56 protein-coding genes (1 of these 56 running past the window's edge) are annotated in these 56,714 nt (G+C 57.7%); 28 read left to right on the plus strand and 28 right to left on the minus strand.

All coding sequences use genetic code 11. The annotated features are described in order from the left end of the window. The first annotated feature begins 295 nt into the window (after positions 1-295). Positions 296-1,045, plus strand: a complete 750-nt coding sequence (locus RUE5091_RS12825; protein ID WP_058282332.1) for a LytTR family DNA-binding domain-containing protein — start codon at positions 296-298, stop codon at positions 1,043-1,045. Positions 1,046-1,051: 6 nt separating this feature from the next. On the opposite strand, the gene pdeM is transcribed toward RUE5091_RS12825, so the two are convergent. The 15 genes from pdeM to RUE5091_RS12900 form a co-directional block, all read right to left on the minus strand. Next, positions 1,052-1,714 (minus strand): ligase-associated DNA damage response endonuclease PdeM, encoded by a 663-nt coding sequence (gene pdeM / locus RUE5091_RS12830; protein ID WP_058282333.1) that lies wholly within the window; start codon positions 1,712-1,714, stop codon positions 1,052-1,054. 41 nt (positions 1,715-1,755) lie between these two features. Further along, entirely contained in the window at positions 1,756-4,167 is a 2,412-nt protein-coding gene (locus RUE5091_RS12835; protein ID WP_058282334.1) for a ligase-associated DNA damage response DEXH box helicase, read from the minus strand. A 40-nt stretch (positions 4,168-4,207) separates the two neighbouring features. After that, on the minus strand, positions 4,208-5,515 hold the full coding sequence (locus tag RUE5091_RS12840) for a DUF8689 domain-containing protein (RefSeq protein ID WP_058282335.1): 1,308 nt from the start codon (positions 5,513-5,515) through the stop codon (positions 4,208-4,210). 117 nt (positions 5,516-5,632) lie between these two features. Further along, on the minus strand, positions 5,633-6,178 hold the full coding sequence (locus tag RUE5091_RS12845) for a prepilin peptidase (protein ID WP_058282336.1): 546 nt from the start codon (positions 6,176-6,178) through the stop codon (positions 5,633-5,635). 3 nt (positions 6,179-6,181) lie between these two features. After that, positions 6,182-7,033 carry a tetratricopeptide repeat protein gene (locus RUE5091_RS12850; RefSeq protein WP_058282337.1) on the minus strand — a complete coding sequence of 284 codons (852 nt, stop codon included), beginning with the start codon at positions 7,031-7,033 and terminating at the stop codon, positions 6,182-6,184. A gap of 31 nt (positions 7,034-7,064) precedes the next feature. Then, positions 7,065-7,613, minus strand: coding sequence for a tetratricopeptide repeat protein (locus RUE5091_RS12855; protein ID WP_370732262.1), 549 nt, complete (start codon positions 7,611-7,613; stop codon positions 7,065-7,067). A gap of 40 nt (positions 7,614-7,653) precedes the next feature. Continuing rightward, complete coding sequence (locus tag RUE5091_RS12860) at positions 7,654-8,634, minus strand: type II secretion system F family protein (RefSeq protein ID WP_058282338.1); 981 nt, start codon at positions 8,632-8,634, stop codon at positions 7,654-7,656. Positions 8,635-8,644: 10 nt separating this feature from the next. Further along, a complete protein-coding gene (locus RUE5091_RS12865; protein ID WP_058282339.1) occupies positions 8,645-9,613 on the minus strand; it encodes a type II secretion system F family protein in 969 nt (322 codons plus the stop codon). An 11-nt stretch (positions 9,614-9,624) separates the two neighbouring features. Beyond that, positions 9,625-11,058 (minus strand): TadA family conjugal transfer-associated ATPase, encoded by a 1,434-nt coding sequence (locus RUE5091_RS12870; RefSeq protein WP_058282340.1) that lies wholly within the window; start codon positions 11,056-11,058, stop codon positions 9,625-9,627. 25 nt (positions 11,059-11,083) lie between these two features. Beyond that, entirely contained in the window at positions 11,084-12,316 is a 1,233-nt protein-coding gene (locus RUE5091_RS12875; protein WP_058282341.1) for a CpaE/TadZ family protein, read from the minus strand. 198 nt (positions 12,317-12,514) lie between these two features. Then, positions 12,515-13,144 carry an OmpA family protein gene (locus RUE5091_RS12880; protein WP_058282342.1) on the minus strand — a complete coding sequence of 210 codons (630 nt, stop codon included), beginning with the start codon at positions 13,142-13,144 and terminating at the stop codon, positions 12,515-12,517. Positions 13,145-13,160: 16 nt separating this feature from the next. Further along, positions 13,161-14,567: a type II and III secretion system protein family protein gene (locus RUE5091_RS12885; protein WP_058282549.1), complete on the minus strand. Its 1,407-nt coding sequence runs from the start codon at positions 14,565-14,567 to the stop codon at positions 13,161-13,163. A gap of 191 nt (positions 14,568-14,758) precedes the next feature. After that, entirely contained in the window at positions 14,759-15,634 is an 876-nt protein-coding gene (gene cpaB, locus RUE5091_RS12890; RefSeq protein WP_058282343.1) for a Flp pilus assembly protein CpaB, read from the minus strand. A 151-nt stretch (positions 15,635-15,785) separates the two neighbouring features. Next, positions 15,786-15,998: a hypothetical protein gene (locus tag RUE5091_RS12895; protein ID WP_058282344.1), complete on the minus strand. Its 213-nt coding sequence runs from the start codon at positions 15,996-15,998 to the stop codon at positions 15,786-15,788. Between the two features lie 88 nt (positions 15,999-16,086). Next, on the minus strand, positions 16,087-16,302 hold the full coding sequence (locus RUE5091_RS12900; protein WP_058282345.1) for a Flp family type IVb pilin: 216 nt from the start codon (positions 16,300-16,302) through the stop codon (positions 16,087-16,089). 352 nt (positions 16,303-16,654) lie between these two features. On the opposite strand from RUE5091_RS12900, the gene RUE5091_RS12905 reads away from it, so the two are divergent. After that, on the plus strand, positions 16,655-17,521 hold the full coding sequence (locus RUE5091_RS12905; protein ID WP_058282346.1) for a lytic transglycosylase domain-containing protein: 867 nt from the start codon (positions 16,655-16,657) through the stop codon (positions 17,519-17,521). Between the two features lie 42 nt (positions 17,522-17,563). Here RUE5091_RS12905 and RUE5091_RS12910 read toward each other — a convergent pair whose 3' ends face one another. From RUE5091_RS12910 to tldD, 5 genes are all read right to left on the minus strand, one after another. Beyond that, positions 17,564-18,190: a CoA transferase subunit B gene (locus tag RUE5091_RS12910; protein WP_058282347.1), complete on the minus strand. Its 627-nt coding sequence runs from the start codon at positions 18,188-18,190 to the stop codon at positions 17,564-17,566. Next, positions 18,190-18,894, minus strand: coding sequence for a CoA transferase subunit A (locus RUE5091_RS12915; RefSeq protein WP_058282348.1), 705 nt, complete (start codon positions 18,892-18,894; stop codon positions 18,190-18,192). Before RUE5091_RS12915 ends, RUE5091_RS12910 begins: the two co-directional genes overlap by 1 nt. 101 nt (positions 18,895-18,995) lie before the next feature. Then, entirely contained in the window at positions 18,996-21,614 is a 2,619-nt protein-coding gene (topA, locus tag RUE5091_RS12920; RefSeq protein WP_058282349.1) for a type I DNA topoisomerase, read from the minus strand. Between the two features lie 153 nt (positions 21,615-21,767). Continuing rightward, entirely contained in the window at positions 21,768-22,895 is a 1,128-nt protein-coding gene (gene dprA / locus RUE5091_RS12925; protein WP_058282350.1) for a DNA-processing protein DprA, read from the minus strand. A gap of 228 nt (positions 22,896-23,123) precedes the next feature. Beyond that, positions 23,124-24,545: a metalloprotease TldD gene (gene tldD / locus RUE5091_RS12930; RefSeq protein WP_058282351.1), complete on the minus strand. Its 1,422-nt coding sequence runs from the start codon at positions 24,543-24,545 to the stop codon at positions 23,124-23,126. Between the two features lie 176 nt (positions 24,546-24,721). Between tldD and coxB the strand changes: the two genes are divergently transcribed. From coxB to RUE5091_RS12980, 11 genes are all read left to right on the plus strand, one after another. Continuing rightward, on the plus strand, positions 24,722-25,633 hold the full coding sequence (gene coxB / locus RUE5091_RS12935) for a cytochrome c oxidase subunit II (protein ID WP_058282550.1): 912 nt from the start codon (positions 24,722-24,724) through the stop codon (positions 25,631-25,633). Between the two features lie 76 nt (positions 25,634-25,709). Continuing rightward, the gene (gene cyoE / locus RUE5091_RS12940) at positions 25,710-26,666 is read left to right on the plus strand and encodes a heme o synthase (protein WP_058282352.1); all 957 of its coding nucleotides are present in this window, start codon (positions 25,710-25,712) and stop codon (positions 26,664-26,666) included. Further along, positions 26,663-26,824 carry a cytochrome c oxidase system small membrane protein gene (locus RUE5091_RS23300; protein ID WP_165590781.1) on the plus strand — a complete coding sequence of 54 codons (162 nt, stop codon included), beginning with the start codon at positions 26,663-26,665 and terminating at the stop codon, positions 26,822-26,824. Before cyoE ends, RUE5091_RS23300 begins: the two co-directional genes overlap by 4 nt. Further along, positions 26,824-27,399, plus strand: coding sequence for a cytochrome c oxidase assembly protein (locus tag RUE5091_RS12945; protein ID WP_058282353.1), 576 nt, complete (start codon positions 26,824-26,826; stop codon positions 27,397-27,399). Before RUE5091_RS23300 ends, RUE5091_RS12945 begins: the two co-directional genes overlap by 1 nt. Positions 27,400-27,421: 22 nt before the next feature. Then, entirely contained in the window at positions 27,422-28,237 is an 816-nt protein-coding gene (locus tag RUE5091_RS12950; protein ID WP_058282354.1) for a cytochrome c oxidase subunit 3, read from the plus strand. Positions 28,238-28,403: 166 nt separating this feature from the next. After that, a complete protein-coding gene (locus RUE5091_RS12955; protein ID WP_058282355.1) occupies positions 28,404-29,081 on the plus strand; it encodes an SURF1 family protein in 678 nt (225 codons plus the stop codon). Continuing rightward, positions 29,078-30,466, plus strand: a complete 1,389-nt coding sequence (gene thrC, locus RUE5091_RS12960) for a threonine synthase (protein WP_058282356.1) — start codon at positions 29,078-29,080, stop codon at positions 30,464-30,466. The genes RUE5091_RS12955 and thrC overlap by 4 nt, the downstream gene beginning before the upstream one ends. Beyond that, positions 30,463-31,725, plus strand: coding sequence for a M16 family metallopeptidase (locus tag RUE5091_RS12965; protein ID WP_058282357.1), 1,263 nt, complete (start codon positions 30,463-30,465; stop codon positions 31,723-31,725). Before thrC ends, RUE5091_RS12965 begins: the two co-directional genes overlap by 4 nt. Beyond that, positions 31,725-32,309 carry a GNAT family N-acetyltransferase gene (locus RUE5091_RS12970; protein WP_058282358.1) on the plus strand — a complete coding sequence of 195 codons (585 nt, stop codon included), beginning with the start codon at positions 31,725-31,727 and terminating at the stop codon, positions 32,307-32,309. The genes RUE5091_RS12965 and RUE5091_RS12970 overlap by 1 nt, the downstream gene beginning before the upstream one ends. A 101-nt stretch (positions 32,310-32,410) precedes the next feature. Beyond that, positions 32,411-33,229 (plus strand): MBL fold metallo-hydrolase, encoded by an 819-nt coding sequence (locus tag RUE5091_RS12975; RefSeq protein ID WP_058282359.1) that lies wholly within the window; start codon positions 32,411-32,413, stop codon positions 33,227-33,229. 38 nt (positions 33,230-33,267) lie between these two features. Then, positions 33,268-34,683 (plus strand): FAD-binding oxidoreductase, encoded by a 1,416-nt coding sequence (locus RUE5091_RS12980; RefSeq protein ID WP_058282360.1) that lies wholly within the window; start codon positions 33,268-33,270, stop codon positions 34,681-34,683. 101 nt (positions 34,684-34,784) lie between these two features. On the opposite strand, the gene RUE5091_RS12985 is transcribed toward RUE5091_RS12980, so the two are convergent. Next, positions 34,785-35,324, minus strand: coding sequence for an adenine phosphoribosyltransferase (locus RUE5091_RS12985; protein WP_058282361.1), 540 nt, complete (start codon positions 35,322-35,324; stop codon positions 34,785-34,787). 57 nt (positions 35,325-35,381) lie between these two features. On the opposite strand from RUE5091_RS12985, the gene RUE5091_RS23090 reads away from it, so the two are divergent. Continuing rightward, complete coding sequence (locus tag RUE5091_RS23090) at positions 35,382-35,720, plus strand: hypothetical protein (protein WP_131726314.1); 339 nt, start codon at positions 35,382-35,384, stop codon at positions 35,718-35,720. Positions 35,721-35,724: 4 nt separating this feature from the next. Here RUE5091_RS23090 and RUE5091_RS12990 read toward each other — a convergent pair whose 3' ends face one another. Both RUE5091_RS12990 and RUE5091_RS12995 read right to left on the minus strand, forming a co-directional pair. After that, positions 35,725-36,354, minus strand: coding sequence for a LysE family translocator (locus RUE5091_RS12990; RefSeq protein ID WP_058282362.1), 630 nt, complete (start codon positions 36,352-36,354; stop codon positions 35,725-35,727). A gap of 52 nt (positions 36,355-36,406) precedes the next feature. Continuing rightward, positions 36,407-37,423 (minus strand): DUF418 domain-containing protein, encoded by a 1,017-nt coding sequence (locus RUE5091_RS12995; RefSeq protein ID WP_058282363.1) that lies wholly within the window; start codon positions 37,421-37,423, stop codon positions 36,407-36,409. Between the two features lie 227 nt (positions 37,424-37,650). On the opposite strand from RUE5091_RS12995, the gene RUE5091_RS13000 reads away from it, so the two are divergent. Then, complete coding sequence (locus tag RUE5091_RS13000; RefSeq protein ID WP_243470782.1) at positions 37,651-38,514, plus strand: alpha/beta hydrolase; 864 nt, start codon at positions 37,651-37,653, stop codon at positions 38,512-38,514. 6 nt (positions 38,515-38,520) lie between these two features. Here the strand turns inward: RUE5091_RS13000 and RUE5091_RS13005 are convergent, their stop codons facing one another. Beyond that, positions 38,521-39,393 (minus strand): S-methyl-5'-thioadenosine phosphorylase, encoded by an 873-nt coding sequence (locus RUE5091_RS13005; RefSeq protein WP_058282364.1) that lies wholly within the window; start codon positions 39,391-39,393, stop codon positions 38,521-38,523. Positions 39,394-39,599: 206 nt separating this feature from the next. On the opposite strand from RUE5091_RS13005, the gene RUE5091_RS13010 reads away from it, so the two are divergent. Continuing rightward, the gene (locus tag RUE5091_RS13010; RefSeq protein ID WP_058282365.1) at positions 39,600-41,234 is read left to right on the plus strand and encodes a SulP family inorganic anion transporter; all 1,635 of its coding nucleotides are present in this window, start codon (positions 39,600-39,602) and stop codon (positions 41,232-41,234) included. Positions 41,235-41,365: 131 nt separating this feature from the next. On the opposite strand, the gene RUE5091_RS13015 is transcribed toward RUE5091_RS13010, so the two are convergent. Continuing rightward, a complete protein-coding gene (locus tag RUE5091_RS13015) occupies positions 41,366-41,971 on the minus strand; it encodes a flavin reductase family protein (RefSeq protein ID WP_058282366.1) in 606 nt (201 codons plus the stop codon). A 72-nt stretch (positions 41,972-42,043) separates the two neighbouring features. Here RUE5091_RS13015 and RUE5091_RS13020 point away from each other — a divergent pair, with 72 nt between their 5' ends. The 5 genes from RUE5091_RS13020 to RUE5091_RS13040 all read left to right on the plus strand — a co-directional run bounded on the left by RUE5091_RS13020 (position 42,044) and on the right by RUE5091_RS13040 (position 45,089). Further along, the gene (locus tag RUE5091_RS13020; RefSeq protein ID WP_058282367.1) at positions 42,044-42,538 is read left to right on the plus strand and encodes a GNAT family N-acetyltransferase; all 495 of its coding nucleotides are present in this window, start codon (positions 42,044-42,046) and stop codon (positions 42,536-42,538) included. A gap of 53 nt (positions 42,539-42,591) precedes the next feature. Continuing rightward, positions 42,592-43,335: an EcsC family protein gene (locus tag RUE5091_RS13025; RefSeq protein WP_058282368.1), complete on the plus strand. Its 744-nt coding sequence runs from the start codon at positions 42,592-42,594 to the stop codon at positions 43,333-43,335. Between the two features lie 173 nt (positions 43,336-43,508). Next, the gene (locus tag RUE5091_RS13030) at positions 43,509-43,940 is read left to right on the plus strand and encodes an NUDIX hydrolase (protein ID WP_279385382.1); all 432 of its coding nucleotides are present in this window, start codon (positions 43,509-43,511) and stop codon (positions 43,938-43,940) included. A gap of 51 nt (positions 43,941-43,991) precedes the next feature. Continuing rightward, a complete protein-coding gene (locus RUE5091_RS13035) occupies positions 43,992-44,447 on the plus strand; it encodes a DUF1178 family protein (RefSeq protein ID WP_058282370.1) in 456 nt (151 codons plus the stop codon). A gap of 3 nt (positions 44,448-44,450) precedes the next feature. Next, positions 44,451-45,089 carry an SDR family oxidoreductase gene (locus RUE5091_RS13040; RefSeq protein WP_058282371.1) on the plus strand — a complete coding sequence of 213 codons (639 nt, stop codon included), beginning with the start codon at positions 44,451-44,453 and terminating at the stop codon, positions 45,087-45,089. Here RUE5091_RS13040 and RUE5091_RS13045 read toward each other — a convergent pair. After that, positions 45,083-45,436, minus strand: a complete 354-nt coding sequence (locus RUE5091_RS13045) for a hypothetical protein (protein ID WP_058282372.1) — start codon at positions 45,434-45,436, stop codon at positions 45,083-45,085. The genes RUE5091_RS13040 and RUE5091_RS13045 overlap by 7 nt on opposite strands. A gap of 163 nt (positions 45,437-45,599) precedes the next feature. On the opposite strand from RUE5091_RS13045, the gene RUE5091_RS13050 reads away from it, so the two are divergent. The 6 genes from RUE5091_RS13050 (at position 45,600) to RUE5091_RS13075 (ending at position 54,405) form a co-directional block, all read left to right on the plus strand. Further along, entirely contained in the window at positions 45,600-46,838 is a 1,239-nt protein-coding gene (locus RUE5091_RS13050; RefSeq protein ID WP_058282373.1) for an aspartate kinase, read from the plus strand. A gap of 46 nt (positions 46,839-46,884) precedes the next feature. Beyond that, entirely contained in the window at positions 46,885-49,128 is a 2,244-nt protein-coding gene (gene ptsP, locus RUE5091_RS13055) for a phosphoenolpyruvate--protein phosphotransferase (protein ID WP_058282374.1), read from the plus strand. 137 nt (positions 49,129-49,265) lie between these two features. Next, complete coding sequence (gene zwf, locus RUE5091_RS13060; protein WP_058282375.1) at positions 49,266-50,711, plus strand: glucose-6-phosphate dehydrogenase; 1,446 nt, start codon at positions 49,266-49,268, stop codon at positions 50,709-50,711. A 2-nt stretch (positions 50,712-50,713) separates the two neighbouring features. Continuing rightward, positions 50,714-52,519, plus strand: coding sequence for a phosphogluconate dehydratase (gene edd / locus RUE5091_RS13065; protein ID WP_058282376.1), 1,806 nt, complete (start codon positions 50,714-50,716; stop codon positions 52,517-52,519). A gap of 5 nt (positions 52,520-52,524) precedes the next feature. Beyond that, positions 52,525-53,157: a bifunctional 4-hydroxy-2-oxoglutarate aldolase/2-dehydro-3-deoxy-phosphogluconate aldolase gene (locus tag RUE5091_RS13070; RefSeq protein ID WP_058282377.1), complete on the plus strand. Its 633-nt coding sequence runs from the start codon at positions 52,525-52,527 to the stop codon at positions 53,155-53,157. A gap of 51 nt (positions 53,158-53,208) precedes the next feature. Continuing rightward, entirely contained in the window at positions 53,209-54,405 is a 1,197-nt protein-coding gene (locus tag RUE5091_RS13075; RefSeq protein WP_058282378.1) for a pyridoxal-phosphate-dependent aminotransferase family protein, read from the plus strand. A 13-nt stretch (positions 54,406-54,418) separates the two neighbouring features. On the opposite strand, the gene RUE5091_RS13080 is transcribed toward RUE5091_RS13075, so the two are convergent. Continuing rightward, positions 54,419-55,525, minus strand: coding sequence for a pyridoxal phosphate-dependent aminotransferase (locus tag RUE5091_RS13080; RefSeq protein ID WP_058282379.1), 1,107 nt, complete (start codon positions 55,523-55,525; stop codon positions 54,419-54,421). 130 nt (positions 55,526-55,655) lie between these two features. On the opposite strand from RUE5091_RS13080, the gene RUE5091_RS13085 reads away from it, so the two are divergent. Next, complete coding sequence (locus RUE5091_RS13085; RefSeq protein ID WP_058282380.1) at positions 55,656-56,438, plus strand: crotonase/enoyl-CoA hydratase family protein; 783 nt, start codon at positions 55,656-55,658, stop codon at positions 56,436-56,438. Here the strand turns inward: RUE5091_RS13085 and RUE5091_RS13090 are convergent, their stop codons facing one another. Further along, on the minus strand, positions 56,439-56,714 hold the 3' portion of the coding sequence (locus tag RUE5091_RS13090; protein ID WP_058282552.1) for a DnaJ family domain-containing protein. It continues 57 nt past the right edge of the window; only the last 276 of its 333 coding nucleotides appear in the window; its start codon lies off the right edge, out of view; it ends in the stop codon at positions 56,439-56,441. It lies immediately after the preceding gene.

Consider the following 56,714-nt stretch of genomic DNA (forward strand, 5'->3'; position numbering starts at 1 on the left):
ATGACCATCGCCTGCCTGCTGGCCAACACACTGACCGCCTGCTGCCGCGCAAATGGCCTGCCAGAACCCGAAGGCCTGACAGCCTGACTACCGATTGAATTAAACTGAATGATTGGGTCAAAGAGTAAAGCACTCTTTGACCCAATTGCTTTCTAAAGATTGAATTAAGTTTTCGATACCGGGTTTGAATGTAATATCATTCAATGATAAACAAGTCTTTCCAGCTGGTTACGAATAAGTGGCATTGGCCACGTGGCGTTGGGCTGGGTCCTGTAGGCTTGTTGGTTGAGTGTGTATGACCGCGGAGGCAAATACAATTCTGGCTAAACTCACGTTACGCCGAGTAATTGCAGGTGTAGCCTTTCCGCCTTTGCTGGCCAGTGCGTTTCAACCTTTTCCGACCATCTATCTGACCTATCCACAACGGCTTGTGTTCTGGATTGGGGTGATGGGTTTGGCCTTGTGCGTGACCTGGATCGTCAGACAAGTTGCCCAGAAATACTTCGTTCAGGCGCATTTCACTTGGCGAGATTTTGCTTTGGTTTTGGTCATTCTAGCGCTTTTCGTGCCATCCGTTTGGCTTATGTCCTATTTGCTGTTTACCGTCGGCGGGCAGCGGGCACCAGATGTGCTGGCGGTGATACCCTATGGTGCATTGTTTGCAACCGGTTTGGTTCTGACGCACGGGCATAGACAGGTGAATGAGACAGATTCCCCTCATATCGTGCGACCATCGCCACGCCTGACCAAGCGCTTGCCGGAAACATTTTCTGGTCAGATCTATCGCCTGACCGGTCGAAATCATGCAATTGATGTTGTGACGTCGGAAGGGACGTTTACCATCCGGTCCCGTCTTACTGATGCAATTGCCGAGATGGAGCCGATACCCGGGCATTGTACGCACCGGTCTCATTGGGTGGCAGACTATGCCATCACCGGAGTCGAAAAGATAGAGGGCAAAACATATCTACGCCTGGCCAACACCGACCTGGTTCCAGTCAGCCGCAAATACAAACCCGAGCTTGAGCAAGACGGTATCATCTGAATCGCCTCATCTGGGCATGGGAATGATCCGAGGCTGTGGCCCGGTCAGGATGGCCATGGCCTGCTCGCTCATCAGCCCGTCAAATATATGATCCGAACTACGCAACCCGCCGGTATAGGTGCCGTAGGCCGGCAGTATTAACCGTGTCTGGTCTATCAAAAAGGCAGGGCGTGTGATTGATCGGCCCCGTGCGTTCAGCCGTGCTTTGGGGTGATAGTGACCGGACACTTCGCTTTGGGTCAGGGGTTTCGCGATATGGCGGAATGTCAGCGGTCCAATCAGACATTCAGACATGTGTGTGCCGCCCAGATCAATCGGGCCGGGGTCGTGGTTGCCTTCGATCCAGATCCATCGCCGACCGGCTTGCAGGGTCGTGATATCGCGCTGATCGGACGCTTCCATCGCGAGCGACGATTGCAAGTCATCGAAACTGTCGCCCAGACAGATAACGGTGGCAGGATTGGTTCGGGTGATGTCTGTAGCCAGCCGGGTCAGGGTTTCACGGCTGTCATAAGGCGGCAGGGTTGGTCCACCCCTGCGCGCGATGCGCTCGGATTTGCCCAGATGCAGATCGGACACGCAGAGCAATTGCTGATCCGGCCACCATAGGGCCCCGGATCCCAATGCGCTGAGGGTTTGCCCCGCAAAAGAAAACGCGACTTCGTTCATGGTCCGTTCTTTGCGTGTTTCACGTTTGGGCGCAAGTAATATCAGCCCGGCGCTAATCCTGCTGCCTGCAACAGGCGCGCGCTTTCCTCGGCCAGCAGCCGTTCCTCGGCGGCACCTTTGACCGGAACTTTACCAACCTCAAGGAACAGCGGGGCGGCAAGGGGCGACACGCGGTCCAACCGCAACAGATCAATCCGGTCTCCGATCCGGGCAATCATCGTTTCGATCCGCCCGAAATCGACCAAGCCGCGCATGGCTTCTTCACGGGTGATCTGCATCAGCAGATGGTTGGGGTCGTACTTCAGCAAGGTGTCATAGAGGATATCCGAGGAAAACGTCGCCTGACGCCCGCTTTTTCGCTGACCGCCAGTATTTCGTTCGATCAGCCCGGCAATCGTGGCCGAGGCGCGAAAGGTCCGTTTCATCACCGCATTTCCGGCCAGCCAGGTCTCAAGCCCGTTACGCAGGGCGTCCAACTGAAACAACGGGCGTGGGTCGGTCACAGCATCCAGCCCCCAGATCAGCGTTGCATAGTCAGTGGCGACAAACCCAAGCGGGGCGAGCCCGGTTTCTTCCATCCGTTTGGTCAACAACAGGCCCAGCGTCTGCTGCGCGTTCCGTCCGGCGAAACCGTAGACACACAGGTTCTCGCGCCCATCATTCGGAAAGCTCTCGATCAGCAACCGGTCGCGTTGGGGCAGACGGGACATGTCGCGCTGCAGGGCCAGCCAGTCAGCGGTATGTTCGGGCAGTTGCGGCCAGTCAGGCTGAGCGAACATTCGTAGGATGCGGTCACTCAACTGTGTTGAGGTCGCGAATTTCGTGCCCGCAAAAACCGCAACTTTCGGTTTTCTGTCCGCACGGCGGCTGACTTCGACCACCATCTCGCGCAAACCTTCATAGCGGACAATTTGCCCGCCGATCAGAAAGGTTTCTCCGGGTGTCAGTGAGGCGGCAAACGCTTCTTCCACCTCGCCAAGTGGCTTACCGCCGCGATTGCGTTTCAGGCGTACTTTCAGTGTGTCAGTGTCCTGAATGGTGCCAAGATTCATACGGATACGCTGCGCCGCGCGTGGGTCACGTAGCTGCCACTGTCCGTCCGGACGTTGTTGCAAGCGTTGCCAACGATCATAGGCCCGCAGGGCGTAACCGCCGGTTGCGCAGAACTCCAGACAGGCATCGAACTCATCACGGGTCAGCTGCGCATAAGGTCCGGCTGCGGTCATTTCGCCGAACAGTGTTTCTGCATCGAACGGGCCTGCAGCTGCCGCGATCAGGATATGCTGACACAACACATCGCGGGGGCCGGGGCCGCGCGGGTCGCCGTCCAGATCATGCGCCCTGGCGGCCTCAAGCGCTGCGACGCATTCCACCACCTCAAAGCGGTTTGCAGGCACCAGCAGGGCCTTGGAGGGCGCGTTATAGCGGTGGTTCGCGCGTCCGATCCGTTGCACCAGCCGCTTGACGTTCTTGGGCGCGCCGATTTGGATCACAAGATCTACTTCGCCCCAGTCGATGCCCAGATCCAGACTGCCGGTGCACACGATGGCGCGTAGATCACCCCTCACAATGGCGGCCTCGACCCGTTCGCGTTGCTGGCGGTCCAGACTGCCGTGGTGAATGCCGATGGGCAGACCGTCATCATTGGCCAGCCAGAGGTTGTGAAAGAAAATCTCGGCCTGTGCGCGGGTGTTGTGAAAGATCAGCGTGGTTTTGTGTTGTTTGATCTGCTCAAGCACCGCCGGGATCGAATAGGCCGCGCCGCCACCGGACCATGGCGGCATTTCCTGCGTTTCCAGCATGCGGATATCCGGATCAGGCCCGGGATCGGCCTGTACGATCTGACAGGGATCAGGATGCCGCGCCAGAAATTGCGCAATGGCCTGTGGGTCCTCGACCGTGGCCGACAGCCCGACCCGGCGCAGGTCTGGGCACAAGGATTGCAGTCGCGCCAAGGCCAGCATCAACTGATCGCCGCGCTTGCTTTCGGCCAACGCGTGGATCTCGTCAACGATCACTCGTTGCACGCCTGCGAACATCCGCGGTGCGTCCTCGTATGAGGTCAGCAGAGCCAGACTTTCCGGCGTGGTCAGCAGAATATGCGGTGGGTCCACGCGTTGTCGCTTTTTCTGCGTGGCTGAAGTGTCGCCCGTGCGATCCTCAATCCGGATGGGCAGGCCTATCTCATCCGCAGGCCCTCGCAAATTGCGGCGGATGTCGGCGGCCAGCGCTTTGAGCGGAGACACATAGATCGTGTGCAGACCCTTATGCGCGCCATCTGCCAGTTCGGCCAGTGTTGGCAGAAACCCGGCCATGGTCTTGCCACCCCCGGTTGGTGCGATCAGCAACGTGGCCGGGTCCGAAGCCCGGTTGAACATGTCCTGTTGATGGGGGTGGATGGACCAGCCCTTGGAGGCAAACCAAGCTGTGATCCGGGCGGGAATCTGCGTCATACGCGCAGATTACCCGGCCCTTTACCGAAATGGCACGGCGTTAATTGACGATTGTCTCGTCTTTGACGAACATGTTGGACCACGCGCGGTCGATCAGGTCGGGGCTCATCTGATAGGGGATGCCCTCAAACTCACAAATCGAGATCATCTGGTCGATCAGGAAGATCGGCTGATAGTTGGCGTAGATGTTGTTGATGGTCGGATATTTGACCTTCAGCAAGTGCACTAGGGCGGCTTCATCCAGCGGCATGCCGCGTTTACGGGCCACCATGGCAAAGATTTTCAGGAAATTCTCCTGGTTCGGGCCGTCAATTTTGATTTTGAAGAAGATCCGGCGCAGGGCCGCTTGGTCGAAAATCTCGTTCGGGTGGAAGTTGGTCGAGAAGATAACCAGCGTGTCGAAGGGAACTTCGAATTTTTCACCCGATTGCAGGCCAAGGATATCCTTGCTCTCTTCCAGAGGAACAATCCAGCGGTTGATCAGGGCCTGAGGTGGTTCCTGCTGGCGGCCAAGGTCGTCCACAATGAAGATGCCGCCGGTCGATTTCAGCTGCAGTGGCGCCTGATAGGTTCGCGCCGTTGGGTTATAGACCAGGTCCAGCATGCTGAGAGACAGCTCACCACCCGTCACCACGGTCGGTCGTTCGCATTGCACATAGCGCGTGTCGAATCGTTTGCGGCGACGCAGGCTATTGGGGTCGTCGGCTTCCTGTTCAATTGCGGTGTGAACAATCGGGTCATAGACCGTGATCACCTGACCGGCATATTCAATGGCGTAAGGCACATAGACATTATCGCCCAAAGCATCGCGAATCCCGTTTGAAATTGAGGATTTACCGTTACCCGGAGGGCCGTACATCAGCACCGAACGCCCTGCGCTGACCGCAGGGCCCAATTGATCCAGAAGGCTGTCGGGCAAAACCAGATGACCCATTGCGCCGACCAACTGGTCACGGGTCACCTGAATGTTCCGGATCGACTGGCGTTTTACCTGTTCGCGGTAGACGTCCAGCGGCACGGGCATGGCACCGAAATATTCTGACTGACTCAGTGCGTCCAACGCGCGAGCCTTACCGGCATCGGTCAGTTGATAACCCATCTCGTTGCCGCTGTTAGCATTCAGTGTGCCGGTGGCCTCGATCAGCTTTTGTTCGCGGGCCATGTCGATCAGTTCCTGCGTGACGGCGCCCGGCAAACAAATCGCTTCGGCGATCTCGGACACGGTGTCCACGTTCTTGCGGAAGATCGTTTTCAGCATGATGTCGCGCATCATGACGATGGGCAGTTTCATTTCGCCCAGACCCTTGGGTGCAGGGGGGGCCATTACCGAAGTTGTCTGCATATTCATGAGCGTCGCCCGTCTATCCAGTATTCGTACCAAAAGCCCCCAAAAGGGCCACTTAGGGAAAATCTGGCCCGGCTTTGTGGCATCACCAAGGCGGGGACAAGGCGGGTTAATGATAGTTTACGAGCCGTAAACAGTCCCTAGCATTAGGTAAATTGCCAGGCTGCCTCCCAAAGGAAAGCCCATTGGAAAGTGCTTCGTTCTGTTCCAGCTTTCCCAATTTGGCGCCACATTGCGCAACGGGGAATGCATGGCCAGACGATGCGTTGCAAAAGCTGCCAGCGTGGTTGCAGTCAGAATTAGAACGACCAATCCCCAATCGCCTGTCCAGACAAACGGCGACGCCGCAGCCATAAACTTGGCGTCACCGGCCCCCAGAACCCCAGCGGCGTTCAACAGGATGCCCAGGATCAACACGATCACGATATGCAGCAATTGCCAAACGTATGGGGGCAGGGCAATTGAGACCGACCAGATATTGAGCGATGTCCACTCGGTCGACCAAGGGGGAAGAACCAACAGACCGACAACAGCAAAAACGACAGTCAGCGCAACAACAGCGTGATTCTTGATCAGCATGTCCCGCAAATCCGTGAACGCGACGTAAAAGCAAATTGGCAGGACAAAGGGCAGAAACCACAGCGCAGCAAACGCAGGGATACTCATCAATCAGGCTTCCTCAAGCGCGCGGAGCGAGCGGACGGCCTCGTCATAGTGCTGAGGGTGGGTGGCAATGGCTTCGCGGAACAGGTTCTTGGCCGTGGTCACGTCCCCCTGCTTGACCGCGGTGATACCCATCGTGTTCAGCAGCCGCGCCCGTTCCACCTGTGTCATGGGAACAACCGGCATGTTGTAATTCCCTTGTGCGGCCCGGGCCAGAACAAGGTTGTTCTTGGCAGTGAACAGGGATTGATCCTGACGGATCGCTTCGGCGAACAGGCGTTCGGCTTCGGCAAACTGGCCGCGCGTCAACTTGGAATAACCCCAGTTGTTCATGACACTGCCGGGGCGTGTCGTCAGGCCCACCGCAGTCTCATAGAAGTGGTCCGCGCGTTTCCAATCCTGTTTGGAGTCGGCAACCAGGGCCTCGAGGCGATACCGTCTAAAGGATTCAAAAGTGGGTGGAATGGAGTTCAGAACCGAACTAGCCTGATCCCAATTCCCGGCACGGACAAGCGCATCAGCATATTCAAGCTTGTCGACATTCCCAGCGCCTTTCATCGTCGTCACCTTCTTCCAGGCGGAGACGGCTTCGGTTGATCGCTTTGCACGAGACAAGGAAATCGCCAGCCCTCGCTGCAGGTCGATCCGGCCGGGGTTTTTGGCGGCTGCACCTTGGAAATATGTGACTGCCTCATTCGGGTCGGCGGCGGTTAACAGAACCTCGTTCAGGTTGGTCTCGTCAATGACGTTGACCTCCTGATAGGTGCGCTCGACCTTTTCTTCTTCGGTTTCTTTTTCGCAGGCCGACAGGATCAGCCCACACATCATAATTGGCGCAATCAAGAATTGTTGGCGCATTTTTTTGCGTCCCTTACTGCTCTTGCCTATTTTACGGGAGCTTGCGCAGCTTGAATTGCCCGTCGCCTTGCTGCTCCAACGTGTATTCTTGTTCTTCTGCCGTAGTATTAACAGGATTTTCCATTTTTGCGAGCGCTAAGCGCAGATTGTCCCGGATTGCGTCACTTTCGCCATTGTCCAGCGCAAAGGCGCGTTTAAAGACCTGCGCGGCTTCAGGATATTCACCCTTTTCAACCAGAACAACGCCCAGATTGTTCCATGCAACAGGCCAGTCCGGGTTGTCCTGGATGGCTCGACGCAGCAGGGTTTCGGCTTGTCCCAAGCGCCTGAGGCCCAGATTTGCTGTTCCCATCGCTGTCAGGATTTGCGTGTTCATTCCCTGATCTAGCGCTGCCCTGGCAAAGGAATCCAATGCGAGTTCGAATTCACCGGCAGCCATCAATCGGTTTCCAACCGTAATTTCGTCGACGCCCTGACCTTTCGGATCAATTCCGGGGACGTCCAGATCATCAGGCGACCCCGTTTCAGTGCAAGAGGCCACCATGGCGATTACCATGGCGGCCTTTAGCATGTGGCGCATACCGTAGTGGGTGCGTCTGAAGTCTAAGATTCGGGGATTATCAATTGCCCGCCGCAAAATCAGCGATTCCTTTTGCCGAAGGTCCGACCAGAATAACCAGCAAAGGTGGTACCGTCAGCATCATTGTGGCAAGAGTCATCTTGGTTGGCAACTTGTTCGCGGCCTCTTCGGCGCGCATGACCCGTTTGTCGCGCATCTCGCTGGCATATACCCGAAGCGCTTCGGCAATTGAGGTGCCGAATGTAGAGGATTGGATCATCACGGTTACGAATGAGCTGACGTCCTGAACACCACAACGGGTTCCGAAATCACGCAAAACGGTGTCTTTGTCTTTACCAGCCTTGAGCTCATAAGCGACAATCTCAAACTCGTGTGCGATATCGGGGTAGGAGGCCTTCATCTCGCTCGCAACACGCACGATGGCCTGATCCAGCGACTGCCCGGCTTCTACGCAAACCAGCATAAGGTCCAACGTATCGGGAAATCCGGACACAATCGCCTCGTTGCGCGCGGTAACACGTCGGGTGATCCAGTAGCGCGGCAGAAAATAGCCCGCGCCGGCCGGAACAAGAACCCTAAGAGCCATTTGCTGGCCTGTGAATTCTTGACCGCCTGACAGCACGGTCACCAGCATGACGCCGACCAAAATACCCAGAATGCCCAACGCGAATTGCGCAAAGTGGAAGAACCGCACCGCATCCTTTGAATGGTAGCCTGCTTGACGCAGCTTAAGCTGCATCGCTGACAGTTCGTCTTCGTTCTGCGGCTCAAGGAAGGTCGCGAACTTTTCAAGCTGCTCGTTGCGGCTGGCGTTGCGAAGCTTATCCTTTTTGGACTTCTTGTCGATCTTTGGAGCTGCCGTGGATTTCTGCAGCTTTTTCAGCGGATCCTCTGGCTGATTCAGCATCAGAGTGACTGCGATAATGATCAGGAACAGCCCCAGCACGCCGACCAAGATGAGCGGTCCGAATTCGCCAAGGTACTGTTTGATCAGGTCGTTGATTGGGGCCAAAATTTCCATTGCAATACCCTCAGACCTTGATGTTGGTAAGAACGCGCATAACGATCAGGTTCAGCGTCAGCATGATGCCTACGAAGAAACAGGCCGGGATGAACCAAGGATGATCAACCACGTCGTCATAGTAGTTGGGGTCCGTCACCATAATGAACAGCAGACAGAAAAGCGGGAAACCGGACAGAAATTTGCCAGACCATTGTGCCTCGGCCGTGATTGCTTTTACGCGTCGGAACAGCCGGAAACGGGCGCGGATCACCTTGGCCAGACCAGCCAGAATTTCAGCCAAGTTGCCCCCTGATTGCTGCTGGATACCCACAGCCACAGCCAGAAAGCGAAGATCCTGCATGTCTAGGCGTTCTGCCAGGTCGCTTAGTGCTTCACCCACGTCCCGGCCATAGGCGCATTCATCGGCAATGACGCCAAACTCGGTTCCCAACGGGTCCTGAACTTCGTTTGCGACAATCTGAATCGACGACACAAAAGGGTTACCTACGCGCAGAGAGCGCACCATCAGTTCAACCGCATCGGGCAGCTGTTCTTCCATCATGCTCATACGTTTGTTAGCTTTGCGGCTAACCCAGGCGTAGACACCGCCGATACCGATGGCTGCGGACAATGCCACCCGCAGAACCAATTCCGTCGCGGTGCCGACGCTTAAGCCCACAAAAGCAAAACCCGACAACAGGATCATGACCAAGATCAATTGCTTCGGTGTGAAGGCAATCGCGGCTTTCTGCGCTTTGTCAGCCAACAGCGAATAGAGCGGGATGCTCTGTGTCTTCATATGCTGCTGCATTTCCTTGCGCAGCTGTTCCAGCACCTGTTCCCGCCCGACACCTTTCTCGAGCATATCAAGACGCCGGTTCACACGGCTGTTCAGGCTGATGGATTTGCCGAAAGCAACAAGATAGATGCCTTCGACCAGAGCGAACACCGCGACAAAGATCACGACATAGATGAGCGCCTCAACAGGCAATTGCATTGTCAGATCTCCTACATATTCGTTGGTTCATAGACCGAAGCGGGCAAGTCAAAGCCCCACAGGCGGAAGCGTTCCGAAAAGTGGCTGCGCACGCCGGTCGCGGTGAAATGACCGATGATTTTGTTATCTGGTGTCAATCCAACACGCTGGAATTTAAAGATTTCCTGCATCGAGATCACATCGCCTTCCATGCCGGTAATCTCGGTGATTGACGTCATCCGCCGCGAACCATCCTGCAGGCGACTGGCCTGCACAATCAGGTTCACGGCTGATGAGACCTGGCTGCGGACCGCTTTGATCGGCATTTCGATCCCGGCCATCGCGATCATGTTTTCCAGACGCGAAATCCCGTCCCGCGCCGAGTTGGCGTGGATTGTGGTCATCGAGCCGTCGTGGCCGGTGTTCATGGCCTGCAGCATGTCGATCACCTCGGCGCCACGCGTCTCACCCACGATGATGCGGTCAGGACGCATACGCAGGGCGTTTTTCAGACAGTCGCGCGGGCTGACCTCACCTTTGCCTTCGACGTTGGGCGGACGGCTTTCCATCCGACCCACATGGGTCTGTTGCAGCTGAAGTTCCGCCGTATCCTCGATTGTCAGGATGCGTTCTGCGTCATCGATGAAACTGGACAAGGCGTTCAGCGTGGTGGTTTTACCCGAACCCGTACCACCTGAAACGATGATGTTCAGACGGGTTGACACGGCGGCCTGAAGATAAGCGGCCATTTCTTCGGTAAAGGCACCGAAATTCACCAGGTCATCGATGCCCAGCTTGTCTTTTTTGAACTTACGAATTGAGACCAGCGACCCATCAACCGCAATCGGTGGCACCATCGCGTTGAAACGCGAACCATCGGCCAGGCGGGCGTCAACATATGGGTTGGATTCATCAACCCGGCGACCCACAGCGGACACGATCTTGTCGATGATTCGCATCAGGTGCTTTTCGTCCTTGAAGGTGATGTCGCTGATTTCCAGCCTACCGTCGCGCTCCACAAAGATCTGTTGCGGACCGTTGACGAGAATATCGTTGACGGAATCGTCTTGCAGCAAGGTCTCAAGCGGGCCAAGACCCGTCACCTCGTCATACAGTTCCTTGTTTAACTGCGAGCGGTCCTCGCGGTTCAGAACGATATTACGGGATTCCAGGATTTCGTTGACAATTGAGCTGATTTCCGCCCGCAATTCGGCTTCGCTCGCGTTCTCAAGTGCCGCCAGGTTAAGGTTTTCCAGCAATTCGCGATGCAGTTCGATCTTGATCTCGCCGAGACGCTCTTTGCGCTTGCGATCACGATCTGCAGCCACCGGTTCGGCAGCTTTTTTCTGTACGGGCCGCCGCGCGACAGCATTGGCTGCAGGCTTTTGCTCCGTCTTAGGTGCGGGTGCTGCTGCCGGGGTCTGAACCGGCTGCGCTTCGGGCTGTTTCTTGTAACGTGAAAACACGGCGGCTCTCTCCCTTTAGTACTGGTTACGCGGCTTCAGCGTCGCTGCTGCCCAAACTGTGAAGTGATTTCGCAAGCTTCGCGATTTCGCGGCGCAACGGATTTTTTACGGCCGCATTGGCCAGCGGCTGTCCGTGGTCGCCACTCTGCATGACCGGCTTACCGCCATCTGGCAATTGCAGGTCAATGGATATACCCAGGCTTTCACCCATCCGCTTGACTCGGCCCTTACCGTTCAAGTCGGTAAATTTCGGGGCGCGATTCAGGGCAAAGCGCAATTTGTTGAAGGGCAGTTCTTCGGCCTGAAGCGCACGTTTCAGGCGCAGCGCATTCTGGGCCGAACGCATATCCAGCTCAATCATGGCAAAATACACATGTGCCGACTGCAAAACAGTTTCAGACCAGTGAACCAGCGTCGAGGGCATGTCCACGATCACATAGTCAAAGTTTCGCCGGGCTGTTTCGATCACGCGCTGAATATCTTCGGGCGTGATCAGGTCCAACGGAACCATGTCTGAGGGAGCGGTCAGAACATTCAGCTTTTCCTCATAAGTTTGAAGGGCTTGTGAGAAAACGTCGTCATCCATGGCGGATGTGTCTGAAAGCATCTCAAAAACGGTTTCGCGTCGCGGTAAGTCCAGATAGGTCGACACCGTGCCGAATTGCAGGTCCAGATCCAGCAAACAGACCGAAGGTGCGTCCTTGTCCGATACGGTGGCAAGTTCCCAAGCTAGATTGACTGCCATCGTGGTTGACCCGACGCCTCCGGCGAGGCCGTGCACTACAAACAGGGCACCTTCTTTCGATTCCCCCTGGGCCACAGGGGCTGCGGCCTGCTGAACGGCAACCGGGTCGGGTTGGTTCATCCGGGCAATTGCTTCCTGCAATTCACCTTCGGGCAGAGGGTAGGGGACGAACTCGTCCGCGCCTTTGCGCAATAGCTGATGCAAAGAAGCTGGTGTTACATCTTCTGCGATCAGAACGATCTTGATCTTCTTTTCTTTAGCCCGAGTGATGATCTCACCCATCAACGACAGGTTGTCTTCGTCTTCGCCGTCAATTGCCAGGGCAACGAACTCAAGAGAATCGGCATCTGGCTGGCTGAAAAACGCGAGAGCTTCGGCAAAACCGAGATCACCCCAACTTTCCCCCAGCACGGCCTCCATATCCTCGATCAGAAGGTCGAAATTCTGGACGTCACGGCTGATGGTGCAGGCCAGAATGGCGTTCTTGTCATCTTGTGGCGATGCGCTTGTCATTAACACAATCCTTGTCGCGAGAGCCTGGCGACCCAGAGAATCCGAAGAGTCCGCCTGGATCGGTCTTGCCTCGTCGCGGCCAATCCCGGCCGCAGGTCACCTAATTGTTGAAAATTTGGCTTGGAACTTAGGCAAGATTTAGGCGCAAAAGTACCAATTGTAGGGAAATGGGCGACGATGTCGCCCATTTCCTATGGATTATTCACCAGTTTCGTCCGCAGAAACGTCGCCACGCTGGATATAGCTTTCGCGTGTCGCGCTCGCGACATACTCGCGATAGATCACCTCAGCGTATTTGCCGTCCAGCAGCTGTGGATTGCGATCCACAAAGCCTGACACTTCGGTCACGGTGCGGCGGTTGCGCCGATCTCTGTCCGGAGTGTCGATGAGCGGGCGCGATTTTCCGAACGATACGACCGCCTCAAGCCGGGACCGCGAGATCCCCTGCCTGGTCAGGAAGGCGACCGCCGCATTGGCGCGCCGCTGACCCAGAGCCTTGTTGTAGCCCGTCGAACCGACAGCGTCCGTATGTCCGTAAACACGGAATCGTGCTTCGGGGAACTGTTTGATCCAATCGGCCTGACGCAACAGGACTTGTTGCGCTGTCGCATCCAACTGTGCGCTGTCAAAAGCAAAGTTGATCTGCGTCGGAACTTCGGCTGCGAATCTCTGACCCAGAATCTGAGCATAGGTCAGTTCGCCATTCATGACCTGAACATTGTTCAGGGTCGCGTTGCCGAATGCGCCTTGGTCTACTTCATATCCGGCCTCACGCGTACAAGCGGCGACAGCGACTGAAAGACCTAGTGTGATGATCCACTTCTGCATTGGTCCTATCCTCCTATCAATCCAGCACGTAGCCGTAAGAGCTGCCAAAGTCCTGTCTGGCGACTTCGGACGCACCACCGGCACCTGGACGTGCGATGCGTGCAGTCTTGCCGTTTACGAACAGATCAAATTCGCTGGGCGGTTTGACGCGATCTGTCGGCAATGCAAGTGCTTCGCCGCGAGTCGGCGACACAAGATGCGCCGTGACGATGATGACCAGTTCACTTTGCTGGCGCTGATACTGCGCACTACGGAACAGCGAACCCAGAACCGGCACATCGCCGAGCCATGGAATCTGACTGTTCAGGTCGGTGAAATCGTCCTGAATTAGGCCCGCGATCGCAAAACTTTCACCATCCCGCAATTCAACCGTCGTTTTAGTTGTGCGCGAGATAAATGTTGGGACCGATGTACCAGCAATCGAGAAGTCAGAATTCGGATCAATGCTGGAGACGGATGTACCCATCTCTAGGTTGATCAGATCGCCGTCAACAACACGTGGCGTGAACAGAACCTGTACACCAAAGGCCCGATATTCGATGGCGATGTTTCCATCGTCAGCAGGCACCGGGATTGGAACCTCGCCACCAGCCAGGAATTCAGCCTCCTGACCCGACAGGGCAGACAGGTTGGGTTCCGCAAGACTGCGGGCAAGCCCTTTGTTTTCAAGTGCTTCCAGCAGCAGGCGAACCTGAGTGGAGCCGGCGCCGAAGCCGAACAGAATCGCACCGTTGTTGGTTTGCAGGAACGGAATGTTTCCGTTCAAAGCGTTGGTCAATGCACCTTGGGTGTTCAGACCATTGAAACCACCGGTCACATCTGTGCCCGAGAAACCAAGCGAGGCTGTCAGGCTTTTCGCCACCGAACGATTCATCTCGGCAAAGCGGACTTTCAGCATCACTTGCTGCACGCCACCAACCGACATCAGATTCGAAACACGCTCGGGTGCGTAACGTTCGGCCAGTTCCAGTGCCCGTGATAGTTTTGCGCTGCTGGAAACCGTACCGGAAAGCACGATACCATCATTGGCGGTGCGTACCTCGATCGGTTCGCCCGGCAAAATCTGAACCAAACGCTCTTTAAACTCGGACACATCCGGAGATACGCGAACCCGAACGTTTGCCAGCAGGTTACCCGCGCCGTCAAACAGGGTCAGTGTAGTCAGGCCAGGGGCCTTACCCAACACATATATAGTGCGATCTGAAAGTGACGAGATGTCAGCAATGCCGGCATTGGCGATGCTGAGCTCGGCGAATGGTTCTTCGCTTTCAACTACAATTGCGCGGTTCATCGGGACATCCAGCGTTTCCGCTGTGCCGTTCTTTACCACACGTAAAGTTTCAGCCCAGGCCGTATGGCCGACCGGACCAACTATAAGCGCCAACCCAAGCAGGGTTGCGCCGATCCAAGTACGTATTGTCATGTGACCTGCCTCTCCGATCACGCCTCGTTTTTGGGTCTATGCCCTATGCTGAATAACACTGCGCGAATTACGAATTTATTGCAATAATCAAGGGTTTCTGGAATTTTCCTTATGTGGACAATGCGCAACATGCAAAATGAAACAAGCCGCGCAGTTGGCGCGGCTTGTATCGGTAAATCTCTGATTTAACGTCAGTTTGTGCAAGGAATTTCGGTTTGCACAATCTCCCCGCTACGACGGACTTTCGTGTAGCATTTGCGTTCCTGGACCTGAACCGGGGCAGGTGCCGCTTCTTTGATTCCCAACAGTTTTCTCTGATCCACTTCGACTGCACTTGCAATTGTGTCGTCTTGCACTCCGACCAGGGCTAGTGACAAACGACCAGTGTTCTGCGCTTGTGCCAAAGCCGCGATTTGCTCTGGGGTTGCTGCCACAGTGACTGTGCGTGCAATTGTTGTGCCTGTCAGGTCCGATCCGGCTGACTGGTCAATCGCGACCAACTCGATGTTGGTCTGAATCAGGCGTGTGATTTCACTGCCACCGCCTTCAAGGTTTCTACTGACGGTTCCCGTCCAATAGACATCCACACTGTCCCCGGGGCGTAGAAAACCAGAAACGCCTGACGCGACATCAACGCTGATAGCAAAAGCGCGTTTGCCTTTTGCGATGCGAGAGGTCAGACCAGCCGCCTCACCAGGATTAGTGAGTTTGACGACCATAAGTGCTTCGTCTTTTTCCATCGCTCTGAGGACGAATCGGTCTCCTTTTGCGTCTTCAGGAAACAAGACAGCCATATCGACGAAAGTGCCTTCGGGAATTGCCTCATCGGGCCAGTTGACGACGCGAACGTCTTCTTTGGCCAGGCGTTCCCCGTATTTCATGGCTCGGTTGGAAACAAGAACGCCAGTAGTTCCTTCTAAGGCGGCATTCTCTAGCGCTTGCTGTGCGGCAAGGCGTTCTCGGGCAAGTTGCGCCTGATGCTGTGCGATGTAATCGCGCGCCAAATAGACGGCACCTCCGGCCAAAGCCAACCCGGCTATCAGGACAAGTCCAAATACTGCACGCATTTACGTCCCCTCGTATTGTTCTATTTTGGTTTTTCGTCATAGCATTACGACGAAGTCCATTCCCTTGTAATTTTGAATTGTGTCGAAAACGGGGACAATCTCGATAAAATTCGTGATTGTGACGCCACATTCAGCCCACGCTGACCCCAGATCAGGGATCGGTCGTTGAGAAATCTGTTTGAATGCTCTGCACTTCAACGTTGGCTACCGCAGCACCATTCTTTGCATCCAAGGATTTAACGGGTTCTGCCATGTAGAGCCCGATGAAAGTGCCAAAACCAACCAGTGCCGCTGTTAATACGACCCAATCAATCGTAACGGCCCCGTCTTCGTGTTCCGTGAATTTTGCCAGTTTTTTCAGCATAGGAGCACCAATATTGACTAGGTCAAAAAAAATGGGGCCAAACCTAAATAGCATGGCCCCACCATAAAGATTTTCAGCAGTGCCGCTATTAGCCGCCGCTTGTCGACGAGAAGTCGGTTGTGATGTCTTGAACTGTGGTGCCCGAGATCTCGGTGCCAATGCGCTCGGACAGACCGCCGGTACCCTGACCGATCGATGTGTAAGCAACTGCGGCAAGGCCAACGATAGCTGCGGTCAGAACGACCCAGTCAACTGTTACGGCGCCGTCTTCGTCTTTGCGGAAGTTCTTGATGAACTTGATCATGTTACGTCCCTCCTAAAGGATCAAAAGTCAAATAAACCTCGGGGTCTATCAGAGCTTTCTCTCTCAGTCCGCTCCCGACCGTCTCGGTATGGCACTATGATTGCCTGTCAGGCGTGGCAGGAATTGGGCTAAACATCATTTTTTTTTGTTCTGGCTTAACTTTTTGGTGGTTTTTTGCGTAACTAATTGAAAATTAATGAATAAAAATTTGCTCCCACCAAAAGGGTTCTGTGTTGTCGATGCAAAATTGCGCCAAATGAGGCGAAATTGCCCCATTTCGTCGTGTTTCTCTGGCTTTACAAAGGGATTCGAGGTTCAAATCCCCTAAAAGAAAAAGCATGAGGCAGGCAAAATGAAACTCCGGGACGCAATGATCTGCGCCGGCGCGTTGGCGTTGATGAATTCAGGGCCATTGCCTGCCATAGCCAACGAGGTTGAACCCAGAGGGGTATACAAGAGAGTTAAAGCTCCCAAGCCGGGCACACGGCCCAAGGTGACCGTTCAGATATCGCCCGAGGAACATGCGTCTGCGCCATTCGCGCCCAGCACAGGAACCGAGATCCCCATCCCCGAGATCATAAAGCGTACTGCGGTCGTTCCCCCCGCTGCGCCGGGCAGTGGATCGCAAAACAAGCCGGTTGGCTCGCACAAAGCTTTCTGGGAAAAAATCTCACCTGCTTTGGCCGAGGCTGGCGCCTGGCGCTTGGATGCGGCCATAAATGCATTGGCTGCGACTAATGTGGCCTCACCGCGGTTGCAAACCCTTCAAAACATCGCGCAGCAGCAAGGGATCGAGATCCTGCGTTCGACCGTGGGAACTAAGGTCTCACCTGCACTGGTGCTGGCCGTGATTTCGGTTGAATCGGCAGGTCGCGCGGATGCGGTCAGTTCAGCCGGAGCGCAGGGCTTGATGCAACTGATGCCAGCGACAGCCAAACGATTTGGCGTCAAAGACAGCTTTCAACCCTCGCAGAACATTTCGGGTGGCGTGAAATATCTGAACTGGTTGATGGAGGAATTCGGAAATGATCCGATTCTGGTGTTGGCTGGATATAACGCGGGAGAAGGCTCAGTGCGCAAACACAACGGCGTACCGCCATATGCGGAAACACGAGATTATGTACCCAAGGTCCTTGCGGCCTTTCAGATCGCCAAGGCTTTGTGTTCGACACCACCCCAGCTGATCTCGGATGGCTGTGTGTTCCAGACCTTGAATTGAAAAAGGCCCACCAGTTCTGGCGGGCCTTCTCGATCTTGCGGATCAGTTTACGATCTTGGCCTCGGTAGCGGCACGAATTTCGTCCTCAGTCACGCCTTCAGCGATTTCGACGATCTTCAGGCCACCGTCGACCACATCCAGAACCCCCAGATTGGTGATGATGCGGTTCACCACTTTCTTGCCGGTCAGAGGCAGAGTGCATTTCTGCAGCAGCTTGGACTTGCCATGCTTGTTGGTGTGATCCATCACAACAATCACACGGCCAACACCGGCCACCAAGTCCATCGCGCCGCCCATACCTTTGACCAGAACGCCGGGGATCATCCAGTTGGCCAGATCACCCTCTTCATCGACCTCCATCGCGCCCAGAACGGCAGCAGCGATCTTGCCACCCCGGATCATGCCAAAGGATGTGGCGCTGTCGAAGTAGGACGTGCGGGACAGTTCGGTGATCGTCTGCTTACCTGCGTTGATCAGGTCCGGGTCTTCTTCGCCCTCGAACGGGAAGGGGCCCATGCCCAGCATACCGTTCTCGGATTGCAGAGTAATGTCCTTGTCCCCCACATAGTTCGCCACCAGCGTCGGAATTCCGATACCGAGGTTCACATACATGCCGTCTTCAAGCTCTTGCGCCGCGCGGGCGGCCATCTGATTGCGGTCCCAGGGCATTATGCTTCCTCCTTCTTACGGGTGGTGCGTTGTTCGATGCGCTTTTCGTGATCGCCTTGAATGATGCGGTGCACATAGATTCCGGGCAGGTGAATCTGATCGGGGTCTAGTGAGCCGCGCGGCACAATCTCTTCCACCTCGGCCACGCAGATCTTGCCACAGGTCGCAGCGGGGACATTGAAGTTACGGGCGGTCTTGCGGAAGATCAGGTTGCCGGTGTCGTCGGCCTTCCATGCCTTGACGATGGCCAGATCGGCAAAGATGCCTTCTTCCATGATGTAGGTTTCGCCGTTGAAGTCTTTATGCTCTTTGCCGTCGGCGATCACGGTGCCCACGCCGGTTTTGGTATAGAAACCGGGGATACCCGCACCACCGGCGCGCATACGTTCGGCCAGTGTGCCCTGCGGGTTGAACTCCAGCTCAAGCTCACCAGCCAGGTACTGACGCATGAATTCCGCGTTTTCACCGACATATGAGCTGATCATTTTCTTGACCTGCTTGGTCTGCAGCAGGATGCCAATGCCAAAATCATCGACGCCCGCATTGTTCGAGGCAAACGTCAGATCTTGAGCGCCCGAATCTTTGATTGCTTCCAACAGCAGTTCAGGAATGCCGCACAGGCCGAACCCGCCTGCGGCAATCAGCATGCCATCCGTCAGCACCCCATCAAGTGCTTCGGTGGCATTGGCATAGATTTTCTTCATGGAAAACTCCCCCAATGACATGGTGATGGGCAGGTTGTGCCGTCACGTCACGGGGAAGTCAACGAATCCAAGGGGGTGGTGGTATTTCTACCTAACCGCCCCTAGGTGGCCGCCTTCTTGGTGGTTTTCTTGGCGGCTGCTTTTTTCTTGGGTGCAGCCTTTTTCTTGGTGCCTTTTTTGGCGGCCCGTTCATTGACCAGTTCGATGGCCATTTCCTGCGTCACATCCTCGGGCTTGATATCCTTTGGGATGGTGGCGTTGACCTTTTCCCATTTCACATATGGCCCATAGCGTCCGTCGAGAACCTGCATTGCGCCGCCATCGGGGTGTTCGCCCAGCTCTTTGAGGGGTTTGGCTGCGGCGCTACGTCCACGCCCCGGATTGGCGCGTTTTTCGGCCAGCATTTCAACCGCGCGGTTCATGCCGATCTCGAACACATCATTGGGGTCCTTGAGGTTGGCATAGACGGGCTTTGCTTCTTCGGGCAGTTGGTGCATCAGATAAGGTCCGAACCGTCCGAAATTCGAGCTGATCATACCGCCCTCGGGGTGTTCGCCAATCTGGCGGGGCAGGGACAGCAGCGTCAGTGCCTTGTCCAGATCCATATCATCTTTGCTCCACCCGCGGGGCAGAGACGCGCGCGGCGGCTTTTTATTCTCAGGCGTCGGTTCACCACGTTGAACATAAGGTCCAAAGCGGCCGGATTTCAGCCAGATCTCATCGCCTGCATCCTCGCCCAGCAAACGCTCATCCCCCTCGGCCCCTTCGCCCGCGATGGGGCGGGTATAGGTGCATTCAGGGTAGTTGCCGCAGCCCACAAACCCACCGGTGCGCGAGGTTTTCAGGTGCAGCTGCCCCACGCCGCATTTCGGGCAGACGCGGGGGTCCGAGCCATCCTCGCGCGGAGGATACAGTTGCGGGGCAAGCGCCTCGTCCAATTTGTCCAGCACTTCGGATATGCGCAGTTCTGATGTCTCACCAATGGCGGTCGAGAAATCGCGCCAGAACTTGCTCAGCAACTCTTTATAGTCGCGACCACCGGCGCTGACGTCATCCAGTTGCTCTTCCAGATTGGCGGTGAACTCGTATCCCACATATTGGCGGAAGAAGTTCAGCAGAAAGATCGTTACAATCCGGCCTTTTTCTTCGGGGATCAGACGGTTCTTGTCCTTGCGTACATATTCCCTGTCCTGAATCGTGGTTACGATCGAGGCATAGGTCGAAGGGCGCCCGATCCCCAGCTCTTCCATCCGCTTGACCAAGGTGGCTTCGGTATAGCGCGGCGGCGGTTGGGTGTGGTGTTGTAGGGCCAGAACAGATTCGTTGTCGGACAGGATAGCGGCCTTGTCCTCTGACTTGGCAAATTGATCTTTCAGCGAGCTATTGGCGAACGATGCCGGATCACCCTGCATGATCTGCGGCAGGCGCTTTTCGTCATCATCGGCCACATCATCGCGGCCCTCTTCATAGACGCGCATGAACCCGTCAAACAGCACTACCTGACCGGTGGCGCGCAGGCCGACCTGACCATCGGCACTGCCGATTTCGACCGTTGTCCGCTCAAGTCGCGCGGCCGCCATCTGACAGGCGATGGTGCGCTTCCAGATCAGGTCATACAGTTTGCGCTGATCCTCATCGGTGACTTTCAATGCCTTGGCATCGCGCGACATATCGGTAGGGCGGATACATTCATGCGCTTCCTGCGCATTCTTGGCTTTGTTCTTATAGATACGCGGGCTGTCGGGTACGTATTCCGCGCCGTAACGGTCGGCAATCGCATCGCGGGTGGCGGCCACAGCTTCGGGCGCCATGTCGATGCCATCGGTACGCATGTAAGTTATGTAGCCAGCCTCATACAGTCGCTGGGCCACCTGCATGGCGTGACGAGCGCCCATGCCGAACTTGCGGCTTGCTTCTTGCTGCAGGGTTGAGGTCATAAAGGGCGCACTGGGGTTGCGCGCGGCGGGTTTGGCTTCGACCGAGGTGACGCTGAGCGCGCGGCTGGTGATCGCCTGAACCGCCAGTTCCGCCTGCGTGGCATTGGACAGATCGTGCTTGTCCAGTTTTTTGCCGGCCAGGGTGATCAGGCGAGCCTCATATGTTTGCCCGCGCGGTGTTTCGAATAGCGCCCGAACCGACCAGTATTCTACCGGTTTGAACGCCTCGATCTCCATCTCGCGCTCGACGATCAGGCGCAGGCAGACCGATTGCACGCGACCAGCCGACTTCGCACCCGGCAGTTTGCGCCACAGGACTGGAGACAGATTGAACCCCACCAGATAGTCCAGCGCGCGGCGGGCCAGATACGCCTCGACCAGCGGCATGTCGACCTCACGGGGGTTCTGCATCGCCTCGGTCACCGCGTCCTTGGTGATGGCGTTGAAAGTCACGCGGCTGACGGGCGTATCCTTCTTGATCGAGCGGCGCTTGGTCAGCGCTTCCTGCAAGTGCCAGCTGATTGCCTCGCCCTCGCGATCGGGGTCAGTGGCAAGGATTAGGGCGTTGTCTTCCTTCAGTGCGTCGGCGATGGCTTTGACATGTTTTCGGCTGTCGTTGCCGACCTCCCATTTCATCTCAAATTCATGCTCGGGGTCGACGGAGCCGTCCTTTGGCGGCAGGTCGCGCACATGGCCGTATGACGCCAGAACCGTGTAGTCGGGGCCAAGATATTTATTGATTGTTTTGGCCTTGGCGGGGGATTCTACAACAACTACAGGCATTTAAGGGGAGACCTCGCTCGACGGTTTGGGCGCCTTCTATGATGGTGCAAGATGTGTAGGGCAAGAGCGAATTGTCAATGCGTTCCTTTCATTCCTGAAATTTAGCGGCGTTTTCAGCGCGATAGCCTGAGAATTTTTCATCGAACGCGAAATTTAGGCTGACAGAGACAGCAACCCGCCGGGCTGTCGTTGGATACGCCCGTCCAATTCCAGATCGATCAGCACCGGGCCTATCTCGCCCGCTGTGACAGAGATGTCGCGGATCAGCTGGTCTTCGGCGATGGGCGAGGGTCCGAGCCGGGCCAGAATTTCGTGATGTAGTGTGGCGCCAGACGTGGCGAGTGGGGGCGTTACCTCGGGCATTGGGGTCTCGAACAATTCTGTCTGTTGCTTTGGCAACGCCTCGATCACGTCTTCGGCTGATCGTACCAAAGTCGCCCCGTCGCGGATCAGCAGGTTACACCCGGCCGCGCGCGCATCGAAAGGATGGCCAGGTACGGCCAGAACCTCGCGCCCTTGATCTAACGCGTCGCGCGCGGTGATCAGGCTGCCAGATTTGGCTGCTGCTTCGACCACGACAACTGCCTGCGCCAGGCCCGAGATGATCCGATTGCGGCGGGGGAAGTGTCGGGCTTGCGGTGTCACGCCCATAGGCTGCTCGGACAGGCGCAGGCCGGATCGGGCGATATCCCTTGCCAGATCAGTGTTTTCGGCGGGGTAGATGACATCCACGCCCCCAGCCATGACCGCCACCGTGCCCGTGTCCAGCGCCGCCATATGCGCCGAAGTATCAATTCCGCGCGCCAGACCTGAGACCACTACATATCCTTGTTTTCCAAGGTCGGTGGCCAGACCGCGCGCCATACGCGCGCCCAGCGACGAGCAATTGCGCGCCCCGACCATCGCAATCGACGGCCTGTGCAACACAGACACATCGCCAATGGCCCACAGCACAGGCGGGGCATCGTTCAGATCGTTCAGTGAGTTGGGAAAGTCGGCGGACTCAAGGCACAAAAGCTGGGCATTTGCAGCTTTTGCGGCCTTGAGTTCCGCCTCAATCACGCCGGGTGGACACGTTTCATACCCTTCAATTCCGGCAGCGCGTGCTATTTCAGGCAGCGCGGCGAGCGCGTTCTGCGCCGAGCCATGTTCGCGAAGCAGTCGACGAAATGTCGCCGGACCAACCTTGCGCGAGCGCAACAGACGAAGCCAGGAAAACCGATCCTCTTCCGTGGTGGGTGGGAGTGTGGGGTGATAGGAAGAATGCTGCTCTTCAGTCATCCGATGCTCCGCCTGATTGCAAAACTGGTTTACGACTGAGGGAGTTAACAGCTTGTGAATCCCGTCAAATTATTCGGATAATTTTCCTGAATTGATAAGATGTATCGCCTAACCAATAGATAATAAAAAAGAAAATAAAATGCCTACCTGAGGGTGATTCTCAGACAGGCATCAAAATGGGTTGATCGTCCAAACGCGGGGTTAACCTTGTCCGTGACCGATTCTGTGTCAGGCGGCCGATCCGCCGACGGTCAGACCGTCCATCAGAACAGTTGGCTGGCCGACGCCCACCGGCACCCACTGGCCGTCCTTGCCGCAGGTGCCCATGCCCGGATCAAGTGCCATGTCATTACCCAACCCCCGAATGCGGTTCAGGGCGGATGGCCCGTCACCGATCAGGGTTGCGCCTTTGACCGGGGTACCAATCTTGCCGTTCTCAACGCGGTATGCCTCGGTGCAGGAAAACACGAACTTGCCGTTTGTGATATCCACCTGCCCACCGCCAAAACCCACGGCCCAGATACCGTCCTTGATATCTGCGACAAGCGAGGCCGGATCGGCATCGCCGCCCAGCATGACCGTATTGGTCATACGTGGCATAGGCTTGTGTGCATAGCTCTGCCGTCGCCCATTACCGGTAGGCTTCACATTCATCAGACGCGCATTCTGACGGTCCTGCATATAACCGGTCAGAACCCCATCCTCGATCAGCACTGTCCGAGAGCTGGGCGTGCCTTCGTCATCTACGGTGATCGATCCGCGTCGGTCGGCAATGGTGCCATCGTCCACGACAGTCACGCCTTTTGACGCGATCTGCTGTCCCATCAGGCCCGCGAAGGCCGAGCTGCCCTTGCGGTTAAAGTCGCCTTCCAGCCCGTGCCCGATGGCCTCATGCAGCAAGATACCGGGCCAGCCGGGGCCGAGGGCCACCTCCATCACGCCCGCCGGGGCAGGGATGGCGTCCAGGTTGACCAATGCAATCCGCAGCGCCTCGCGCGCTTTGTCCTGCCAGTCTGTCGGGTCGATTAGGCCGTCCAGACCAACGCGCCCGCCACCCCCGGCCGAGCCGCTTTCGCGGCGACCGTTCTGTTCGACAATGACCGAGATATTCAGGCGGGTCATTGGACGCACATCGCGCACCAGAACCCCGTCGGGGCGCAAGATCTCGACCTCTTGCACAGCGGCAGCGATCGTGGCGCTGACTTGTATGACGCGAGGGTCGAGGTCGCGGGAAAAGGCGTCGATTTCGCGCAGGGTTTCAATTTTTACCGGGAAACTTGCCGATTCGATCGGGTCTTCGTCCGTATAAAGCCGCGTGTTTGTGGCGCGCGGTGCCTCGGCCAAGGTGCCGCCGCCGTCGCCAACAGCCAGACGCGCGGTTTCAGCGGCGCGTTTCAATGCCGGGATCGAGACATCGGTGGAATGTGCATAACCTGCCACTTCACCTTGCACCGCTCGCAGGCCGAACCCCTCAGAAGCATCATAGGATGCCGTCTTCAGGCGCCCGTCATCAAAGACCAGTGACTCGGATTTCCGCCGCTCGACAAACAGCTCTCCGTCCTCGGCCCCTGCGGTGGCGGATTGCAAAACCGCAAGCGCTTCGTCCTGCGGAAGAACGCTTTCAAACGGGCGAAACGGGTCGTTGGGCATCACTTGGGACCTTTCGAGTTTGATCCAGATCAAAAATAGCGTCTGTTTGACGCAAGCATTTTGCTTTATCTACCCGTCGGAATATGGTTTTTAACGCGGCCAAAGACAACGGGAGAGGTGCGACTGATTCACACCTTTTCGCCAGAGAAGCTAAGATCAGACGATCAGGACAGAAAATGAAGAATGCTTTGATGCTTTCCGGGCTGATGACAGCCCTCTCCAGCCTTCCCGCCATGGCTCAGGAGCTTGAGATTATTGGCAAGCCGGTTGCCGGCGGTGTAAATTTCCAGCCTGCAGCCACAGATCTGGCCGTGGGGATTCACAAACTGGATGCGATGATTCTGGTGATCATTACCGTCATCTGTCTGCTGGTCGCGGGTCTGCTGGTCTACTGCATCGTGCGTTACAACCAGCGCGTAAACCCGACGCCAGCGCGATTCTCGCACTATACCCCGGTTGAAATCGCATGGACCCTTGGACCGATTCTTATTCTGGTCTTTATTGGCGCGTTCTCACTGCCGGTTCTGTTCAAGCAACAGGAAATTCCAGAAGGTGATGTGGTTATCAAAGTGGTGGGCAACCAGTGGTACTGGACCTACGAATATGTTGATCACGATTTTGCGTTCGACAGCTATCTGCTGGGCCATCCGGCTACTCTGGACGAAGGTGCCCGCCCAGCGGATGCCGACGTAACCCCGTTTGTTCTGGATGACGCAATGCGCGCCAAATTGGCCGATTCCGGTTACAGCGATGACGAATGGCTGCTGGCCACTGATACTGCTGTCGTCGTGCCCGTTGGTAAGATCATTGTGATGCAAGTGACCGCATCGGACGTGATCCACTCGTGGACCATCCCGTCTTTCGGCGTGAAACAGGACGGTGTGCCGGGGCGTCTGGCCGAGCTTTGGTTCCAGGCTGACAAGGAAGGCGTCTACTTTGGTCAGTGTTCGGAACTGTGCGGCAAGGACCACGCCTATATGCCAATCACCGTCAAAGTGGTTAGCGAAGAGGCATACGAGCAATGGCTGCAGGGCGCGATTGACGAATATGCAGGTCTGCCAGCGACCTATCAGGTTGCCTCGAATTGATCCGGGCTTTGGCCGGATAATTACATGATGCAGGCTGCGCGGTGATCGCGCAGCTTTCGCCCCAAAAGGACCCGATATGAGCGACGCAAGCTTCAATGCCAGCACCGTGACCGCGCAGACCCGCGCGGACGAGGCCAGCTTTGGCGATTATTTCGCCCTGCTGAAGCCGCGTGTGATGTCGCTGGTGGTGTTTACGGCGCTGGTCGGTCTGCTGGCGGCACCCGTGCCCGTGCATCCCGTTGTCGGCTTTTGCGCTATCCTGTTCGTTGCCATCGGCGGCGGTGCCTCGGGCGCGCTGAACATGTGGTGGGATGCAGATATCGACAAAGTGATGAAGCGCACCAAGGGTCGCCCGATCCCATCTGGCAAAGTACAAGCGGGCGAGGCCATGGCCATTGGGCTGGCGCTGTCTGGCCTGTCGGTGATCATGCTGGGGCTGGCGACCAACTGGTTCGCCGGAGCTTTCCTGGGCTTCACCATCTTCTTCTATGTCGTTGTCTACACGATGTGGCTGAAGCGTTCGACGCCGCAGAACATCGTTATCGGCGGTGCGGCAGGAGCCTTCCCACCGGTTATCGGTTGGGTCGCGGCCACGGGGTCGATGACGCTTGAGCCGTGGCTGATGTTCGCCCTGACCTTCATGTGGACTCCGCCCCATTTCTGGGCGTTGGCGTTATTTATGCGCTCGGACTATGACGATGCGGGTGTGCCGATGCTGACCGTGACCCACGGTCGCCGCGCGACGCGCTGGCATATTCTTGTCTACACCGTACTGCTGGCTTTGCTGGCGGTTGGCACGTCTTTCTCGGGCATTGGTGGCCCGATCTACCTGACCGTTGCTGTTGTGATGAATGCCTTATTCCTGCGCGGAGCGTGGCAGATATCGCACCGCACTGAGGATGATTCAGAGGCAGATAACTTCAAGGTCGAGCGCTCTTTCTTTAAGCTGTCGCTGCTCTACCTATTCCTGCACTTCGGTGCGATTTTGGCTGAGGCGTTGTTGAAACCCTATGGATTGGGAGGTTGGTCATGAGCCTGCGCAAAAGCCATGAGCTGCATCAGCGCCGCTTTAGCCGTAATCTTGGGGTCGGCCTGACCCTGGCCGCCTTCATCGTGATCATTTTTGGACTGACGATCGTCAAGGTCTCGGGCACAAGCCTGGGTCAACCTGTGCAAGAGGTACAGAACTGATGGCTTTGTCTGGCCCGCAAAAAACGGTGATGCAGACACTTGGTGTGGTCGTGTTCATGGGTGGCATGGCGTGGGCAGCGGTACCGTTTTACGACTGGTTCTGCCGTGTAACCGGGTTTGGTGGCACCCCCGGTGTGGCCGAGCAAGTTTCGGAAGAAATCCTGGACCGCGTCGTAACGGTTCGCTTTGACGCCTCAAAAGCCAAGGACATGCCATGGGACTTCAAGCCGGTCGAGCGCGAGATGGACGTGCGTATCGGTGAGACCGGATTGGCCTTTTATGAGGCTTACAACCCAACCGATCGCCCGATTGCCGGGCAGGCGTCTTACAACGTTGCGCCTTATTCGGCTGGTGGGTATTTCCAAAAAATTGCCTGTTTCTGCTTTGACGAACAGGTGCTGCAACCCGGTGAACGAGTGCAGATGCCGGTAACCTTCTTCGTCGACCCAGAAATCGTCGAGGACCTGGAAGCCAAGTATGTGCATACGATTACTCTGTCGTATACATTCTACGAAATTGACCTGCCCGAGGGCTACGCCGCCCTCGACGTGCAGGCAGACACAAACAAGAACTAACGCCTGTAGGTGAGGGACGCTGATGGCACACGCTAAAAACCATGATTATCACATTCTGGCCCCGTCGATCTGGCCACTGATCGGCGCGATTGGCGGCTTTGTGATGCTGTTCGGAGCCGTCCTTTGGATGCACGGTATTACACCGTTTGTGTTCTGGGCTGGCCTTGTGGCCGTGCTGTACACCATGTTCGCCTGGTGGTCCGAAGTTGTGGCCGAGAGCCGTGCGGGTGACCACACACCGGTTGTGCGCATCGGTCTGCGTTACGGTTTCATCTTGTTCGTGATGTCCGAGGTGATGTTCTTCTTTGCTTGGTTCTGGTCGTTCTTCAAACATCGCATGTACCCGATGTACGACTATGCCGGCACGGAATACATCCAGCCGGATATCCATGCGGTTGACCCGTTTCACCTGCCGCTGATCAACACGCTGGTTCTGCTTCTGTCAGGCTGTGCGATCACCTGGGCGCACCATGCGCTGGTGCATGACAATGACCGCAAGGCGCTGATCAACGGCCTGGCTATCGGTATCGTCCTGGGTATTGCGTTTACTGCCCTGCAGGGTTTCGAATATTATGAATTGCTGGCCCATGAAGGCTGGAAATTCGGTGACGACCAATTCTATTCGAACTTCTTCATGGCCACAGGCTTTCACGGTTTCCACGTGATTATCGGGACCATCTTCCTGTCGGTCTGTTTGATCCGGGCACTACGCGGTGACTTCACCCCCGAAAAGCATGTCGGATTTGAAGCGGCGGCTTGGTACTGGCACTTCGTCGATGTAGTCTGGCTGTTCCTGTTCTTCGCTGTCTACATCTGGGGTCAGGCCCCGCTTATGTAACGCCGATCAGGCAATTAGATTGCAAAAGCCGCCCGCGGGGGCGGCTTTTTCTCTATCCGGGGCGCAAGATTGCGCCCCATACAATTGCGTGGTTGCAATTGTGCCTGTGCAGCCCTTAACAAGACGCCGGTTCTGACCCTTTTGTGCAACGAAACTTGGTTCTGACATGCGCCGTATTCTTTTCCCGCTGATCTTTGGCATTGTCGGTCTGGCAATTCTGTTGTCTCTGGGCGCGTGGCAAGTACAGCGGCTGACGTGGAAAGAGGATTTGCTGGCCGAGATTGAGGGTCGGATTGCCGGAGATTCCAAGCCATTGCCTGTAGAACTCGACCCTGAGGGCGACCGATACACGCCCGTTGCGATCTCAGGGCAGATGTTGCCGGGCGAAGTTCACGTGTTGGTCTCGGTCAAACAAGTCGGTCCTGGCTATCGCATCATTGCGCCGTTTCAGACAGGCGACCGCACCATTCTGGTGGACCGTGGGTTCGTGCCCACGACGGCCAAAGCCGTAGAACGTCAGATTGGCGCCATGGAGGTGACCGGAAACCTTCATTGGCCGGATGAGATTGATAGCTATACACCCGAGCCCGATATCGATGAAAATATCTGGTTCGCACGCGATGTGCCCACCTTGGCGACCGCATTGAATACGGAACCTGTGTTGCTGATCGCACGATCGCGCACCGACGCGGAAGTTACTCCCCTGCCTGTTGACACAGCAGGTATTCCGAATGACCACCTGCAATATGCGGTAACCTGGTTTGGTCTGGCCCTGGTCTGGGCCGCGATGACCGTTTACTTTCTGTGGCGCAGCCGCGCCCCTTCAAAGAGTGAAGCGCAATGAAATATATCTCGACCCGTGGCCAAGCGCCGGAACTGACATTTGAAGAGGCGATGCTGACCGGGCTGGCCCGTGACGGTGGCCTGTACCTGCCCGCCGAAATCCCAGTGATGAGTCAGGATGAGATCGCGGCGCTGGCAGGTTTGCCTTATGAGGAAATCGCCTTTCGGGTGATGTGGCCCTATGTCAGCGGATCGTTCGCTGAGGATGAATTCCAGGAAATCATTGCCCGTGCGTATGAGGGATTTGGCCATGATGCCCGCGCACCGCTGAAGCAACTGAACGAGAACCACTTCCTACTGGAGCTGTTTCACGGCCCGACCTTGGCGTTCAAGGACTTTGCCATGCAGTTGATTGGCCAGTTGTTCCAGGTGGCCCTGAAACGGCGTGGTGAACGTGTGACCATCGTGGGCGCCACCAGTGGAGACACCGGGTCGGCCGCGATTGAGGCGTTCCGGGGGCTGGACGCTGTGGACGTGTTTATCCTGTTCCCTCACGGCCGAGTGTCCGAAGTGCAGCGTCGTCAGATGACGACGCCTGCGGATAGCAATGTGCACGCGCTGGCCGTTGACGGTGACTTTGACGATTGTCAGGCCGCCGTGAAAGACATGTTCAACGATTTCGACTTCCGTGATGGGGTTAAACTGGCGGGCGTGAACTCCATCAACTTTGCTCGCGTGTTGGCGCAGGTGGTCTACTATTTCTCGGCGGCGACCAGCCTTGGCGCGCCACATCGCAAGGTCAGCTTCACCGTTCCAACCGGCAATTTTGGTGACATCTTTGCCGGCTATATCGCCAAGCGCATGGGGCTGCCCATCGACCGCTTGGTTGTGGCCACGAACCAGAACGACATTCTGCATCGCTGCTTGTCTGGTGAAGGTTATTTCAAGGGCGACACCATCCCTTCGATCAGCCCGTCGATGGATATTCAGGTCAGCTCGAACTTTGAGCGCGCGCTGTACTATGCCTATGGCGAGGATGGTGCTGCCGTGGCGCAGTTGATGGACGAACTGAAGAATGGCGGCTTCAACGTCAGCCAAGGCGCAATGGAGGCGCTGCGTGAGAATTTCGACTCGGGCCGCGTGTCCGAGGATGAAACTCTGGCAACGATCAAAACCACCTTGGCCAACAGCGCCGAGCTGGTTTGCCCTCATACTGCCGTGGGTATCAAAGTGGCGGAAGATCACCGAACGGCGGATGTGCCGATGATCACTTTGGCCACCGCGCACCCAGCGAAATTCCCGGCGGCGGTTGAGAAGGCAAGCGACGTGCATCCGCCTCTTCCATCCCGCATGTCTGATCTGTATGAACGTCCAGAACGGGTGACCCGCATCGCCAATGATCTGGGTGCCATCGAGGATCATATCAAAAGGCATATTGCTGAGTGACTGTCAGACAAGACCAACTGAAGAACGGCTTTCGTATCGTCAGTGAACATATGCCGGGGCTGCAATCGGCGGCCATCGGCATCTGGGTAACCGCCGGCGGGCGGCATGAACGGATCGAACAGAACGGGATTGCGCATTTCCTTGAGCATATGGCGTTCAAGGGAACCGCGCGCAGGTCCGCGCTGCAAATCGCCGAGGCGATCGAGGATGTGGGCGGCTATATCAACGCCTACACCTCGCGCGAGGTAACGGCCTATTACGCGCGTGTTCTGAAAGATGACGTGGCGCTGGCGATGGATGTGATTGGTGACATCGTTTTGAATCCGGTCTTTGATCCGCGCGAGATCGAGGTTGAACGCGGTGTGATCCTGCAGGAGATCGGTCAGGCTTATGACACTCCGGACGACGTGATTTTCGACTGGTTGCAAGAGCAGAGCTATCACGATCAACCTTTGGGCCGCACCATTCTGGGCCCGACCGAGCGGGTCAGCGCCTTTTCGCGCGAGGACTTGTCAGGCTTCGTGGCTGAACACTACGGGCCCGAGCAGATGATCCTGTCTGCCGCTGGTGCCGTGGACCACGACACGCTGATGAAGATGGCCGAAGAGATGTTTGGTCATCTGCAACCACGCAAGGGGTTGACCCCTGAAACAGCCCTCTTCACTGGTGGTGAAGCACGGCAGGAGAAAGAGCTGGAGCAAGCTCATTTTGCACTGGCGCTGGAAAGCCCCGGCTATCGCGACGATGCGATCTATACGGCGCAGATCTATTCGACGGCGTTGGGCGGGGGCATGTCCTCGCGTTTGTTCCAAGAGGTGCGCGAGACGCGCGGGCTCTGCTATACGATCTTTGCGCAGACTGGGGCTTATGCCGATACCGGTACGACCACGATCTATGCCGGAACCTCGGCGGATCAGGTGGGTGAGTTGGCCACGATCACCATTGATGAGATGAAGCGCGCTGCCGAAGACATGAGCGCGCAAGAGGTTGCCCGTGCGCGTGCCCAGATGAAGGCCGGGATGCTGATGGGGTTGGAAAGCCCATCGAACCGGGCGGAACGTCTGGCCCGGCTGGTGCAGATCTGGGGGCGTGTGCCTTCGCTTGAGGATACGGTCGCCAAAATTGATGCGGTCAGCACCGCGGACGTTCGCGCCTTTGCGGAACAGATGGCAGTGCAAGCGCCTGCTGCTTTGGCGCTGTACGGCCCGGTCTCGGGCGCGCCGACACTGGCCGAATTGCAGGAGAGGCGTGCGGCGTGATGCTGTTGGGCAGACGCAAGCTGAAACTCGAGACCGAGCGCCTGAGTCTGCGCCCGCCCGTCCATTCTGATTTCAACGATTGGGCGGCGCTGCGGCGGGCGTCCGAAGAATACCTCACCCCGTGGGAGCCGATCTGGGCCAAGGATCACCTGACGCGCAAGTCTTTCACCAACCGGGTGTATTGGGCGCAACGCTCGGTGGCCAGCGGCACAGCGATCCCATTGTTCCTGTTCCGCCGCTCCGATGATGTTCTGATCGGGGCGATCACGCTGGACAACGTGCGCCGGGGGCCAGCCCAGGCGGGAACGCTTGGCTATTGGACCGGCCAAGCCTTTGCTCGCAACGGATACATGCGCGAGGCTATTGGGGCGGTTGTCCACTATGCCTTCACCCGCCTGGACCTGAGCCGGATCGAGGCCGCCTGTTTGCCGGAAAACAAACCCTCGCGCGGGTTGCTGGAAAGCTCGGGCTTTAAGTACGAGGGCGTTGCACAGTCATATCTGCAGATCAACGGGCGGTGGCGGACGCATGTTCTGTATGCCAGCCTGCGGTCGGACCGGCGCGGAAAGACCGACGCGGGGTAGGGGCTCTGCCCCCGTCGCGGCAAGCCGCACTTCCCCCGGGATATTTTGGGCTAGGTGAACAAGGGGCATGACTTGTTGGCGTTCTGCGCTACACTTGCCTCATGCGCTGGGTTGTTGCGGCATTGATGGTGATCTCGGGCGGGGCTGCGGCGCAGGAGCGGCGGCCGAGCCATTGTATCGCCATCGCGGATGCAGCGCCGGGGATCGAGTATATTCACAAGGCGGCGTGGCAGGACCCGATTCCCGAGTTTTCCGTGCGGATCAGCTATATCGCCCATGCCTCTTTCCTGATCCAGACGCAGGGCGGGTTGAACGCGGTGACGGATTTCACCGGTTTTATCGGTAGCGCCGATTTGATCCCGGACGTGGTTACCATGAACCACGCTCACAGCACCCATTGGACGGCCCATCCCGATCCTGCGATCCCACATGTGTTGCCGGGGTGGGGCGATTTCGGGCAGGGGATCGATCATTACCTTGATCTGGGCGAGATGCTGGTACGCAATGTCTCGACCGATATCCGATCTGCCTATGGCGGAGTAGAAGAGCGCGGCAATTCGATCTTTGTGTTCGAGGTCGAAGGGCTGTGCATCGGCCATCTGGGCCATTTGCACCATATGCCATCAGACGAGCAATTCGCGGCATTGGGGCGTCTGGATGTTGTCATGGCGGCGGTGGATGGGGGAACGACCATGCCTCTGCCCGAGATGATCTCGGTTTTGAAGCGATTGAAGAGTTCTGTCATCATTCCGATGCACTGGTTCTCGGGCTTTTCGCTGGATCGGTTTCTGGTCGATATCCGCAATGATTTTCCGGTCGAGCGCAAGGGTGTGACCGAGATCACCGTGTCGCTGCGAACCTTGCCAAGCCAGCCCACCGTGGTCGTACTGGAACCACGCCATCTGATTGAACTGGAATAGGGCTTGTCCGCACGCGCCCGCTTGGGCAATGAAGAAGCATGACATTGACTCCTGCAGACGAAACGCTGGCCCGCTTGATCCGGGCCGATCTGGGTGACGACATTCTGCGCCCGGTCACGGAACGCTATCTGGAAGAGCCGCGTCGCCGTTTTGCCGGTCATGCGGGTTTGCTGGCCCTGCCGCGCACGGTTGACGAAGTGTCGACGCTGGTGCGTCTGGCCGCGGACAAGCGGGTGCCGGTGGTTCCTTATGGCGGTGGCACCGGGCTGGTGGGCGGGCAGGTGATGCCCGATGGCCCTGCGCCGCTGGTAATCTCGCTGGAGCGGATGACGGCGATCCGGGCGGTTTATCCAACCGAGAATACTCTGATCGCCGAGGCGGGTGCAATTTTGGCCGATGTGCAGGCCGCGGCGGAAGAAGCCAACCGGCTGTTTCCCTTGGCCTTAGCGGCGCAAGGGTCGTGCCGGATCGGCGGAAACCTTGCCACCAATGCGGGCGGGGTCAACGTGCTGCGCTATGGCAATGCGCGGGACCTCTGTCTGGGGTTGGAAGCGGTTCTGCCCAGCGGTGAAATCTGGCACGGGCTAAGCCGATTGCGCAAGGACAACACCGGCTATGACCTGCGCAACTTGCTGATCGGGGCCGAGGGCACGTTGGGGATCATCACCGCAGCCTCGTTGAAGCTGCACCCCCGTCCTGAGGCAGTGGGGACCGCGATGCTGCAGGTTGCCTCACCCCAAGCCGCGATTGATCTGCTGTCGCTGGCCCACGATCAACTGGGCGACGGGGTCAGCACATTTGAGCTGATCCACAAGCAGGGGCTGCAATTCCTGACCGAGGTCTTACCGGATGTGCGTCAGCCCTTCGCAACCCAGCCCAAATGGTGTGTTCTGATCGAGCTTGGATTGTTCGCGGGGCACGCGCCCGCAGACGCGTTGGAAACGCTGTATATCGCGGCGGACAAAGCTGGTCTTGTTGGTGATGCGGTCATTGCGCAAAGCGAGGCGCAGCGTATGGACCTTTGGGCCGTGCGCGAACGTATCCCCGAGGCCAACCGGCTGATTGGGTCGGTGTCCAGCCACGATATCTCGGTCCCGATATCCCGTATTCCCGAATTCATTCAACACGGGGCCAAAGTTGTGGCCGGGCTTGGACCGTTCCGCATCAACTGCTTTGGACATCTTGGTGACGGTAACCTGCACTATAACGTGTTTCCGCCCTTGGGGCGCAATCGTTCGGAGTTTGACAACGAAAGGCAGGCTGTCAAACACGCCGTGCATGATCTGGTGGACGCGTTTGACGGCTCGGTCAGTGCGGAGCATGGCGTGGGGCGGCTGAAAGTCGAAGATATTGAAAGATATGGCGACGCGACAAAGCTGTCAGCAATGCGCGCCATCAAGGCGGCGCTGGACCCGCAGGGGATCATGAATCCGGGCGCGGTATTGAAACCCTAAGTTCATCTCGGCGTCGCGCGGATCATGCGTGTTAGGGGTAACTTATTTTTGAGGCTGCGGTATTCTCGATTGTCGAAGTTAGGTTCAAGACGGCAGGGCGGTCAAAGCCCTTCGAATTCGCAAAGAACATGCACGTCCATGCCCATGCCTTCCAACACCTTGCGGCCACCCAGTTCCGGCAAATCGATGATAAACGAGCATGAGACGATCTCTCCCCCCAACCGTTCGATCAGCTTGATCCCGGCAGCGGCGGTGCCGCCGGTGGCCAGCAGGTCATCGACGACCAGAATTTTCTCACCTGGCATGATGGCGTCATCATGTATCTCGACGATGGCCTCGCCATACTCCAGTTTGTAATCCTGGCTGATAGTGGTGCCGGGCAGCTTGCCCTTTTTGCGGATCGGCACAAAGCCGACGGACAGTTGGTGGGCAATCGCGCCGCCCAGAATGAAACCACGCGCCTCAAGGCCCACGACCTTGTCGATCCGCTCACCCGCATAGGGGTGCAACATCTGGTCGATGGCCATGCGGAACCCACGAGGATCGGCGAACAAGGTGGTGACGTCCCGGAACATGATCCCCTCATGCGGGAAATCGACGATGGTTCGGATGTAATCCCTGACCGACTTGTTTCTGGACATGGCCAACCCCTTTTGGCGTCAAAATACGCGGGCGTATGTGGCCCATCGGGGGCAACCTTGCAAGAAAAGATTATCTTGGCCGCCCGTGCGGTAATTCAGATTGGTATGAAGTTTCGTTGCCAGAATTCTAAATTGTTGGTAGATGCGTCATATCGACATAATCTATGCATTGTATATGCATCAGGTTTTTACGCATTCAAGCCTTGGGCAAGAGCAAGACGCATGACAGAGACAGACGGCCAAGTTTCTACCAAGAAAAACAGTCAGTTAGTCCTGCGTCTGGACAAAGATGAACGGGACGCATTTGTCGAACTTTGCCGGGAACTGGACACGTCAGCTGCGCGTGAAATCCGACGATTTATTCGAGAGTTCATGAAAGAACACGAAGTGGATTGAATCCTTAGGCCGGTCGGCGCAGCACGGCGGTCGCCACCCCCATTCCGATCAGAGTCAGCCCTCCGAACCGGGTCATCGCAGTGATAACGCCGGCGCGCCCGATCATCTGACGCAGGCGATCCGCCAGCAATGCATAGGCCAGCGCATTCAGCCAGGCCAGACCCACGAACGTGGCAATCAGGATTGCGAACTGTGGGCCTAACGGGTCTGCAGGGCGCAGGAATTGCGGCACGAAGGCAATGAAAAAGGCAATAGATTTCGGGTTCAGTGCGGTGACGGCAGCGGCGTGTCCAAAAACGCTGTGGGCGGTGACGTTGCGCCCTGTTTTCGGTGTCTCTAACCCGCCTGAGGGCGCGCTGCGCAGCAGCTTGATGCCCAGCCACACAAGATAGGCAGCCCCCACCCATTTCAGTATCGAAAACAGCGTGGCCGAGGCCAGTACCAGCGCTCCCAGCCCCAGCAGCGAGGCAGTCATTGCCACCAGATCCCCCACGGCCACTCCGGTGGCCGATGCCACTGCGACGCTGCGCCCCTTGGACAGCGCATAGCTGAGCACCAGCAACACAGTAGGGCCGGGGATCAGCAACAATGCGGTTGATGCGGCCACGAAGGCCAGCCAAAGTTCAAGAGACATGGGGTTTCCTGTTCTGGTGTCGCCCTTACCAAGCCCCGGCGCGACGGTGAGGTCAAGCCTTTCGTGGTTCGGTCACGCGACGCATCAATGCCTCAAGTGGGCCGCGCTTGAACCGGCGGAACCATAGAAGGGCGAAAACCGAAGACACAGCACAGAACCCAAGCGCATAACCCACAATCTGCGGTGCACTGAGCGTTCCATTCAGCAATCCAAGCTCGTCCAGTATCCCCATCCCGATCAGGATATGGCCCATGTATAAGGTCAGGCTCTGTCGCCCCGGTGCGGTCAGGGCAGGGCCAAGGCGCAGATTTTCGATCTTGGGCCACAGCTTCAACAACAGTCCGATCACCACGCAGGCCGAGCCGGTTCCAGCCAGAATATAGAATGGTCCCGGCGGAATAGATGCGGTTCCCAGATAAGCCGCCAGTTCCGGATAAGATGCTAGCCTTTGTGGAAACAGGGCCAGTACGGCAGCGCCAAAACCCCACATAATTAAACGGTGCTGAATGCAGATTGTATCTAGCTCCGATCGCCCGATGGCCATGCCGATCAGCAGGAAGGCGGCCCAGGGCAACACCGGATGCCAGCCGTTGAACAGCGCGTTGCGCAGAAAGCCGGGCAGGGTCCAGAGGTCAGAGTAGCTGAGTGCGGTCCAGTCCCAGCCACGGTCATAGTCAAAGATCAGATTGGCCAGAATGGCCAGCGCAACAATTCCCAGCGCCCCCAGCCACAGCGTACGTTCCGAGGCCGTAAGAAACGCCGCCCCGACCACAAAATACAGCGCGTAGAAATGCAGAATATCGGCGTCAAACACGGTCGTATTGATCAGGCCAAGCCCAAACAGAAAGGCCGCGCGTCGCAACAACACACCCGCCGGGATATTCGAAAGCCCTATCCCGATCCCGGCCAGAACGACGAACAGCGCGGCGGCCCGCCCCTCCAGCGCGTCGACAAGGCCCGAAGCCCAGTCATGGCCCGGCGCTACCTGCGCAGCGATGCGGAAGTTCACCAGCACCATGCCGCAGAATGCTAGAAACCGGGCGGCGTCCAAAGCCTCGAGTCGTTTCATGATTTTCCTTTGTTTTGGGGCTTACTGGTCTGTATTTGTGGCACAATTGCGGTCCTTGGTCTGGTCTCAGATAAACAATTTGCGAGGACCAGCGAAGCCTGGCCACCCTCGTCGTTCACCTCATGACCGGTTTGCAGAAGTTAAAGATTGCGTTAAACCGTGTGCACTTTCCTTGAAACACCGGTCAGTTCCTCCAACCTTGGGGTATCACAGGATCGGAGGCGAAGGTGACGCAGACACATCCCGACTATTCGAAAGTGTTCAAGGATATGTCCCGCTCGAATGACGGGCGATTGAAACGTGTGCTGATCCTGTTGATCCTGGTCAGCGTGGTGATTTACGCCGGGATCGTGGGGTACATGTACGTCAACCAAGATAGTCTATTGTACAAACCGTCTGGAGAATTACCCGCCCCCAAAGAGGTCGGGCTGGCCGATGTCGATGTCATCTCTCTGCCCATGTCCGACGGGGTGATGCTGACAGCGTGGTCCGCACCCCCGGCTACCGAAGACGCGCCGACGGTTCTGTTCTTTCACGGTCAAAGTGGCAATCTGGGTGACCGGGCCGATCGGCTGCGGGAAATCCTGAACAGTGGCTTTGGCTTACTTGCGCCCAGCTATCGCGGTTTTCCGGGCAGTGAGGGCGAGCCTTCGGAATTGGCGCTGATCTCGGACGGAATTCAGATGTTTGACCAACTGGACGCTGTGGGCACAGTCGTCGTTTTGCACGGCCAAAGCCTTGGAACCGGCGTGGCGGCTGCAGTCGCCAAAGAACGCCCGAATGCACAGTTGTTGGTGTTAGAGGCCCCCTTCACAGCGACAGTGGATGTCGCGGGCGAGCGGTATCCGTTTCTGCCGGTTTCGGCCTTGATGAAGGATCAGTTCGCGACACGAGACTTTATCGCTGACGTTACCGTGCCAACGCTGATCTTCCACGGAACCGAGGATGAAACCGTCCCTATGCATCACAGTCAGGCACTGGCGGCGATGTCAGGCGACACTGCCGAGCTTCACGTTATCCCCGACGGCACGCATAACGACCTGTGGTCCTATGGGCTGTGGGACGAAGTTCAGAGCACCCTTGCGCAGTAGCGCCGGTTAAAGAATCCGCCCAGCGACCGCATCCAGTTTGGCCAACAGCGCCGGATCGCGTTTTTCCGGCGCGGTCAGGATGGCATATTCCAAAGCCCGATCACAGCCATGCGGGCAGGGCGCGCGTTCAGCCCCCAGCAGATCAGGCAGGCCTTTGACCAGCGCCCGGCCTTTTTCTGCATTTCCAGTCAGGGTGGCGATGATGGCAGACACATCGACCTCTCCGTGATCGGGGTGCCAACTATCGTAATCTGTGACCATCGCGATAGAGGCATAGCAAAGCTCGGCCTCGCGGGCGAGTTTCGCCTCGGGCATGTTGGTCATGCCGATCACGTCACAGCCCCAATGCTCGCGGTACATCTTGGATTCAGCCAGAGAGGAAAACTGTGGCCCCTCCATGGCTAGATAGGTGCCACCGCGATGGATGGTGATGCCCGCGGCCTTGCCTGCGGTCTCACACGCGTCCGACAGTCGGGGGCAGGTCGGATGGGCGACGCTGACATGGGCAACGCAGCCGGTGCCAAAAAAGCTTTTCTCGCGCGCAAAGGTTCGGTCAATAAATTGATCGACGATCACAAAATCCCCAGGTGCCATATGCTCGCGGAACGATCCACAGGCTGAAACCGAGATTACGTCCGTCACTCCCAACCGCTTCAGCGCGTCGATATTGGCGCGATAGGGCACTTCGGTCGGCGAATGCACATGGCCACGCCCGTGACGCGGCAGAAAAGCCATGCCGACACCGTTCAGAGAGCCAGTCAGAATCTGATCCGAGGGTGCCCCCCACGGCGTTTCAACCGTTACCCATTCCGCATTTTCCAGCCCGTCGATATCGTAGATACCTGATCCACCGATGATGGCGATTTTCGTCTGGGTCATGGCTCTGCTCCGCTTGAAAAAATACCTTGCAAACTGTCTGAGGGGCGGCAGAGGATTTGGCAAGTGGGTTCAACGGTTTGTGTTGAACGACAGTTCGATATGCATTAGGCGCATATCTGGGTCCCACCTGGTGCAGTACCTCAGGCGGGGCTTGACCGCTACAAGGCCCCTTTCGCGCGAATAAACAATACCAACAGGATCGTTCCATGCCCCGAGCCATGCTGGCAAGCTTTGCCAATCGTATAGCCAAACCCGATCTTCGTTGGGTGCCGGACGAAGGGCTGACCGTCTCGCGCCTGCGGATCGAGTTGCTGTCCGGTCTGACCGTGGCGCTGGCACTGGTGCCCGAAGCGGTGGCCTTTGCCTTTGTTGCCGGTGTGCATCCGTTGGTTGGTTTGTACGCGGCCTTTATGGTTGGTCTGATCACCGCGCTCATCGGTGGTCGTCCGGGCATGATTTCGGGCGCGACTGGGGCGCTGGCCGTTGTGATGGTGGCGCTGGTGGCCGAGCACGGGGTTGAATATCTGTTCGCGACCGTCGTGCTGATGGGAATTCTGCAAGTCATCGCCGGCGCGATGCATTGGGGCCGCTTTATCCGTCTGGTGCCACATCCGGTGATGCTGGGCTTTGTGAACGGGCTAGCGATTGTGATCTTTCTGGCCCAGATGGGTCAGTTCAAAGTGCCGGGAACCATGGAAAATACCGGCCACGGTGTTGGCGGTGGCGAATGGCTTTCGGGTCTGCAGCTATACACTATGCTGGGACTGGTCGTGCTGACGATGGCGGTGATCTGGCTCATGCCGCGCATCACGCGCATTATTCCCGCACCGCTGGCCGGGATTTTTGTCGTTGCTGCGTTGGTGATTGGCTTTGGGCTGGACGTCCCGCGCGTCGGTGATCTTGCGTCCATCGAAGGTGGTTTGCCGCCGTTCCACATCCCGATGGTACCGCTGAACTGGGAAACCTTTGAAATCATCCTGCCCTATGCCGTCATTCTGGCAGCCATCGGCCTGATCGAATCCCTGCTGACGCTGAACCTTGTGGGTGAAATCACCGGCAAGCGCGGCGGGGCCTCGCAGGAATGTATCGCGCAAGGCGTTGCCAATGTCGCTACGGGCTTCTTCGGTGGCATGGGCGGTTGCGCCATGATCGGTCAGTCGATGATCAACGTGAAATCCGGTGGCCGGACCCGTATCGCCGGGATCGCGGCGGCGCTGTTCCTGCTGGTATTCATCCTGTTCGCGTCCCCCCTGATCGAACAAATCCCGCTGGCGGCGTTGGTCGGGGTGATGTTCATGGTTGTGATCGGCACCTTTGCATGGAACTCGTTCAAGATCATGCGCAAGGTGCCGTTGATGGACGCCTTCGTCATTGTGCTGGTGACCGTCGTGACCGTGATGGAAGATCTGGCTGTGGCAGTTGTGGTCGGCGTCATCGTTTCGGCACTGGCCTATGCATGGAACAACGCCAAACGTATTCACGCGATCACTCGCGAGTCTGAAACCGAGAAGGGCGCAAAAGTCTACGAAATCCAGGGGCCTCTGTTCTTTGGTTCTTCCGAAGGGTTTGTCGAACTGTTTGATGTGCCGAATGATCCGGACACTGTAATCGTGGACTTTAACGAAAGCCGGGTCGTGGACCAATCGGCACTGCAGGCCATTGAAAACATCGCTTCGAAATATGAGGCCGCAGGCAAACGTGTCATGCTGCGCCACCTCAGCCGCGATTGCCACAAGCTGCTGAACAAAGCAGGGCATCTGATGGTCGATAGCGACGATGACCCCGATTACCAGCTGGCTGTGGATTATTCAGTTCGCACGGGTATTCTTGGCGGTCACTAGCATTTCGCGAGGCTCTGCCTCGTGCCCCGGATTATTTGCGGCCAGATGAATATAGGCCCCCTGCTTCATCTGGCTGAAAATTTCGTGGGGAGACGCCCAATGGGCGGCGGGGGTAGTGTCCTCAACACTTCCTAGTCGTCTGGACGACTAAGCGAAAACAACTCAGTGACGACTGAATAATCCCGGTATCCAAGCCGGGCGAGCGGGTTGAAGGTTGTCACGTCAAAAATGCCATCCTTCAGGCAATCATCTCGCAGGTGAACACCGGTGACCTCGCCAAATACGACCCGATTGGCTTCGCCCGGCAAAGTGACAATCTTGGTCAGTTTGCATTCCAGTGACGCCGGGGCGCCTTCGACCCGCGCGCAAGAAATGGTTTCGCATTCAACTGATGTCAGACCGGCATGTTCGAACTCGTCGTGATGTTTGGGCAAGCCCGCTGAACTGGCATTCATCGCGTCGCGGTGTGCATGAGCGACCACGTTCACGCAAAACACGCCAGTCGCTTCGATGTTCGCGACGCTGTCCTTGCCACCGTCTTGATCGTGCTTGGTGCCCGTTGACGCGAACATTACCTGCGGCGGCGTGTAGGCGACCCCATTGAAGAATGAATAAGGTGCCAGGTTGTTGATCCCATCCAGGCCGCGGCTGGAAATCCAGCCGATCGGGCGGGGGGTGATGACGGCATTGAACGGGTTGTGCGGCAGACCGTGGCCGTCTTCGGGTCGATAGAACATCTTTACTCCAAGCGTTTGCCCAAGGCGTACCGAAGTGCTAGGGCGAATTCCAGCAAGGAAAAGAGGGCCGGGGTGCAGCAGTTCGGGATCAGGCCGGAAGAGCCGGATGATTGGTGGGAGGTCGAAGCCCTCTATGACCTGTGCTTTGCGCCCGGGCGCGAGGCGCTGTCTTCCTATCGTCTGCGCGATGATGTGCCGCCGGTTTCGGGCTTGTCTCTGGTTGCGCGTGACGGGCAAGGCATTCTGGCTGGGGCTATTCGGTTCTGGCCGGTGCATGTGGGTGATCACGATGCCCTGTTGTTGGGGCCGGTGGCCGTACACCCAACCCACCAGGGCGAAGGGTTGGGAGGATTTTTGATCCACGAAGGTATCGAGGCCGGTCGGGCAATGGGGTGGGATCGCGTTATGCTGGTTGGTGACGCACCCTATTATGCCCGCTTCGGATTTTCCCGCCTGAGCGGGGTAGAAATGCCGCCTCCGACCAACCCAGACCGCGTTTTGGGGCTAGAAATATCCCCGGGAGTCTGGGACGGGGTCAGCGGTCTTGTCACTAGATGGACCCGCTGAGCTATTGAAACCTCGGCGCTAAACCCCGATGTCTTAGAGGCAGGAGGGTATTTATGCAGGATGTGGTTCTTGTTGAAAAACTGGATGCCGAAGCGGAACTGGACCGATTGGCCGGGTTTTATCGGACCGCAGGTGGGCCGGGCGTCAAACTGCTAAATAGTCTCGGCGGTTCGGCGGAATCCTTGCTGGAGCAATTGCCCGAACCGATCCGGCAGGGCCTGACAGGGGCCACGGAACAGGCCCTGTGGCTGGCAATGCACGCCGCCGAAGGATCGCGGCGCGCGGTGCCGGATCAACGCCCATGGGTCAATACCGCGGTGACCACGGCCATGGGAGCTGCCGGAGGGCTGGGCGGTATGTCCACCGCCTTGATGGAATTGCCTGCGACCACCGCGATGTTGCTGCGCGCCATACAGGGGGCGGCTGCGCGTGAAGGGTTTGATCCGTCAGAAGATGGCGTGAAATTCGATTGTGTCCGCGTCCTGTCCGCCGCAGGGCCATTGTCCAATGACGATGGCGCGGATCTGGGGTTCTTCTCGGTAAGGCTGACCCTGACGGGGCCTGCCATGCAGAAGCTGATCGCAGCTGTTGCCCCGCGGCTGTCGGTTGTGCTGGGGCAGAAGCTGGCTGCGCAATCGGTGCCCGTATTGGGGGCCATTGCCGGAGGCGGCACCAACTATGTCTACACGCGGTATTACCAGCAGATCGCCCGCGTTCATTTCGGTCTGCGCCGTTTGGCGGTCGATGCCGATATTCCCCACGATGAACTGGTGCGCAAACTTGCCGCCCGAATGTGATCCCTTTTCATATGCTTGGTGAAAATCGCCTCATATGGTATTGAAGTTCTGAGGGTCCGCCAAACAAACGAAAACAACGCGGGCAAACGGGCAATATATCATATGAAAGGCGGCTCAGCGTGATTGACGCAAGGCTATCGCCGCATGTTTCCGACAATACCCGACATCTGCCGGTGCTGCAGCAATGTGCTGCATTATGCTACCGCGTCGTGCAGGGGCAGCCTGAGGTATTGTTAATCACAACACGCAAATCGCGCCGTTGGATCATCCCCAAAGGGTGGCTGATTGACGGGCTCACGGCGTCTCAGGCCGCGCGGCAGGAAGCGTGGGAAGAGGCCGGCATTCGAGGCGATTGCGAACCGCAGGCGATGGGTCAGTTTCGCTATCGCAAGCGCCATCAAAAAAAGGGCCCTGTTTTGTGCGTCGTGGATGTTTTCCCGCTTTTGGTAACGTCGGTCGCGGCGCGTTTTCCTGAAATCAAACAGCGACAGAGAAAGTGGTTTGCGCCAGAAAAAGCCGCTTTTCTGGTCAATTTCCCTGAACTTGCGCTAATGTTTCAAAAACTTGAGCCGATTGGGTGCCAAGATGCCTCTGGCAGGGCTTGATATTGCCATGTCTCTGGGTAATCAATTCGGCAACCGACATTTGGACGGATCATGATTCAATACGCATTGAAATGCAGCAACGGCCATACATTTGACAGTTGGTTTCAATCGGCCGCCGCTTACGACAAACTGGCATCCGCGGGCATGGTGACATGCGCGGTGTGCGGGTGTTCAGATGTCGAAAAGGCTATCATGACACCGCGCGTCCGACCGGCTCGCGATGCTGTCAAAAAGGCTACGGCCCCGATGCCAGAGGCAGAAACGATAGACGTGGCCGCCCCCGCACCTGACGTCGAAAAAGTGCTGGCCGAGCTGCGCCGCAAGGTCGAAGAAAACTCGGATTACGTCGGCAAAGAATTCGCCAGCGAGGCGCGCAAGATTCATCTGGGCGATGCACCCGAGCGTGCGATCTATGGCGAGGCCAAGCCGGAAGAGGCCCAGGCCCTGATCGACGATGGGGTGCCGGTGGCGCCTTTGCCTTTCCTTCCCAGCAGAAAGACGAACTAAGCCGTGCATGTTGTTATTACCGGGGTCAATCGCGGTATTGGCCGAACGCTGGCTGAAAACTATCAGGCCCGTGGGGATAAATTGACGGGTACTGCTCGGGATGGCAGCGCGCAGGTTGTTTTGGATGTCACCGACCCCGCGCAACATTTTGATGTGGCCGCGCATTTAGGCGATCAACCTGTTGATCTGTTGATCTGCAACGCCGGGGTCTATCTGGACAAAGGGCAAAGTATTGATGGCTATCCTGCCGATATGTGGACGCAGAGCTTTGCCATCAACGTGACCGGGGTGTTTCTGACCGTTCAGGCTTTGTTGCCGAACCTGCGTGCTGCGCAGGGAAAGGTTGCGATTATTTCGTCGACAATGGCCTCGCATACCCGCGCACCAGGGGGCAGCTATATCTATCGCGCATCAAAGGCTGCAGCCTTGAATCTGGGGCGCAATCTGGCCACCGATCTGCGCGATGACGGGATCGCCGTGGGTATCTATCACCCCGGCTGGGTACTGACCGATATGGGCGGGCCGGAGGCCGATATCACGCTGGATCAGGCCGCTGAAGGCCTGATTGAACGGTTCGATTCACTGTCACTGGAAACAACGGGTTGTTTCGAAAACTGGGACGGTCGTGCCCACGCTTACTGACGTTTCAGTGCTGCGGTGGGGATTTCGTAGACTTCGTCCGGGTCGATGAAGATCACTGTCAGGTCGCCGCGCGTCTCATGGCTGATTTTGGCCGGTGAGCTGCTGGAACTGGGCACGCCGTCGGTGAAATAGATGCTGCGCACCTCGCCGCCACCCAATGACACAGCCAGTGTCGTGGTGCCATCGTCATGGTGGCGCAACTCGGCATGGCAGTTGTCAAGCGGTGCACCACCCGAGGCGCAGGGAACCGTACCCAAAGCATTCTTGCCGTCGGTTGCGGCCAGTGTGGAAACCTGCGCAAAGGCGGAGGACGACAGCATAACAGCTGCGAAGGCAAGGCGGTACATGGAAAACCTCATGGAAAATTCGACGCCTAAGGCTGGCACCCCTGCTGCCGGATGTAAAGCGACCCTATGCGGCATTCGGGTCGGTTTTGGACCCTTGCCCTTACGGCCCCCCTCGCATAAGACGCACGGGACCTGATTTCCAAGGCGCGGAGAGACCACCCCCATGCCCGTACTCGTAATGAAATTCGGTGGCACATCGGTTGCCAACCTTGATCGCATCCGCCGCGCGGCAAAACGCATCGGTGTTGAAGTGGCCAAGGGCTATGATGTGATCGTCATCGTCTCGGCCATGTCGGGCAAGACCAATGAATTGGTGGGTTGGGTCGACGAGACATCTCCGCTGTATGACGCGCGCGAATATGATGCCGTGGTGTCTTCGGGCGAAAATGTGACAGCTGGTCTGATGGCGCTGACGTTGCAGGAAATGGATATCCCGGCGCGCAGTTGGCAGGGCTGGCAGGTGCCGCTGATGACCACCAGCGCCCACAGCCAGGCCCGGATCGAGGAAATTCCGACCGAAAACCTATCTCAGAAATTCGCCGAGGGCATGAAAGTGGCCGTTGTTGCAGGTTTCCAGGGTATCAGCCCCGAAGGACGCATCACCACGCTGGGACGGGGTGGGTCAGACACCACCGCCGTAGCTTTTGCTGCCGCGTTCGGTGCCGAACGATGCGATATTTATACGGATGTGGATGGCGTCTATACCACCGACCCGCGCATCTGTGAAAAGGCGCGCAAACTGGATCGCATTTCGTTTGAGGAAATGCTCGAACTGGCCTCGCTTGGGGCCAAGGTGCTGCAAACCCGCTCGGTCGAGCTGGCGATGCGGTATAAGGTGAAACTGCGCGTTCTCTCAAGTTTTGAAGAACAATCCGACGAGGCCGGTACGCTGGTCGTTGACGAGGAGGATATCATGGAATCCAATGTTGTGGCCGGTGTGGCCTATTCCCGTGACGAGGCCAAAATGACGGCCGTATCGGTGGCGGACCGCCCCGGTATCGCCTCGACCATCTTTACTGCGCTCAGCGATGAAGGCGTGAATGTGGACATGATCGTCCAGAACATCTCGGACGAAGGGCGGACGGACATGACCTTTTCCTGCCCGACCGACCAGGTGCCGCGCGCCGAAAAAGCGCTGCTGGCGATCAAGGACGCGGGCGAGTTGAACTATGCCGAACTGGTTGCGGATGAAGATGTCTGCAAGGTCTCGGTTGTAGGTATCGGGATGCGCTCTCAGTCGGGTGTTGCGGCCAAAATGTTCAAGGTGCTCTCGGATGAGGGGATCAACATCAAAGTCATTACAACCTCTGAGATAAAAATTTCCGTCCTTGTGGATCGGAAATACATGGAACTTGCGGTTCAGGCACTGCATGATGCCTTTGAACTGGACAAGGCGGCCTGAGCATTTCAGCCAAGGATCTCGCCTGACACACTAATTTGGTTGGGCCATGGTGGACGGCACCGAAACAGAATCCCGCAAGCTGCTGGGGCGGCTGCGTGAAGAGATGGCGAGCGAGGCCGCCGGTCAGGAACGTCTTGACCGGATTACGCATCTGATTGCCGACAGCATCCGGGCCGAGGTCTGCTCGGTCTACCTGTTCCGTGATGAGGACACGCTGGAGCTGTGCGCAACCGAAGGTCTGGCACCCGAGGCGGTGCACAAAACCCGGATGCGCATGGGCGAGGGGCTGGTGGGCCGTGTTGCCCAATCCGGCAAGGTCGTGAACACCCCTGACGCGCCATCGGCCAAAGGCTTCCGCTATATGCCGGAAACCGGTGAAGAACGGTTCTCGTCTTTTCTGGGTGTTCCTGTTCAGCGTCTGGGCGAAAAACTGGGCGTTCTGGTGGTGCAATCCCGCGAGGCGCGCAAGTTTTCGGCGGATGAGGTCTATGCGCTGGAAGTCGTTGCCATGGTTCTGGCCGAGATGGCCGAGCTGGGCGCCTTTATTGGCGAGGGCGCGGCCCTGTCGCCACTGCACCAGCAATCTGTACAGCTCAGCGGTGGACCGGCGCAGGAAGGCTACGCCGAAGGCCATGTCTGGCTGCATGAGCCTCGTGTTGTCGTTACTAATCCGATTGCTGATGATCCTCTTCGCGAGCGTGAGCGTCTGACTGAGGCGGTCGAAGAACTGCGCGTTGGCGTCGACAAGATGCTTGAAATCTCGAAGGGCGGTGACAAAGAGCAGCTTCAGGTTCTCGAAGCCTATCGCATGTTCGCCAATTCCAAAGGCTGGATGCGCCGGATGGAAGAGGACATTGCCCTGGGCCTTAGCGCCGAAGCGGCGGTGGAAAAAGAGCAATCGCAGGCGCGCGCCCGTATGGGGCAGGTGACCGACCCCTATTTGCGGGAACGGCTGGCTGATCTGGACGATCTCTCCAACCGGTTGCTGCGCATTCTGACCGGGCAGGGCAACACCAATGGCGCTGACCTACCGCCCGATCCGATCCTGATCGCCCGCAATATTGGCCCCGGAGATTTGCTGGAGTACGGCCGGTCACTGAAGGGTATCGTGCTTGAGGAAGGCTCGGTGGGCAGTCACGCCACCATCGTGGCGCGTGCGCTGGCGATCCCGCTGGTGGTGCATGTGGGTCGGATCACGACCGAGGCGTTGAACGGCGACCACATCCTGGTTGATGGAGATCAGGGCATTGTCCATCTGCGCCCCGAAGAAACCGTGGCAAACGCTGTGCGCGATAAAATCGCTATGCAGGCAAAGGCGCAGGAACGCTATGCCTCGATCCGCGAAACCCCGACAGTGACGCGGGATGGGGAACGGATCAATCTGGTGATGAACGCAGGCCTGATGGCCGATCTTCCTTCGCTGGGCAATTCCGGAGCTGAGGGTGTTGGCTTATTTCGGACTGAGTTGCAATTCCTGATCCGCAATAAGATGCCCAAGCGATCAGAGTTGGTGACGCAATATCAAAAGGTTCTGGACGCGGCTGAAGGTAAACGAGTGATTTTCCGCACGTTGGATATCGGGTCCGACAAGGTCCTGCCTTACATGAAGCACGTGGCGGAACCGAACCCGGCGCTGGGCTGGCGCGCGATTCGCGTAGGTCTGGACAAGCGCGGCGTGATGCGGATGCAGTTGCAGGCCCTAATTCGGGCCGCCAATGGGCGCCCGTTGTCGATTATGTTCCCCTTCGTGGCGCAGGCCGACGAATTTTACGAGGCCCGCTGGGAGGTCAACAAAACCATCGAACGCGAAAAACGTTTGGGCCACGTCCTGCCGGAATCGCTTGAGGTCGGGGCGATGCTGGAAACCCCATCGCTTGCCTTTGCGCCGCAGAAATTCTTCGATGAGGTCGACTTTGTTTCGGTTGGGGGCAATGACCTGAAACAGTTTTTCTTTGCCGCTGACCGAGAAAACGAACTGGTGCGCCGTCGATATGACACGTTGAATGTCAGTTTCCTGACGTTCATCGAGCGGATCGTGGAACGTTGCAACACCTCTGACACGCCGCTTTCGTTTTGTGGCGAGGATGCAGGTCGCCCGGTCGAGGCTCTGTGTCTGGCTGCAATGGGCATCCGGACGCTTTCGATGCGTCCGGCCTCGATCGGTCCGGTCAAAAGCGTGCTGTTGCGGGCCGACCTGCAATCTTTACGAAAGATTATTGCAGACGCGCGTCACCGGGGCGATCAATCGGTTCGTCCCGCCGTTATGGAGTGGCTGCGCAATCAGGGCTGACATCCTTTTCCGGGCTTGCTTTCTGCATCTGCATTGCCTATGCAGGCTGTGAATGTTAGCGATAACATACCCACGTTTCGGGCGCTGCGGTGTTCTGGTGTTATGTTGGATAGGGTGAGAACTGAAGGAGCCCGTCGATGGTTTCACGCGTAATTCCGGTTAATCCGTTCGATCTGGTGCTGTTCGGTGCGACCGGCGATCTGGCGCAACGCAAGATTCTGCCGGGCCTGTATCACCGGTTTGAGGTTGGGCAGATGCCCGAAGACGCCTGCATCATCGGTTCGGCCCGCTCGGATATGGACAGCGATGCGTTCCGCGATCAGATACGTGCCTCGATGGCGGAATTCGCACCGGAGTTCAAAAAGGATGTGTTGGATCGCTTTCTCGACCGGGTTTCGTATGTGTCAGTCGATGCGTCGGGCGATGCGGGCTGGTCGGACTTGGCCAAGGCGTTGCGCCCCGATGTCGTGCGCGCGTTCTACCTTTCAGTCGGACCCAGCCTGTTCTCGGGCATTGCGCACAGGTTGAACGAACATGGGTTGGCCACACCGGACAGCCGCATTGTCGTGGAAAAACCCTTCGGTCATGATCTGGCATCCGCCAAAGCACTGAACGAAGGTTTGCGTGCCTGTTTTAAAGAGCATCAGATTTACCGGATCGACCACTATCTGGGCAAAGAGACGGTGCAGAACCTGATGGCCCTGCGCTTTGCCAATTCGCTGTTCGAACCGCTATGGAACTCGACCCATATCGACCACGTTCAGATCACCGTGGCCGAAACCGTAAGCGTCGAAGGGCGCGGTTCCTATTACGACCAATCCGGTGCCATGCGGGACATGGTCCAGAACCACCTAGTGCAACTTCTGTGCCTGACCGCGATGGAACCGCCGTCGAAATTCGCCCCCAACGCGGTGAGGGATGAAAAGGTCAAGGTGATTGAGGCGCTGGACCCAGTGGAGCCAAAGGATATCGCGCGCGGCCAGTACCGGGCCGAACACGGGCAGGGTGGTTATGTTGATCATGTCGGCAACCCCGCCAGCCGTACTGAAAGCTTCATCGCGTTGAAGGTTCATCTGGGCAACTGGCGTTGGGCGGGCGTGCCGTTTTATCTTCGCACCGGCAAGCGGCTACGGGCGCGGGAATCGGAAATCGCCGTGTTCTTTCGTGACCCGCCACATACGATCTTTCCAAATGTGGGTCCACTGCACGGCAACGTGCTGGTGATCCGCCTGCAACCGGACGAGGGGATTATCCTTCGCACCACCATCAAAGACCCCGGTCCGGGCGGCTTCCGCCTATCAGATGTGGCGCTGGACATGAGCTTTGCGGACGCTTTGGGTGTCGAGGCCAGCGCGCCCGATGCTTATGAGCGGCTGGTGATGGATGTCATCCGGGGCGATCAAACCCTGTTCATGCGCGGAGACGAGGCCGAGGCCGCTTGGGCCTGGGTCGATCCTATCATTCAGGGATGGGAGGATCGCGGCGATCGCCCGGCACGCTATGATCAGGGCAGCTCGGGTCCTGAAGAAGCATTGATGCTGATGCACCGCGACGGACGTCGCTGGCGTCAGATCGGAGGTTAACCATGGTTCATTCTGTTATCACCGATGTCACCCGGCGGATTATTGACCGTAGCGCCGATCTGCGTGGCCCGCATCTGGAACGGATGGAGCAGGCCAGATCCAAAGGGCCTGCCCGCGCGCATCTGTCGTGCAGCGGTCAGGCGCATGCTTATGCCGGGGCGCGGACGGATCAACAGGCTATGGCGACCGGTACCGCTGGAAACCTTGGCATCGTCACGGCATATAATGACATGCTCTCGGCGCATCAGCCGTTCGAGCGGTATCCCGGCCTGATCCGCGATGCGATCCGAGCCGCCGGTGGCACCGCACAGGTCGCAGGCGGCGTACCGGCCATGTGCGACGGCGTCACCCAAGGCGAAGCCGGGATGGAGCTGTCGCTGTTTTCCCGCGATGTGATCGCGCTGGCGACCGGGGTGGCGCTGAGCCACAATACCTATGATGCGGCTGTCTTCCTTGGCGTTTGCGATAAGATCGTTCCCGGTCTGGTGATCGGCGCACAGACCTTCGGACATCTACCCGCAGTGTTCCTGCCCGCTGGCCCTATGACCAGCGGCCTGCCCAATGACGAAAAGGCCAAGATCCGCCAGAAATTCGCCGCCGGAGAGATTGGGCGCGACGAACTCATGGCCGCCGAAATGGCCGCTTATCACGGCCCTGGCACCTGCACGTTCTATGGCACCGCCAACACGAATCAGATGCTGATGGAGTTCATGGGCCTGCACCTACCAGGCTCAAGCTTCATCAACCCGAACACGCCGTTACGGGACGCGCTGACCGAACAGGGCGCACGCCATGCTTTGTCTCTCAGTGCGCTGGGCAACAATTACACGCCGGTCTATCAAGTCCTCGACGAACGGGCCTTTGTGAATGGCATCGTCGGTCTGATGGCCACTGGTGGTTCGACTAACTTGCTGATCCACCTGATCGCCATGGCGCGGGCGGGTGGTATTGTGCTGGATTGGGAAGATTTTTCCGATATTTCCGCCGTCGTCCCGCTGGTTGCACGGGTCTATCCAAACGGTCTGGCAGATGTGAACCATTTCCACGCAGCAGGCGGGCTGGGCTACTGCATCGGCACGCTGCTTGAGGATGGGCTTCTGCACCCCGACACCCTGACCGTCGCGGGGCAGGGGTTGCAAAATTACACCAGGGAACCCAAGCTGAAAGACGGCGATCTGGTCTGGGAAGAGGGCGCTGGCCATAGCCTGAACGATAAGATCGTCCGCCCCGCCAAAGATCCGTTCCAGCCCACCGGTGGACTGTCGCGCCTGACCGGCAATCTGGGCACAGCGGTCATGAAAGTTTCCGCAGTTGCGCCCGAGCACCAGATCGTCGAAGCACCCGTGCGTGTTTTCCACGATCAGAGCGAAGTTAAGGCGGCTTTCAAGGCTGGTGAATTCACCGGGGACGTTATCGTTGTCGTCCGTTTTCAGGGACCAAAAGCCAACGGTATGCCTGAATTGCACTCACTGACTCCGATCCTGTCGATCCTTCAGGGCAGGGGCCAAAAGGTGGCGTTGGTCACTGATGGTCGTATGTCCGGAGCCTCGGGCAAAGTACCTGCGGCGATCCATGTCTGCCCTGAGGCGCTTGAGAGCGGCGCGATCGCCTATCTGCGGGACGGCGATGTGCTGCGCGTCGACGCGGTGAAAGGTGATCTGGAAATCCTTACCCCAGGTGTGCTCGACCGCACCCCGGCCGCAGCCGATCTGTCTGCCAATCAACATGGCGTCGGTCGGGATCTCTTCGCCGCTTTCCGCAACAATGTCGGGTCCGCCGACGCCGGTGCCAGCATTTTTGGAGTGTAATCTTCATGTCAAAAACCCAACGAACCCGCGAAATATGCGGTCTGGCGCCCATTGTCCCGGTTCTGGTCGTCGATGACGCCGCGCAGGCGCGGCTTTTGGCCGAAGCACTGGTGGCAGGTGGTTTGCCCGCACTGGAGGTAACCCTGCGCACCCCGGCAGCCCTGGATGCCATCCGAGCCATGGCACAGGTGCCCGGAGGTGTTGTCGGAGCGGGTACGCTGGTCACTCCCGAGGACGTGCGAGCTGCAAAAGAGGCGGGCGCGCAGTTTGGCGTTTCACCCGGCGCGACCGATATGCTGATTGCAGCCTGCGAAGCCGAAGGTCTGCCTTTGCTGCCCGGAGTCGCTACGGCCAGCGAGGCGATGGGCCTGCTGGAAAAAGGCTATGACATGCTGAAATTCTTCCCGGCCGAAGCGTCGGGCGGCGCGCCCGCGCTAAAAGCCATTGGTGCACCTCTGCCGCAGATCACTTTCTGCCCGACGGGTGGTGTGTCACCGGCCAATGCCCGCGATTACCTGTCGTTGTCGAATGTTGTTTGCGCTGGCGGCAGCTGGGTCGCGCCCAAACAGATGGTGCAGGATGGTGATTGGGCCGGGATCGAAACACTCGCACGTGAAGCCTCAAAGCTGATGGATTGACGCGGCGATTAGCAGCGTTAGGGTGGGCGTCAATTCAAACAGGTTGATCCCATGAAAAATCAAATCTCTCTTGCGCAGGGGCGCGAGTATCTGGCGATTCCCGGCCCTTCGGTCATGCCTGACGCGGTTCTGCAGGCCATGCACCGTCCGTCACCCAACATCTATGATGGCGAACTAATTGACTTGGTACCCACCCTGGCTCGCGATCTGAAACGCGTGGCGGGTACAAACCACAACGTCGCCATTTACATCGCCAACGGCCATGGCACGTGGGAAGCGGCGCTGTCCAACGTCATCGCGCCGGGTGAAACGGTCCTTGCCCCGGCTTCGGGCATATTCACATACGGCTGGGCCGAGATGGCAGAGGGTATCGGTGCTAAGGTTGAGCTGCTCGATTTCGGCATGTCTTCGTCTTGGGATATGGATCGCATCGCGGACGCCATTCGCGCAGACGCGGCGCATCAGATTAAGGCCGTTCTGGCGGTACATGTGGACACATCCAGTTCGATCCGCAATGACATCCCGGCGTTGCGGGCCTTGCTGGACGATATGAACCATCCGGCATTGCTGATGGCCGACTGTATCGCCTCGCTGGGCTGCGACCGGTTCGAAATGGATGCCTGGGGCGTCGACGTCATGGTGACGGCTTGCCAAAAAGGTTTGATGACCCCGGCAGGCGTGGGATTTGTGTTTTTCAACGACAAGGCGCAGGCCAAACGGGCAGAGATGCCGCGTGTTTCGCAATATTGGGATTGGCAGCCGCGCGTGAAACCCAAAGTGTTTTATCAGTATTTCAACGGCACCGCGCCGACGCATCACCTGTATGGTCTGCGTGCAGCGCTCGACATGATCCACGCTGAAGGGATCGAGAATGTCTGGGCGCGTCACGAACACCTTGCAAAGGCCATTTGGGCGGCGTGCGAAATATGGGCCGAAGGTGGCGCGCTTGAAATGAATGTGACCAACGGCGCCCATCGCAGCCACGCGGTGACTGCCTTGCGCCTGACGGATGGCCGGGGAACGCCGCTGCGCCAGTTTTCCGAGCGCCAGTTGGGCCTGACGCTTGGCATTGGTCTGGGGATGGAGGATCACGCCGGTTGCTTCCGTCTGGGACATATGGGTCACATGAATGGCCAGATGGTCATGGCGATGCTGGGCGGCGTGGAAACCGCGATGGCTGCCCTGAACATTCCGCGTGGTTCCGGCGCGCTTGAGGCCGCTGCCGCCACGCTGGCAATCAAGCCTTAACCCAAGTCCCGGGTCAGATAGTGGCTTTCGCTTTGGCCAGCGCCTTGGGCAGCGCGTTGGCGAAAGCGTCCAGATCCGCTGCCGTACCACAGCTTACACGGATACAGCGGTTCTGAGGTGCAGCGAAAGGCATACGCACAAAGATGCCTTGCGCCACCATTGCCTCAAGCACCGCTTTGGCAAACTCTCCATCACGCCCGCAGTCAATCGCCACGAAATTGGCGGCTGAGGGTAAGGGTTCCAACCCGTTATCTCTTGCGATCTGGCTGAGCCGGTCGCGCGCCGCCGCAATCAGTGACTGAACCTGCGACAGCCAGTCGGTATCCTGCAGCGCCACCAAGGCGCCGGCCTGGGCGGCACGGTTCATTCCGAAATGGTTGCGGACTTTGTTGAAGACTTCGATCAGCCCTGGCGCGCCAATTCCATAACCAACCCGTGCCCCAGCCATGCCATATACCTTGGAAAACGTCCGCATCCGGATCACACGTGGATCATCTGCCGAAACCGGTGCCGCAGTGCCCTTTGGTGCGCATTCCACATAGGCCTCGTCCAGCACCAATAGGCATCTTGCGGGCAAGGCCTCCAACGCGGCTACGATATTCGCGCCACTGTGCCAACTGCCCATCGGATTGTCGGGGTTGGCCAAATAGACCAGTTTTGCGTCCACTTCGGCCGCTTTGGAGAACAGCGCCTCGGGGTCCTCGTGGTCGCCACGATAGGGCACCTTGTGCAACACGCCACCAAACCCGGTCACGTGATAGTTAAAGGTCGGATAAGCCCCGTCCGAAGTCACAACTGTATCGTCGGGCCCAACCAGCAGCCGCACGAGATAGCCCAGCAAGCCATCAATGCCCTCTCCGACCACGATATTTTCCGGCTTAACCCCGTGATAATCGGCCAGTTCGTGTCGCAGGTCGTGGCTTTCAGGGTCTCCATATTTCCAAATGTCCGTTGCTGCCATCGCCTCGACGGCGCGGGGCGAGGGACCAAAGATGCTTTCATTCGCCCCCAGCCGGGCGACAAAGGGCGCGCCGCGCTGACGTTCCTGCGTTTCCGGCCCGACAAAGGGTACGGTTGCGGGCAGGGATAAGGCAAGCGGGGTATAGCGTGGGTCAGTCATGGTCCGAGATAAACCCATGGCTGCCTGCCAGGCAACCACCTGCGATGCTCGGACAGACCTGCCCCTACGTTGAGGTGGAACTTGGCAGACCTTCCGGGCATGGTTGTGCCAACAAGATCAGGAGGCCCGTATGACCCGCGTATCTGTCGAGTACAAAGATCACATCGCCCATGTCACGTTGACGCGCGGTGACAAGATGAACGCGCTGGACGACGCGATGGTCAAGGCGCTGTTGTCTGCCGGGCAAGAGGTCGCGGCCTCGGACGCACGCGCCGTGGTTTTATCGAGTGAAGGCAAAAGCTTTTGCGCCGGGCTAGATATGGCCAGTTTTGCCAAGATGGCGCATATGGACCCGACCGAGTGGCTGATGACCCGCAGTCACGGGGATGCCAATGAAATGCAAGAGCTCGCCTTGATCTGGCGGCGTGTGCCGGTTCCGGTGATCTGTGCCATTCAGGGTGTCGCCTATGGCGGTGGGCTGCAAATCGCGCTGGGCGCGGATATTCGCATCGCGCACCCCGATGCCAAGCTGGCAGTGATGGAGATGAAGTGGGGTATTGTCCCCGACATGGGGGGGATGGTGCTGCTACCGCAATTGGTGCGCTCGGACGTTTTACGTCTGTTGACCTACACCGCCCGTCCCATCGGTGCGCAGCAGGCGGCGGAATGGGGTTTGGTGACGAAGCTTTCGGACGATCCCCTGACCGAGGCTCTGGCTTTGGCCGAAGATATCGCAGGCAAAAGCCCATCCGCAATTCGCGCCGCCAAGCGCCTGATCGAAGTGGCCGAAACCAAGACCCGAGCCGAGGTATTGGTCGAGGAATCCGCCGAGCAGGTCGAGCTGATCGGCAAACCTGATCAGATGGAGGTGGTGATGGCGCAGATGCAGGGGCGAAAACCTGAATTCAAGTGACTAGCGCATAAAGGCTCGCCGTGCATCGCGCGCCATATTGTACCGCATTTCCAGTTCGGCGATGCGAGCCATGGCGGCTTTGCGCGCATTTGGATCGGTCAACTCGGTGTAGTCCTTGCGGGCAGCATCAAGCTTTTTCCTGATCTCGAACTCTTCCGGCAGCACTCCGGCTTGTGCCATGATCCGGTGCCCAGCGGCGATGGCCGGATCACTCTGCGCCTCGCAAGATCGATCCGGCAAAGGTTGTCCTTCGCCCTCAAGCCCTTGCAACTGGCC

This window comes from Ruegeria denitrificans (assembly GCF_001458295.1).
GTDB classification, from domain to species: Bacteria; Pseudomonadota; Alphaproteobacteria; order Rhodobacterales; family Rhodobacteraceae; genus Ruegeria; species Ruegeria denitrificans.

Excerpts from the sequence above, each read along its gene's own strand:
- RUE5091_RS12825 (WP_058282332.1), top strand. The coding sequence starts at position 296 with ATGACCGCGGAGGCAAATACAATTCTGGCTAAACTCACGTTACGCCGA.
- pdeM (WP_058282333.1), bottom strand. The coding sequence starts at position 1,714 with ATGAACGAAGTCGCGTTTTCTTTTGCGGGGCAAACCCTCAGCGCATTG.
- RUE5091_RS12835 (WP_058282334.1), bottom strand. The coding sequence starts at position 4,167 with ATGACGCAGATTCCCGCCCGGATCACAGCTTGGTTTGCCTCCAAGGGC.
- RUE5091_RS12840 (WP_058282335.1), bottom strand. The coding sequence starts at position 5,515 with ATGAATATGCAGACAACTTCGGTAATGGCCCCCCCTGCACCCAAGGGT.
- RUE5091_RS12845 (WP_058282336.1), bottom strand. The coding sequence starts at position 6,178 with ATGAGTATCCCTGCGTTTGCTGCGCTGTGGTTTCTGCCCTTTGTCCTG.
- RUE5091_RS12850 (WP_058282337.1), bottom strand. The coding sequence starts at position 7,033 with ATGCGCCAACAATTCTTGATTGCGCCAATTATGATGTGTGGGCTGATC.
- RUE5091_RS12855 (WP_370732262.1), bottom strand. The coding sequence starts at position 7,613 with ATGCGCCACATGCTAAAGGCCGCCATGGTAATCGCCATGGTGGCCTCT.
- RUE5091_RS12860 (WP_058282338.1), bottom strand. The coding sequence starts at position 8,634 with ATGGAAATTTTGGCCCCAATCAACGACCTGATCAAACAGTACCTTGGC.
- RUE5091_RS12865 (WP_058282339.1), bottom strand. The coding sequence starts at position 9,613 with ATGCAATTGCCTGTTGAGGCGCTCATCTATGTCGTGATCTTTGTCGCG.
- RUE5091_RS12875 (WP_058282341.1), bottom strand. The coding sequence starts at position 12,316 with ATGACAAGCGCATCGCCACAAGATGACAAGAACGCCATTCTGGCCTGC.
- RUE5091_RS12880 (WP_058282342.1), bottom strand. The coding sequence starts at position 13,144 with ATGCAGAAGTGGATCATCACACTAGGTCTTTCAGTCGCTGTCGCCGCT.
- RUE5091_RS12885 (WP_058282549.1), bottom strand. The coding sequence starts at position 14,567 with ATGACAATACGTACTTGGATCGGCGCAACCCTGCTTGGGTTGGCGCTT.
- cpaB (WP_058282343.1), bottom strand. The coding sequence starts at position 15,634 with ATGCGTGCAGTATTTGGACTTGTCCTGATAGCCGGGTTGGCTTTGGCC.
- RUE5091_RS12895 (WP_058282344.1), bottom strand. The coding sequence starts at position 15,998 with ATGCTGAAAAAACTGGCAAAATTCACGGAACACGAAGACGGGGCCGTT.
- RUE5091_RS12900 (WP_058282345.1), bottom strand. The coding sequence starts at position 16,302 with ATGATCAAGTTCATCAAGAACTTCCGCAAAGACGAAGACGGCGCCGTA.
- RUE5091_RS12905 (WP_058282346.1), top strand. The coding sequence starts at position 16,655 with ATGAAACTCCGGGACGCAATGATCTGCGCCGGCGCGTTGGCGTTGATG.
- RUE5091_RS12910 (WP_058282347.1), bottom strand. The coding sequence starts at position 18,190 with ATGCCCTGGGACCGCAATCAGATGGCCGCCCGCGCGGCGCAAGAGCTT.
- RUE5091_RS12915 (WP_058282348.1), bottom strand. The coding sequence starts at position 18,894 with ATGAAGAAAATCTATGCCAATGCCACCGAAGCACTTGATGGGGTGCTG.
- topA (WP_058282349.1), bottom strand. The coding sequence starts at position 21,614 with ATGCCTGTAGTTGTTGTAGAATCCCCCGCCAAGGCCAAAACAATCAAT.
- dprA (WP_058282350.1), bottom strand. The coding sequence starts at position 22,895 with ATGACTGAAGAGCAGCATTCTTCCTATCACCCCACACTCCCACCCACC.
- tldD (WP_058282351.1), bottom strand. The coding sequence starts at position 24,545 with ATGCCCAACGACCCGTTTCGCCCGTTTGAAAGCGTTCTTCCGCAGGAC.
- coxB (WP_058282550.1), top strand. The coding sequence starts at position 24,722 with ATGAAGAATGCTTTGATGCTTTCCGGGCTGATGACAGCCCTCTCCAGC.
- cyoE (WP_058282352.1), top strand. The coding sequence starts at position 25,710 with ATGAGCGACGCAAGCTTCAATGCCAGCACCGTGACCGCGCAGACCCGC.
- RUE5091_RS23300 (WP_165590781.1), top strand. The coding sequence starts at position 26,663 with ATGAGCCTGCGCAAAAGCCATGAGCTGCATCAGCGCCGCTTTAGCCGT.
- RUE5091_RS12945 (WP_058282353.1), top strand. The coding sequence starts at position 26,824 with ATGGCTTTGTCTGGCCCGCAAAAAACGGTGATGCAGACACTTGGTGTG.
- RUE5091_RS12950 (WP_058282354.1), top strand. The coding sequence starts at position 27,422 with ATGGCACACGCTAAAAACCATGATTATCACATTCTGGCCCCGTCGATC.
- RUE5091_RS12955 (WP_058282355.1), top strand. The coding sequence starts at position 28,404 with ATGCGCCGTATTCTTTTCCCGCTGATCTTTGGCATTGTCGGTCTGGCA.
- thrC (WP_058282356.1), top strand. The coding sequence starts at position 29,078 with ATGAAATATATCTCGACCCGTGGCCAAGCGCCGGAACTGACATTTGAA.
- RUE5091_RS12970 (WP_058282358.1), top strand. The coding sequence starts at position 31,725 with ATGCTGTTGGGCAGACGCAAGCTGAAACTCGAGACCGAGCGCCTGAGT.
- RUE5091_RS12975 (WP_058282359.1), top strand. The coding sequence starts at position 32,411 with ATGCGCTGGGTTGTTGCGGCATTGATGGTGATCTCGGGCGGGGCTGCG.
- RUE5091_RS12980 (WP_058282360.1), top strand. The coding sequence starts at position 33,268 with ATGACATTGACTCCTGCAGACGAAACGCTGGCCCGCTTGATCCGGGCC.
- RUE5091_RS12985 (WP_058282361.1), bottom strand. The coding sequence starts at position 35,324 with ATGTCCAGAAACAAGTCGGTCAGGGATTACATCCGAACCATCGTCGAT.
- RUE5091_RS12990 (WP_058282362.1), bottom strand. The coding sequence starts at position 36,354 with ATGTCTCTTGAACTTTGGCTGGCCTTCGTGGCCGCATCAACCGCATTG.
- RUE5091_RS12995 (WP_058282363.1), bottom strand. The coding sequence starts at position 37,423 with ATGAAACGACTCGAGGCTTTGGACGCCGCCCGGTTTCTAGCATTCTGC.
- RUE5091_RS13005 (WP_058282364.1), bottom strand. The coding sequence starts at position 39,393 with ATGACCCAGACGAAAATCGCCATCATCGGTGGATCAGGTATCTACGAT.
- RUE5091_RS13010 (WP_058282365.1), top strand. The coding sequence starts at position 39,600 with ATGCCCCGAGCCATGCTGGCAAGCTTTGCCAATCGTATAGCCAAACCC.
- RUE5091_RS13015 (WP_058282366.1), bottom strand. The coding sequence starts at position 41,971 with ATGTTCTATCGACCCGAAGACGGCCACGGTCTGCCGCACAACCCGTTC.
- RUE5091_RS13025 (WP_058282368.1), top strand. The coding sequence starts at position 42,592 with ATGCAGGATGTGGTTCTTGTTGAAAAACTGGATGCCGAAGCGGAACTG.
- RUE5091_RS13035 (WP_058282370.1), top strand. The coding sequence starts at position 43,992 with ATGATTCAATACGCATTGAAATGCAGCAACGGCCATACATTTGACAGT.
- RUE5091_RS13045 (WP_058282372.1), bottom strand. The coding sequence starts at position 45,436 with ATGTACCGCCTTGCCTTCGCAGCTGTTATGCTGTCGTCCTCCGCCTTT.
- RUE5091_RS13050 (WP_058282373.1), top strand. The coding sequence starts at position 45,600 with ATGCCCGTACTCGTAATGAAATTCGGTGGCACATCGGTTGCCAACCTT.
- ptsP (WP_058282374.1), top strand. The coding sequence starts at position 46,885 with ATGGTGGACGGCACCGAAACAGAATCCCGCAAGCTGCTGGGGCGGCTG.
- zwf (WP_058282375.1), top strand. The coding sequence starts at position 49,266 with ATGGTTTCACGCGTAATTCCGGTTAATCCGTTCGATCTGGTGCTGTTC.
- edd (WP_058282376.1), top strand. The coding sequence starts at position 50,714 with ATGGTTCATTCTGTTATCACCGATGTCACCCGGCGGATTATTGACCGT.
- RUE5091_RS13070 (WP_058282377.1), top strand. The coding sequence starts at position 52,525 with ATGTCAAAAACCCAACGAACCCGCGAAATATGCGGTCTGGCGCCCATT.
- RUE5091_RS13075 (WP_058282378.1), top strand. The coding sequence starts at position 53,209 with ATGAAAAATCAAATCTCTCTTGCGCAGGGGCGCGAGTATCTGGCGATT.
- RUE5091_RS13080 (WP_058282379.1), bottom strand. The coding sequence starts at position 55,525 with ATGACTGACCCACGCTATACCCCGCTTGCCTTATCCCTGCCCGCAACC.
- RUE5091_RS13085 (WP_058282380.1), top strand. The coding sequence starts at position 55,656 with ATGACCCGCGTATCTGTCGAGTACAAAGATCACATCGCCCATGTCACG.